Annotated in this window: 45 protein-coding genes and 1 riboswitch (2 of these 46 cut by a window edge); of the genes, 31 read left to right on the top strand and 14 right to left on the bottom strand. The window is 62.5% G+C overall.

The genetic code is table 11. The features are described 5' to 3' along the window. Window positions 1-184: the start of an O-acetylhomoserine aminocarboxypropyltransferase/cysteine synthase family protein gene (locus C5F70_RS22340; protein ID WP_104904068.1), read on the bottom strand. It extends 1,094 nt beyond the left edge of the window; the window shows 184 of its 1,278 coding nt (coding positions 1-184); it begins with the start codon at window positions 182-184; its stop codon lies beyond the left edge, outside the window. A 251-nt stretch (window positions 185-435) separates the two neighbouring features. On the opposite strand from C5F70_RS22340, the gene C5F70_RS22335 reads away from it, so the two are divergent. Next, window positions 436-1,272: a 23S rRNA (adenine(2030)-N(6))-methyltransferase RlmJ gene (locus C5F70_RS22335; RefSeq protein ID WP_104904067.1), complete on the top strand. Its 837-nt coding sequence runs from the start codon at window positions 436-438 to the stop codon at window positions 1,270-1,272. Between the two features lie 129 nt (window positions 1,273-1,401). On the opposite strand, the gene msrA is transcribed toward C5F70_RS22335, so the two are convergent. The 4 genes from msrA to aceE all read right to left on the bottom strand — a co-directional run bounded on the left by msrA (window position 1,402) and on the right by aceE (window position 9,439). After that, a complete protein-coding gene (msrA, locus tag C5F70_RS22330; RefSeq protein WP_017849811.1) occupies window positions 1,402-2,049 on the bottom strand; it encodes a peptide-methionine (S)-S-oxide reductase MsrA in 648 nt (215 codons plus the stop codon). Window positions 2,050-2,122: 73 nt separating this feature from the next. After that, window positions 2,123-4,816 carry a bifunctional diguanylate cyclase/phosphodiesterase gene (locus tag C5F70_RS22325; protein WP_046490774.1) on the bottom strand — a complete coding sequence of 898 codons (2,694 nt, stop codon included), beginning with the start codon at window positions 4,814-4,816 and terminating at the stop codon, window positions 2,123-2,125. 304 nt (window positions 4,817-5,120) lie between these two features. Continuing rightward, window positions 5,121-6,782 (bottom strand): dihydrolipoyllysine-residue acetyltransferase, encoded by a 1,662-nt coding sequence (aceF, locus tag C5F70_RS22320; RefSeq protein WP_104904066.1) that lies wholly within the window; start codon window positions 6,780-6,782, stop codon window positions 5,121-5,123. 11 nt (window positions 6,783-6,793) lie between these two features. After that, window positions 6,794-9,439 carry a pyruvate dehydrogenase (acetyl-transferring), homodimeric type gene (aceE, locus tag C5F70_RS22315; protein ID WP_046490768.1) on the bottom strand — a complete coding sequence of 882 codons (2,646 nt, stop codon included), beginning with the start codon at window positions 9,437-9,439 and terminating at the stop codon, window positions 6,794-6,796. 383 nt (window positions 9,440-9,822) lie between these two features. On the opposite strand from aceE, the gene glnE reads away from it, so the two are divergent. From glnE to C5F70_RS22240, 15 genes are all read left to right on the top strand, one after another. Continuing rightward, window positions 9,823-12,762, top strand: a complete 2,940-nt coding sequence (gene glnE, locus C5F70_RS22310) for a bifunctional [glutamate--ammonia ligase]-adenylyl-L-tyrosine phosphorylase/[glutamate--ammonia-ligase] adenylyltransferase (protein ID WP_104904065.1) — start codon at window positions 9,823-9,825, stop codon at window positions 12,760-12,762. Between the two features lie 204 nt (window positions 12,763-12,966). After that, the gene (gene waaF / locus C5F70_RS22305) at window positions 12,967-14,001 is read left to right on the top strand and encodes a lipopolysaccharide heptosyltransferase II (RefSeq protein ID WP_046490763.1); all 1,035 of its coding nucleotides are present in this window, start codon (window positions 12,967-12,969) and stop codon (window positions 13,999-14,001) included. 1 nt (window position 14,002) lies between these two features. Continuing rightward, complete coding sequence (gene waaC, locus C5F70_RS22300) at window positions 14,003-15,064, top strand: lipopolysaccharide heptosyltransferase I (protein ID WP_046384936.1); 1,062 nt, start codon at window positions 14,003-14,005, stop codon at window positions 15,062-15,064. Beyond that, the gene (locus C5F70_RS22295; RefSeq protein ID WP_104904064.1) at window positions 15,064-16,188 is read left to right on the top strand and encodes a glycosyltransferase family 4 protein; all 1,125 of its coding nucleotides are present in this window, start codon (window positions 15,064-15,066) and stop codon (window positions 16,186-16,188) included. The genes waaC and C5F70_RS22295 overlap by 1 nt, the downstream gene beginning before the upstream one ends. After that, the gene (gene rfaP / locus C5F70_RS22290; RefSeq protein ID WP_104904063.1) at window positions 16,185-16,991 is read left to right on the top strand and encodes a lipopolysaccharide core heptose(I) kinase RfaP; all 807 of its coding nucleotides are present in this window, start codon (window positions 16,185-16,187) and stop codon (window positions 16,989-16,991) included. Before C5F70_RS22295 ends, rfaP begins: the two co-directional genes overlap by 4 nt. Beyond that, window positions 16,991-17,725, top strand: coding sequence for a lipopolysaccharide kinase InaA family protein (locus C5F70_RS22285; protein WP_017849802.1), 735 nt, complete (start codon window positions 16,991-16,993; stop codon window positions 17,723-17,725). Before rfaP ends, C5F70_RS22285 begins: the two co-directional genes overlap by 1 nt. Further along, window positions 17,722-18,474 (top strand): lipopolysaccharide kinase InaA family protein, encoded by a 753-nt coding sequence (locus C5F70_RS22280; RefSeq protein WP_017849801.1) that lies wholly within the window; start codon window positions 17,722-17,724, stop codon window positions 18,472-18,474. Before C5F70_RS22285 ends, C5F70_RS22280 begins: the two co-directional genes overlap by 4 nt. Further along, window positions 18,474-19,925, top strand: coding sequence for a lipopolysaccharide kinase InaA family protein (locus C5F70_RS22275; RefSeq protein ID WP_017849800.1), 1,452 nt, complete (start codon window positions 18,474-18,476; stop codon window positions 19,923-19,925). The genes C5F70_RS22280 and C5F70_RS22275 overlap by 1 nt, the downstream gene beginning before the upstream one ends. Before the next feature lie 399 nt (window positions 19,926-20,324). Then, window positions 20,325-20,633, top strand: coding sequence for a hypothetical protein (locus C5F70_RS22270; RefSeq protein WP_104904062.1), 309 nt, complete (start codon window positions 20,325-20,327; stop codon window positions 20,631-20,633). Between the two features lie 341 nt (window positions 20,634-20,974). Further along, complete coding sequence (locus C5F70_RS22265) at window positions 20,975-21,328, top strand: YceK/YidQ family lipoprotein (protein WP_017849798.1); 354 nt, start codon at window positions 20,975-20,977, stop codon at window positions 21,326-21,328. A gap of 142 nt (window positions 21,329-21,470) precedes the next feature. Then, the gene (locus tag C5F70_RS22260) at window positions 21,471-23,228 is read left to right on the top strand and encodes a carbamoyltransferase (protein ID WP_017849797.1); all 1,758 of its coding nucleotides are present in this window, start codon (window positions 21,471-21,473) and stop codon (window positions 23,226-23,228) included. Next, window positions 23,229-24,125, top strand: a complete 897-nt coding sequence (locus tag C5F70_RS22255) for an antimicrobial resistance protein Mig-14 (protein WP_046490751.1) — start codon at window positions 23,229-23,231, stop codon at window positions 24,123-24,125. Beyond that, on the top strand, window positions 24,122-25,528 hold the full coding sequence (locus tag C5F70_RS22250) for a PIG-L deacetylase family protein (protein ID WP_104904061.1): 1,407 nt from the start codon (window positions 24,122-24,124) through the stop codon (window positions 25,526-25,528). The genes C5F70_RS22255 and C5F70_RS22250 overlap by 4 nt, the downstream gene beginning before the upstream one ends. A gap of 87 nt (window positions 25,529-25,615) precedes the next feature. After that, on the top strand, window positions 25,616-26,764 hold the full coding sequence (locus C5F70_RS22245) for a glycosyltransferase family 4 protein (protein ID WP_017849794.1): 1,149 nt from the start codon (window positions 25,616-25,618) through the stop codon (window positions 26,762-26,764). Beyond that, window positions 26,761-27,642, top strand: coding sequence for a glycosyltransferase (locus C5F70_RS22240; RefSeq protein WP_017849793.1), 882 nt, complete (start codon window positions 26,761-26,763; stop codon window positions 27,640-27,642). Before C5F70_RS22245 ends, C5F70_RS22240 begins: the two co-directional genes overlap by 4 nt. Before the next feature lie 54 nt (window positions 27,643-27,696). Here the strand turns inward: C5F70_RS22240 and C5F70_RS22235 are convergent, their stop codons facing one another. After that, window positions 27,697-29,559 (bottom strand): bifunctional O-antigen ligase/aminoglycoside phosphotransferase family protein, encoded by a 1,863-nt coding sequence (locus C5F70_RS22235; RefSeq protein ID WP_104904060.1) that lies wholly within the window; start codon window positions 29,557-29,559, stop codon window positions 27,697-27,699. A 159-nt stretch (window positions 29,560-29,718) separates the two neighbouring features. On the opposite strand from C5F70_RS22235, the gene msbA reads away from it, so the two are divergent. Beyond that, complete coding sequence (gene msbA, locus C5F70_RS22230; protein WP_026140387.1) at window positions 29,719-31,524, top strand: lipid A export permease/ATP-binding protein MsbA; 1,806 nt, start codon at window positions 29,719-29,721, stop codon at window positions 31,522-31,524. A gap of 127 nt (window positions 31,525-31,651) precedes the next feature. Beyond that, a complete protein-coding gene (hldE, locus tag C5F70_RS22225; protein ID WP_026140386.1) occupies window positions 31,652-33,076 on the top strand; it encodes a bifunctional D-glycero-beta-D-manno-heptose-7-phosphate kinase/D-glycero-beta-D-manno-heptose 1-phosphate adenylyltransferase HldE in 1,425 nt (474 codons plus the stop codon). A gap of 33 nt (window positions 33,077-33,109) precedes the next feature. Here hldE and C5F70_RS22220 read toward each other — a convergent pair whose 3' ends face one another. The 4 genes from C5F70_RS22220 to C5F70_RS22205 form a co-directional block, all read right to left on the bottom strand. Next, complete coding sequence (locus C5F70_RS22220) at window positions 33,110-34,075, bottom strand: hypothetical protein (protein ID WP_017849789.1); 966 nt, start codon at window positions 34,073-34,075, stop codon at window positions 33,110-33,112. 40 nt (window positions 34,076-34,115) lie between these two features. After that, window positions 34,116-34,928 carry an aldo/keto reductase gene (locus tag C5F70_RS22215; RefSeq protein ID WP_017849788.1) on the bottom strand — a complete coding sequence of 271 codons (813 nt, stop codon included), beginning with the start codon at window positions 34,926-34,928 and terminating at the stop codon, window positions 34,116-34,118. Continuing rightward, on the bottom strand, window positions 34,925-36,100 hold the full coding sequence (locus tag C5F70_RS22210; protein WP_104904059.1) for an FAD-binding oxidoreductase: 1,176 nt from the start codon (window positions 36,098-36,100) through the stop codon (window positions 34,925-34,927). Before C5F70_RS22210 ends, C5F70_RS22215 begins: the two co-directional genes overlap by 4 nt. Before the next feature lie 86 nt (window positions 36,101-36,186). Further along, window positions 36,187-36,522, bottom strand: coding sequence for a multidrug efflux SMR transporter (locus C5F70_RS22205; protein WP_026140385.1), 336 nt, complete (start codon window positions 36,520-36,522; stop codon window positions 36,187-36,189). A 103-nt stretch (window positions 36,523-36,625) separates the two neighbouring features. Between C5F70_RS22205 and C5F70_RS22200 the strand changes: the two genes are divergently transcribed. Continuing rightward, window positions 36,626-37,516 carry a LysR family transcriptional regulator gene (locus C5F70_RS22200; protein ID WP_017849785.1) on the top strand — a complete coding sequence of 297 codons (891 nt, stop codon included), beginning with the start codon at window positions 36,626-36,628 and terminating at the stop codon, window positions 37,514-37,516. A gap of 23 nt (window positions 37,517-37,539) precedes the next feature. After that, window positions 37,540-38,817, top strand: a complete 1,278-nt coding sequence (waaA, locus tag C5F70_RS22195; RefSeq protein WP_104904058.1) for a lipid IV(A) 3-deoxy-D-manno-octulosonic acid transferase — start codon at window positions 37,540-37,542, stop codon at window positions 38,815-38,817. Between the two features lie 62 nt (window positions 38,818-38,879). On the opposite strand, the gene C5F70_RS22190 is transcribed toward waaA, so the two are convergent. After that, window positions 38,880-40,319 (bottom strand): TolC family outer membrane protein, encoded by a 1,440-nt coding sequence (locus C5F70_RS22190; protein ID WP_104904057.1) that lies wholly within the window; start codon window positions 40,317-40,319, stop codon window positions 38,880-38,882. 195 nt (window positions 40,320-40,514) lie between these two features. Then, a riboswitch (TPP riboswitch) is annotated at window positions 40,515-40,620 on the top strand. A gap of 148 nt (window positions 40,621-40,768) precedes the next feature. On the opposite strand from C5F70_RS22190, the gene thiC reads away from it, so the two are divergent. Continuing rightward, window positions 40,769-42,658 carry a phosphomethylpyrimidine synthase ThiC gene (gene thiC / locus C5F70_RS22185; protein WP_017849782.1) on the top strand — a complete coding sequence of 630 codons (1,890 nt, stop codon included), beginning with the start codon at window positions 40,769-40,771 and terminating at the stop codon, window positions 42,656-42,658. Window positions 42,659-42,802: 144 nt separating this feature from the next. Continuing rightward, window positions 42,803-44,092 carry a putative hydroxymethylpyrimidine transporter CytX gene (gene cytX, locus C5F70_RS22180; RefSeq protein WP_104904056.1) on the top strand — a complete coding sequence of 430 codons (1,290 nt, stop codon included), beginning with the start codon at window positions 42,803-42,805 and terminating at the stop codon, window positions 44,090-44,092. Here the strand turns inward: cytX and C5F70_RS22175 are convergent. After that, window positions 44,061-44,807 (bottom strand): RsiV family protein, encoded by a 747-nt coding sequence (locus tag C5F70_RS22175; RefSeq protein WP_017849780.1) that lies wholly within the window; start codon window positions 44,805-44,807, stop codon window positions 44,061-44,063. The two genes, cytX and C5F70_RS22175, sit on opposite strands and share 32 nt — an antisense overlap. Window positions 44,808-44,999: 192 nt before the next feature. Here C5F70_RS22175 and C5F70_RS22170 point away from each other — a divergent pair, with 192 nt between their 5' ends. The 8 genes from C5F70_RS22170 to C5F70_RS22135 all read left to right on the top strand — a co-directional run bounded on the left by C5F70_RS22170 (window position 45,000) and on the right by C5F70_RS22135 (window position 53,838). Beyond that, the gene (locus tag C5F70_RS22170; RefSeq protein ID WP_017849779.1) at window positions 45,000-45,617 is read left to right on the top strand and encodes an NUDIX domain-containing protein; all 618 of its coding nucleotides are present in this window, start codon (window positions 45,000-45,002) and stop codon (window positions 45,615-45,617) included. Continuing rightward, the gene (locus tag C5F70_RS22165; RefSeq protein WP_003209507.1) at window positions 45,608-46,057 is read left to right on the top strand and encodes a DUF1249 domain-containing protein; all 450 of its coding nucleotides are present in this window, start codon (window positions 45,608-45,610) and stop codon (window positions 46,055-46,057) included. The genes C5F70_RS22170 and C5F70_RS22165 overlap by 10 nt, the downstream gene beginning before the upstream one ends. Before the next feature lie 98 nt (window positions 46,058-46,155). After that, on the top strand, window positions 46,156-46,971 hold the full coding sequence (cpdA, locus tag C5F70_RS22160) for a 3',5'-cyclic-AMP phosphodiesterase (protein WP_046490734.1): 816 nt from the start codon (window positions 46,156-46,158) through the stop codon (window positions 46,969-46,971). An 82-nt stretch (window positions 46,972-47,053) separates the two neighbouring features. Beyond that, the gene (locus C5F70_RS22155; RefSeq protein WP_017849777.1) at window positions 47,054-47,662 is read left to right on the top strand and encodes a YqiA/YcfP family alpha/beta fold hydrolase; all 609 of its coding nucleotides are present in this window, start codon (window positions 47,054-47,056) and stop codon (window positions 47,660-47,662) included. 54 nt (window positions 47,663-47,716) lie between these two features. After that, window positions 47,717-49,621, top strand: a complete 1,905-nt coding sequence (gene parE / locus C5F70_RS22150; RefSeq protein WP_046384916.1) for a DNA topoisomerase IV subunit B — start codon at window positions 47,717-47,719, stop codon at window positions 49,619-49,621. Continuing rightward, a complete protein-coding gene (locus tag C5F70_RS22145) occupies window positions 49,621-50,616 on the top strand; it encodes an esterase-like activity of phytase family protein (RefSeq protein ID WP_104904055.1) in 996 nt (331 codons plus the stop codon). The genes parE and C5F70_RS22145 overlap by 1 nt, the downstream gene beginning before the upstream one ends. 73 nt (window positions 50,617-50,689) lie before the next feature. Beyond that, the gene (parC, locus tag C5F70_RS22140) at window positions 50,690-52,954 is read left to right on the top strand and encodes a DNA topoisomerase IV subunit A (RefSeq protein WP_017849774.1); all 2,265 of its coding nucleotides are present in this window, start codon (window positions 50,690-50,692) and stop codon (window positions 52,952-52,954) included. Window positions 52,955-53,127: 173 nt separating this feature from the next. Then, the gene (locus C5F70_RS22135) at window positions 53,128-53,838 is read left to right on the top strand and encodes a membrane integrity-associated transporter subunit PqiC (protein ID WP_026140384.1); all 711 of its coding nucleotides are present in this window, start codon (window positions 53,128-53,130) and stop codon (window positions 53,836-53,838) included. A 192-nt stretch (window positions 53,839-54,030) separates the two neighbouring features. Here C5F70_RS22135 and C5F70_RS22130 read toward each other — a convergent pair whose 3' ends face one another. Then, the gene (locus tag C5F70_RS22130; protein WP_104904054.1) at window positions 54,031-55,560 is read right to left on the bottom strand and encodes an AhpA/YtjB family protein; all 1,530 of its coding nucleotides are present in this window, start codon (window positions 55,558-55,560) and stop codon (window positions 54,031-54,033) included. Window positions 55,561-55,694: 134 nt separating this feature from the next. On the opposite strand from C5F70_RS22130, the gene serB reads away from it, so the two are divergent. Beyond that, window positions 55,695-56,909: a phosphoserine phosphatase SerB gene (gene serB, locus C5F70_RS22125; protein WP_017849771.1), complete on the top strand. Its 1,215-nt coding sequence runs from the start codon at window positions 55,695-55,697 to the stop codon at window positions 56,907-56,909. A gap of 131 nt (window positions 56,910-57,040) precedes the next feature. Here serB and asd read toward each other — a convergent pair whose 3' ends face one another. Then, window positions 57,041-57,671 carry the 3' portion of an archaetidylserine decarboxylase gene (asd, locus tag C5F70_RS22120; protein ID WP_104904053.1) on the bottom strand. It continues 230 nt past the right edge of the window, so 631 of the gene's 861 nt are visible here — the last part of the coding sequence; the start codon falls outside the window, past its right edge — the gene reads right to left on this strand; it ends in the stop codon at window positions 57,041-57,043.

The following is a 57,671-nucleotide window of genomic DNA, read 5'->3' as shown; positions in this document are numbered from 1 at the left end:
CATCGTTGGTCGGGTTCATGATCCGCGTGTAGATATTGCCGGGTACGTCCAGGTTGAACAGGTCGGCGCCGTGCTGGGCGTTATCGAATTCGAAGGCGACGTTCTGGTAGATCGGCACCGCGACGGCCTTGGTGGTCGGGTCGGACTTGAAGCCGTGGTGCAGGGCGATGGTGGCGTCTTTCATGGTTATTGTTGACCTCCTTGGTTTTTAAGGGCGCCCCCGGGCAGGGTGGGAGCTGGCTTGGCTGCGATGGCATCATCGCGGAGTGCAGGTAATACCGCGTCGCTTGTGTCGCGGGCAAGCCCGCACATGCTGTAAGGATTAGATTGTTTTCACAAGGACGCCTGTCTTTGCGGCATAAGCACCGCCCGGCATGCGGCCCTGCACCTTTGCCCGTGTAGCAGGTAAACTTCGCCCCCTGCGCAGGAGCAACCATGAATTATCGTCACGCCTTTCACGCCGGCAACCACGCCGATGTCTTCAAACACCTGACCTTGACCCGCCTCATCGCCTTGATGTCGCGCAAGGAGCAGCCGTTCGCCTACCTCGATACCCATGCCGGGATCGGTCTGTACGACCTGCAGGGCGATCAGGCCAACCGCACCGGTGAATACCTGGAAGGCATCGCCCGTCTGTGGGGCAAGAGCGATCTGCCGCCATTGACCGCCGACTACATGCGCGTGCTGCACGAGATGAACCCGGATGGCCAGTTGCGCTACTACCCCGGTTCGCCGGAACTGGCACGCCGCCTGACCCGCCCCCAGGACCGCGTGCTGCTCAATGAAAAGCACCCGGAAGACGGCGTGCTGCTCAAGGACAACATGAAGGGCGATCGTCGGGTCAAGGTTCACCTGGGCGAAGGCTGGCATGTGCCACGCGCGTTGCTGCCGGTGCCGGAAAAGCGTGCGCTGATGCTGATCGACCCGCCGTTTGAACAGCTCGACGAAATGCAGCGCTGCGCGGCGTCGCTCAAAGAGGCGGTTGGCCGCATGCGCCAGACGGTCGCGGCGATCTGGTACCCGGTGAAGGACCAGCGCATGTTGCGCCGTTTCTACCAGGACCTGGCCGGCACCGGTGCGCCGAAGCTGCTGCGCGTCGAATTGCTGGTGCATCCGTTGGGCACGCCCAACACCCTGACCGGCTCGGGCCTGGCGATTGCCAACCCGCCGTGGGGCTTGGAAGAGGAGTTGCGTGAGCTGCTGCCGTGGCTGTCCAAGCAACTGGGCCAGACCCAGGGCGGGTGGCAGATGGATTGGCTGATTGCCGAGTAACCGAGTCTGGCGCAACACCAATGTGGGAGGGGGCTTGCCCCCGATAACGGTGTGTCAGTCCATACATCTGTACCTGATACATTGCTATCGGGGGCAAGTCGAACCGTCGCACCGCCCCTCCCACATTTTTTAGATCGGGCAGGTCACGCCTGTACCGCCGATCCCGCAATAGCCCTGCGGATTCTTCGCCAGGTACTGCTGGTGATACGCCTCGGCAAAGTACACCGTCGGGGCTTCGTCGATTTCCGTGGTGATGGGGCCCAGGCCAGCTTTGGTCAGCTCTTGCTGATACGCCTGCGCACTGGCCTGCGCCGCCGCCAATTGCTCCGGCGTGGTGGCGTAGATCACTGAACGGTACTGGCTGCCGATGTCGTTGCCCTGGCGCATGCCCTGGGTCGGGTTGTGCAGCTCCCAGAACATCTTCAGCAAGTCTTCGTATTTCACCTTGGCCTGGTCATACACCACCAGCACCACTTCGCTATGGCCGGTCAGGCCCGAGCAGACTTCTTCGTAGGTCGGGTTCGGCGTGTAGCCGCCGGCATAACCGACCACGGTGCTGACCACGCCATCGCGCTGCCAGAATTTGCGTTCTGCGCCCCAGAAGCAGCCCAGGCCGAAGATCGCGAAGCCGACGTCGTCGAGGAACGGGCCGAGCAGCGGGTTGCCGTTGACGAAGTGCGTCTCCGGCAGCGTCATCGGGGTTTCGCGGCCAGGCAAAGCTTGTTCTGCAGTAGGAAGCACGTTTTTGTTCACCAGAATTTCCGAGCGCAAGACCATGATCAGTCCTCTCGTCAGGTTGAGTTAACAGTAAAGAATCAGACAGCCAGTGTGCCCGAGTGTTACAGCGCTGTCAGGCGATTGGCCCGCGAGGGTAGCGTTTAAGCTTCTCGAGCAGCTCTGAACCGGGGATGGGCCGGTCGAACAGATAGCCTTGGCCGACGTCGCAACGGTGCCGACGCAGGAACGCCAACTGCTCGGCGGTCTCGATGCCTTCGGCCACGACCTTGAGCTTGAGGTTGTGGGCCATGGCGATCACGGCGGAGGTGATTTCCATGTCGTCCTGGTTGTCCGGGATTTCGTGGATAAAGCTGCGATCGATCTTGATGATGTCGATCGGGAATTTTTTCAAGTAGCTCAGCGACGAGTAACCGGTGCCGAAGTCGTCCATGGCCAGGGTCAGGCCCAGGCTTTTCAACTGGTCCAGTTGCAGACGGGTGTCCTCGGTGGCCTCCAGCAGCAGGCCTTCGGTCAACTCAAGTTCGAGCAGGTTGGCCGGCAGTTCTTCTTCCTTGAGGATCGAGGCAATCGAGGCCACCAGGTCCGGGTCGGAGAACTGTTTGGGCGACAGGTTGATCGCCACCTGCAGGTTGCCCAGGCCGGCGGCGCTCAGTTGCTTGCTCATGCGGCAGGCCTGGCGGGCGATCCATTTGCCGATGGGGATGATCAGGCCGGTTTCTTCGGCCACGCTGATGAACTGGTCGGGGCGGATCATGCCCTTTTCCGGGTGGTTCCAGCGCAGCAGCGCCTCCATGCCCAGCAAGCGGCCACTGCGCAGGCACAGCTTGGGCTGGTAGAACACGTCCAGCTCGTTCTGGGTCAGGGCGCGGCGCAGGTTGTTTTCCACGAACAGTTTGTAGCTGGCCTCGGCGTTCAACGCTTCGGTAAACACTTGTACCTGGTGTTTGCCGTTGGCTTTGGCCTTGTGCAGGGCCAAGCCGGCGTTGCGCATCAGGGTTTGCGGGTCGCGGCCATGCAGCGGCGCGCAGGCCAGGCCCACGGAGCCGGTGACGCTGATCAATTGGTTGTCGACGAACATCGGCTTGTCGAGGGTCGCCAGCAGTTGGCTGGCAACGAGCTGGCCGCTCTCCAGGTCGGTGTCGTCGAGCAATACCGCAAATTCGTTACTGGCAAAGCGCGCCAGGCTGCCGCCGGCGCTGAGGCTGTTGCGCAGGCGCCGGGCCAGGCTGATCAGCAGCTTGTCGCCGGTCTGGTGGCCGAGGCTGTCGTTGATCCGCTTGAAGTTGTCGATGTCCACCAGCAACAGGCAGATCGGGCTGTCGCTGTCGCGGGCAAAGCGTTCGTCGAGGTTGCGGATAAACGCCGGACGGTTGCCCAGGTTGGTCAGGTTGTCGGTGTAGGCCAGGCGCTCGATGCGCTGTTGGGCCAGCTTGGTCTGGGTGATGTCTTCGTAGATGCCGATATAGTGGGTCAGCTCGCGATTGTCGCCATAGACCTTGGAGATCGACAGCTGGCCCCAATAGGGTTCCAGGTTCTTGCGTCGGCTCTTGAACTCGCCCTGCCAGCTGTTGCTCTTGGCCAGGCTCGACGGCGCGTCGAACAGTAATTCGCTGAGGTTTTCCAGCGCGGGCAATTGCGCCAGGCGATGGCCGTGGACCTCTTCGGTACTGTACTGGGTGATCGCGGTGAAACTGGGGTTGACGTACTCCACCACGCCATCGCAATTGACCAGCAGGAAGGCGTTGGCGCTTTGTTCCACCGCGCGCTGAAACAGGTGCAGGGCGCTGGTGGCGGTACGACGGTTGTGATTGTTGATCACTTGCGCGAACTGATCCGCCAGCTCGCCGGCAAAGGCGATCTCGTCGGACTGCCAGGCGCGCGTGCAGCCGTTTTGTTCCAGGCACAACACGCCAACGACCTGGCCATCGACACGGATACTCGCGTCGAGCATCGCATGCACGTCGTTGGCCTGCAGCGATTCGGCCATTTCGCGGGTGCGTGGGTCGCGCATGACGTTGGTAGCATCGATCGCCCGGCTGGTCTGCAGGGCTTCGAGGTAGTCCGGAAAGCCACTGGCATCAATCGGTTCGGGCAAGTGGTGGCGCTGATCGGCGCGCTGGTACGCCGAAATCGGTACCAGGCGCTGGCCTTCGAGGTTCCAGATGCTGGCGCAATCGATCTGGTAGATATCGCAGGCGCTGCGGGTGATCAGCTCGGCGGCTTCCTGCAGCGAATTATTCGTGGTGTAGCGCTGGCGTGCGAGCAGCAGGATCAGCTCTTGCTGGGCGCGTACCCGTTCCAGGTGCAGCAACTGTTCCTGTTGCGCGCGCTGGTTGAGTTCCAGGGCGATCTGCAGGCGGCTGTTCTGGTTTTCCAGGTCTGCTGTCGGCGCCGTCGACGGGATCTCGCTGAACAGGCCGTCGACCACCATCAGGTAGCCCCGCAGCAGGTGGCGATTGTGTTGTTTGTAGGCTTCGCCCAGTTCCAGCAGGCTTAGAGGGCCGTCGTTGGTGTGCAGGGTGTAGCGCACCAGGTAATGAGGGCTTTCGGCCAGTTGCTGCTGGATGGCATCGTGCAGTTGATAGCGCGCCTGCGGCTCCATCAGGCTGGCGTAGGGCGAGCCGATCAAAGCGCACAGTTCAACCGCCGGCAGGCCGAATTGGCGCTCGCAATTGGGGTCGAGGTAGAGCAGGGCCCAGCTTGCCTCATTCAGCCGCTCGAAACGCAGCATACCGAGGCGCGAAGGCACCGGTAATTGCGTCACTACCTCGGCCGCCGTCCGGGCGACATCGGGTTGGCTTTTCATGGGGAAGCTCACTTGAAAAAATGCACTCGGCGCCGGGCTCACGCCCTCTTTACTGTTGCCTGCAGCAAGGTTGCATCATGCAGCCCAGGCTGACAAGAGAGGATGAAGGCTAAGTGCTATAAGGGTTATATCGGCTGCGCGGTCGATTTCTGCAATCGGGGTGATAGGAGGTGTACAACCCTGTTTTTACTGTCCAAGAAACGCGCAAAAAAAGCCCCGCCAAGTGGCGGGGTTGAGGTACGAGCGTGGCGCTCGGAAATCGATGCAATCGGGCCTCCCTCGTGCAAGGGAGGCCCGTCGCGGCTTACAGCAAGATGGTGCGGATGTCGTTCAGCAGTTGGCTCAGGCGCTGGGTGAAGCGTGCCGCCGCGGCGCCGTTGATCACGCGGTGATCGTAGGACAGCGACAGTGGCAGCATCAGCTTCGGCTGGAAGGCTTTACCGTCCCAGACCGGCTGGATGGTCGCCTTGGAAACGCCCAGGATCGCCACTTCCGGCGCATTGACGATTGGCGTGAAGCCAGTGCCGCCAATGTGGCCGAGGCTGGAGATGGTGAAGCATGCGCCCTGCATGTCGTCCGCGGTGAGCTTCTTGTCGCGGGCCTTGGCAGCCAGCGCAGCGGCTTCGGCAGCCAGTTGCAGCAGGCTCTTCTGGTCGACGTTCTTGATGACCGGTACCAGCAGGCCATCCGGGGTGTCGACGGCAAAGCCGATGTGAACGTACTTCTTGCGAATGATCGCCTTGCCGCTTGGCGCCAGCGAACTGTTGAAGTCCGGCAGCTCCTTGAGCAGGTGCGCGCAGGCCTTGAGCAACAGTGGCAGCACGGTCAGTTTCACGCCGGCCTTCTCGGCCACGGCTTTCTGCGCAACGCGGAAAGCTTCCAGGTCGGTGATGTCGGCCTGGTCGAACTGGGTCACGTGCGGGATGTTCAGCCAGCTGCGGTGCAGGCTCGACGCGCCGATTTGCATCAGGCGGGTCATCTGCACTTCTTCGGTTTCGCCGAAGCGGCTGAAGTCCACGACCGGGATCGGCGGAATGCCAGCACCACCGGTAGCATTGCCGGCAGCCGGCGCTTCCTTGGCTTTCTGCATCATGGATTTGACGTAAACCTGCACGTCTTCCTTGAGCACGCGACCATGCGGGCCGGTGGCCGTGACGGCGTTCAGCTCGACGCCGAACTCGCGGGCCAGTTGGCGCACGGCAGGGCCGGCGTGAACCTTGGCACCGCTTCGTGCCGGTGCCGCCGCCGGGGCCGGTGCGGCCTCGGCTTTTGCGGCAGGCGCTGGAGCTGGAGCCGCGGCGACCGGTGCGGCTTCAGCCTTGGCAGCCGGCGCAGCGGCCGGTGCCGGGGCAGCAGCCGACGCAGCGCCTTGGACTTTCAGCTTGAGGATGAAGTCGCCAGTGCCGACTTCGTCTTCCAGCTTGACCGCGATGCTTTCCACCACGCCGGCAGCCGGCGAAGGGATTTCCATGGAGGCCTTGTCGGACTCCAGGGTGATCAGCGACTGGTCGGCTTCGACGGTGTCGCCGACCTTGACCAGCAGTTCGATGATCTTGGCCTTGCCCGACGAGCCGATGTCCGGGACATGAATGTCCTGGATGGTGGCTGCGGCCGGTGCGGCAGCCGGGGCCGCAGGGGCCTCGGCAGCGGCAGCAGGCTTTTCAGCCGGCGCCGGTGCAGCCGCGGCAGCTGGAGCAGGGGCCGCAGCTGGAGCAGGGGCCGCAGCGGCGGCGCCCTCGATTTCCAGCTCCAGCAGTTCGTCGCCTTCTTTCAGGCGATCGCCCAGCTTCACTTTCAGGCTCTTGACCACGCCGGCCTTGGGAGCAGGGATTTCCATGCTCGCCTTGTCCGATTCCAGGGTCAGGATGCTCTGGTCGGCTTCGACGGTGTCGCCGACCTTCACAAACAGCTCGATTACTTCACCTTCACCGCTGCCGATGTCAGGTACGCGAATGAGTTCGCTCACAAAAAGTCTCCTCAGCAGTCCAGTGGGTTGCGTTTTTCCGGGTTGATCCCGAACTTGACGATGGCGTCAGCCACCACCTTGGGTTCGATCTCACCGCGGTCAGCCAAGGCTTCCAGGGCTGCCAACACCACGAAGTGACGGTCGACTTCGAAGAAGTGACGCAGCTTCTTGCGGCTGTCACTGCGGCCGAAACCGTCGGTGCCCAGGACTTTGAATTCCTTGGACGGGACCCACTGGCGAATTTGTTCCGCAAACAGCTTCATGTAGTCGGTGGATGCGATGACCGGACCTTTACGGCCAGTCAGGCATTCTTCGACGTAGCTCACTTCAGGCTTCTGACCTGGGTGCAGGCGGTTGTTGCGTTCTACGGCCAGGCCGTCGCGACGCAGTTCGTTGAAGCTGGTCACGCTCCACACGTCGGCGCCGACGTTGAATTCGTCACGCAGGATCTTCGCCGCTTCACGCACTTCGCGCAGGATGGTGCCGGAGCCCATCAGTTGCACGTGATGCGCTGCTTCCTTGGTGTCTTCTTCGAGCAGGTACATGCCCTTGATGATGCCTTCCTCGACACCGGCCGGCATGGCAGGTTGCTGGTAGGACTCGTTCATCACGGTGATGTAGTAGAAAACGTCCTGCTGCTCCTGGGTCATCTTCTTCATGCCGTCCTGGATGATCACCGCCAGCTCATAGCCGTAGGTTGGATCAAAGGTGCGGCAGTTCGGAATGGTGGCCGCCAGGATGTGGCTGTGACCATCTTCGTGTTGCAGGCCTTCGCCGTTCAGCGTGGTGCGGCCGGCGGTGCCGCCGATCAGGAAGCCACGGGTACGGCTGTCGCCTGCTGCCCAGGCCAGGTCGCCGATACGCTGGAAGCCGAACATCGAGTAGAAGATGTAGAACGGCAGCATCGGCTGGTTGTGGCAGGAGTACGACGTACCGGCCGCGATGAAGGAGCTCATGGCGCCCGCTTCGTTGATGCCTTCTTCGAGGATCTGGCCCTTCTTGTCTTCCTTGTAGAACATCACCTGGTCTTTATCGACTGGCTCGTAGAGCTGGCCGACGGAGGAGTAGATGCCCAACTGACGGAACATGCCTTCCATACCGAAGGTACGGGCTTCGTCCGGGATGATCGGCACGATGCGCGAACCGACTTCCTTATCCTTGACCAGCTGCGCGAGGATCCGCACGAAGGCCATGGTGGTGGAGATTTCACGGTCGCCCGAGCCGTCGAGGATGGCCTTGAGGGTATCCAGTGCCGGTGTTGGGATGTTGACGCTCTTGGCACGGCGCTGTGGCACGAAACCGCCCAGCGCGGCACGACGCTCGCTCAGGTAGCGGGCTTCGGCGCTGTTCGGCTCTGGCTTGAAGAACGGCAGGTTTTCCAGCTCTTCGTCCTTGACCGGGATGTCGAAGCGGTCGCGGAACAACTTCAGGCTGCCGACGTCGACTTTCTTGGTGTTGTGCGCAGTGTTCTTCGCTTCGCCGGCACCGGTGCCATAACCCTTGATGGTCTTGGCCAGGATGACGGTCGGTTGTTCTTTGTGGTTGACCGCTTCGTGGTACGCCGCGTAGACCTTGTACGGGTCGTGGCCGCCACGGTTGAGTTTCCAGATCTCGTCGTCGGACAGGTCGGCAACCATCGCCTTGAGTTCAGGCGTGTTGAAGAAGTGTTCACGCACGAACGCGCCGTCTTTGGCCTTGTAGTTCTGGTACTCGCCGTCGATGACTTCGTCCATGCGACGTTGCAGGATACCGTCGACGTCCTTGGCCAGCAGTGGGTCCCAGAAACGGCCCCAGATGACTTTGGTCACGTTCCACTGAGCACCGCGGAACACGCCTTCGAGTTCCTGGATGATCTTGCCGTTGCCGCGAACCGGGCCGTCGAGGCGCTGCAGGTTGCAGTTGATGACGAAGATCAGGTTGTCCAGCTTCTCGCGGCCGGCCAGGGAGATGGCACCCAGGGATTCCGGCTCGTCGCACTCGCCGTCGCCCAGGAAGCACCAGACTTTCTGCTTGCCTTCGGGGATGAAACCACGGGCTTCCAGGTACTTCATGAAGCGCGCCTGGTAGATCGCCTGGATCGGGCCCAGCCCCATGGAAACGGTCGGGAACTGCCAGAAATCAGGCATCAGCCAAGGGTGCGGGTAGGACGACAGGCCCTGACCGTCGACTTCCTGGCGGAAGTTGTTCATCTGTTCTTCGCTGATGCGACCTTCCATGAACGCACGGGCGTAGACGCCTGGCGAGGTGTGGCCCTGGAAGTAGATCAGATCGCCGCCGTGTTCGTCGGTCGGGGCCTGGAAGAAGTAGTTGAAGCCGATGTCATAGAGCGTTGCGCTGGAAGCGAAGCTGGAGATGTGACCGCCCAGGTCAGAATCTTTCAAGTTCGTACGCATTACCATCGCCATGGCGTTCCAACGTACCAGCGAGCGAATGCGGCGTTCCATGAACAGGTCGCCAGGCATGCGTGCTTCGTGGGTAACAGGGATGGTATTGCGATATGGCGTGGTGATGGCGTAGGGCAGTTGCGAGCCGCTGCGGGTCGCGAGTTCGCCCATACGGGTCATCAGATAGTGAGCACGGTCTTCGCCTTCTTTGTCGAGAACCGATTCCAGGGCGTCCAGCCATTCCTGGGTTTCGACGGGATCGAGGTCTTGCATGGCTTGCTCCAGGGCGGAAAGGCTACCAGAATCGGTTGCCTGAAGTTTGCGACTGGCCTTGTGGGCAGACGACATAAATTCTTGGATGGCCGGAGGTTGCTCCGGCGTCCTGTAGTTTTACTACAAATCGTCGGCCATTTCAGCCTTTCGAATGTATATACGAGTAGTAAAACTACACAAGACTGAGCGGATTGCTCGGTCCGTTAGGTGAGCATAATCGTTATTGTTGATCTTTTGCGAAGAAGAAAAGGTAGAAATTTAATGTTACCTGCCAAAATTTATGAATTTTCAGCTATTTCTAACTTTTGTTCGACAGTCATTCATCGCGCCTGCCTCCTGCGTTCACCGCACCAAGCTCTTTACGCGCCGTTCAAGGATAGACCATGAGCCTTCCAACGCTGGCCGAGCTGCCGGCCGTTCTCTTGCCGTTCGCCATTCGGGCCGAACAGTCATTCCGTGACGCAGTGGCCGCGCTGGACGACGATCATGGCCTTTCTGAATGGACGCCGCAACGCTGGGCCGATTTCGCGCGGGTGTGCGCGGCCAGTGATTTCGTGATTGAACAGAGTGTTCGTGACCCGTTGATGTTGCTCGAACTGGTCGCCTGGGGCGAGTTGGACCGTGGCTTTGCGCCGGGCGAGCTGTGCGGGCAGATCGCCGGTGCCGTGCAACAGGCTGAAACAGAAGATGAGTTGGGCCGCGTGCTGCGCCGCCAGCGTACCCGCCAGCAAGTCCGCATCATCTGGCGCGACCTGACCCGCCAGGCGGATCTGGTGCAAACCTGTCGCGACCTCTCCGACATGGCCGACGCCAGCATCGACCAGGCCTACCAGTGGCTGTACCAGCGCCATTGCGCGCAGTTCGGCACGCCGACCGGGCGCCGCAGCGGTGAGCCGCAGCAGATGGTGATCCTCGGCATGGGCAAGCTCGGCGCGGTGGAGCTGAACCTGTCATCCGACATCGACTTGATCTTCGCCTACCCCGAAGGCGGCGAGACGGTGGGGGTGAAGCGCGCCCTGGATAACCAGGAGTTCTTCATTCGCCTGGGGCAAAAACTGATCAAGGCCCTCGACCCGATGACCGTCGACGGTTTTGTCTTCCGTGTCGACATGCGCCTGCGGCCTTACGGTTCGGCGGGCGCGCTGGTGCTCAGCTTCAATGCGTTGGAACAGTATTACCAGGACCAGGGCCGCGACTGGGAGCGCTACGCCATGATCAAGGCGCGCGTGGTGGCCGGCGATCAGGTGGCCGGTGCGCAACTGCTCGACATGCTGCGACCGTTTGTCTACCGCCGCTATTTGGACTTCTCCGCCATCGAAGCGCTGCGCACCATGAAGCAGTTGATCCAGCAGGAAGTGCGGCGCAAGGGCATGGCCGACAACATCAAGCTCGGTTCGGGCGGCATCCGCGAAGTGGAATTTATCGCCCAGGCGTTCCAACTGATCCATGGCGGGCGCGACCTCAGCCTGCAGCAACGGCCGTTGCTCAAGGTGCTGGGCACCCTGGAAGGCCAGGGCTACCTGCCGCCGGCGGTGATCGCCGAGTTGCGCGATGGCTACGAATTCCTGCGTTACACCGAGCATGCGATCCAGGCGATTGCCGACCGCCAGACCCAGATGTTGCCGGACAGCCCCGAAGACCAGGCGCGCATTGCCTTTATGCTTGGCTTCGCCGATTGGGCCGCGTTCCATGAGCGCCTGATGCACTGGCGTGGGCGGGTGGACTGGCACTTCCGCCAGGTGATCGCTGATCCGGATGAAGAAGACGGCGAAGAAAGCGAATTGGTCGTCGGTGGGGAATGGTTGCCACTGTGGGAAGAGTCCCAGGACGAAGACGCGGCCTGCCGCCAACTGGCCGAAGGTGGCTTCACTGACGCGCCCAAAGCGCTCAAAGCCTTGGCCGGCCTGCGCGGCAGCCCGCAATTGCGCGCTATGCAGCGCCTCGGTCGCGAGCGTCTGGATGCGTTTATCCCGCGTCTGCTGGCGCAGGCCGTCGAGCACGCCAACCCGGACCTAGTGCTGGAGCGCGTCTTGCCGCTGGTGGAAGCCGTCGCCCGGCGGTCCGCCTACCTGGTGTTGCTCACGGAAAACCCCGACGCCCTGCGGCGCCTGTTGACCTTGTGCGCCGCCAGCCCGTGGATCGCCGAACAGATCACCCGCTTCCCACTGTTGCTCGACGAATTGCTCAACGAAGGCCGCTTGTTCAAGCCGCCGTTGGCGCCGGAACTCGCCGCCGAACTGCGCGAACGGCTCACGCGTATCCCCGAAGACGACCTTGAGCAGCAAATGGAAGCGCTGCGGCACTTCAAGCTGGCTCACCGCTTGCGGGTGGCCGCCTCGGAAATCGCCGGCAGCCTGCCGCTGATGAAAGTCAGCGACTACCTGACCTGGCTCGCCGAAGCCATCCTCGAACAAGTGCTGGCCCTGGCCTGGCGCCAGACCGTCGCCCGCCACGGCGCGCCGCAACGGTTGGACGGCAGCGTGTGCGATCCTGGGTTCATCATTGTCGGTTATGGGAAAGTCGGCGGCATCGAATTGGGGCATGGTTCGGACTTGGACCTGGTGTTTATCCATGACGGCGACCCGCAGGCCGAAACCGATGGCGCCAAGCCGATCGACGGCGCGCAGTTCTTCACGCGCCTGGGCCAGCGGATCATTCACTTGCTGACCACGCAGACCAACTCGGGGCAATTGTATGAAGTGGACATGCGCCTGCGGCCGTCGGGCGCATCCGGTTTGCTGGTGAGTTCCCTCGGCGCCTTTGCGCGCTATCAGGAAAACGAAGCCTGGACCTGGGAACATCAGGCGCTGATCCGCGCGCGGGTGTTGGTGGGCAGCCAGGACGTGGGCCGCGCCTTCGAACAGGTGCGGGCCAAGGTGTTGGGCCGTGAACGCGACTTGACGAAGCTGCGCCAGGAGGTCAGCGAGATGCGCGCCAAGATGCGCGATAACCTCGGGACCCGGGCCACGGCGGCCGGTACCGGCGCGAATGCCTTCGAACCGACGGTGGCGTTCGACCTCAAGCAGGACGCCGGAGGTATCGTCGATATTGAATTTATGGTGCAATACGCCGCTTTGGCATGGTCTGCGCAACATCCATCGTTGCTGCGCTACACCGACAATATCCGCATTCTGGAGGGTCTGGAGCAGGTCGGGCTGATGCCCGCCGCCGATGCCCATTTACTGCGCGAGGTATATAAGGCCTACCGTTCCGCGGCGCACCGCCAGGCTTTGCAGAACGAAGCCGGTACGGTGGCCGGGGATCAGTTCGCCGACGAACGGCGCCAGGTGATGCGAATCTGGCAGGCGCTGGGGTTAAGCTGACACTCGATTAAATGAGCGACGCCAATCTAATGTGGAAACCGGCTTCATGTGGGAGCAGGCTTGCTCGTGATGCAGGCGCTGCGGTCTGTCTAGCGGACCGCGGTGATGCTATCGCGAGCGAGCCCGCTGCCACACAAAGTGCGATCTACAGTAATCATCGAGGCGGGGAGGCGTAAGCCTCCCCGCATCGTTTGTGGAAACTACATGAATATTCTGATCGTTGGGCCCAGTTGGGTCGGTGACATGGTGATGGCGCAGACACTGTTCCAGTGCCTCAAACAACGTCATCCCGACTGCCAAATCGACGTGCTCGCCCCTGAGTGGAGCCGGCCGATCCTTGAGCGCATGCCGCAAGTGCGCCAGGCCTTGAGCTTCCCGCTCGGCCATGGCGCCCTCGAACTGGCGACCCGCCGTCGCATCGGCAAATCCCTGGCCGGGCAGTACGACCAGGCGATCTTGCTGCCCAACTCGATGAAATCGGCGCTGGTGCCGTTTTTCGCCGGCATTCCCAAGCGCACCGGCTGGCGTGGCGAGTTTCGCTACGGTCTGCTCAACGACGTGCGCAAGCTCGACAAGGCGCGCTACCCGCTGATGATCGAACGCTTCATGGCCCTGGCCTACGCGCCGGGTGCCGAGTTGCCGACGCCGTATCCGCGCCCGAGCCTGCAGATCGACCCGATCACCCGCGACGCGGCCCTGGCCAAGTTCGACCTGGCCCTCGACCGTCCGGTGCTCGCGCTGTGCCCCGGTGCCGAGTTTGGCGAGTCCAAGCGCTGGCCGTCGGAGCATTACGCCAAAGTCGCGGAGACGAAGATCCGCGAAGGCTGGCAGGTGTGGCTGTTCGGCTCGAAGAACGACCATGCGGTGGGTGAAGACATCCGCCAGCGCCTGATCCCCGGCCTGCGCGAAGAAGCGGTGAACCTCAGTGGCGACACCTCGCTGGCCGAGGCCATCGACTTGCTGTCCTGCGCGGATGCGGTGGTGTCCAACGACTCCGGGCTGATGCACGTCGCGGCGGCGCTGAACCGCCCGCTGGTCGCGGTGTACGGCTCGACCTCCCCAGGGTTTACCCCGCCGTTGGCCGACAAGGTCGAAGTGGTGCGCCTGGGCCTGGAATGCAGCCCGTGTTTTGACCGCACCTGCCGTTTCGGCCACTACAACTGCCTGCGCCAGTTGTTGCCGCAACCGGTCAACGAAGCCTTGCAGCGGTTGCAGGGCTCTGTGGTCGAGGTTCACTGAGTTGCGGGTACTGGTAATCAAGACCTCATCCCTGGGCGACGTGATCCATGCGTTGCCGGCACTGACCGATGCGGCGCGGGCGATCCCGGGCATTCGATTCGACTGGGTGGTGGAAGAAGGCTTTGCCGAGATCCCCACCTGGCACCCGGCGGTGGACAAGGTGATCCCGGTGGCGATTCGCCGCTGGCGCAAGAACCTCTGGCAAACCTTCAAAAGTGGCGAATGGCGGCGCTTCAAGCAGCGTATCCAGTCAACCAAATACGACCTGGTGATCGACGCCCAGGGCCTGCTCAAAAGCGCCTGGCTGACCCGCTACGTGCGCGCCCCGGTGGCCGGGTTTGACAAAAACTCGGCGCGTGAACCGATCGCGGCGCGCTTTTATTCGCGGCGCCTGGCCGTGGCCCGTGGGCAGCACGCGGTGGAGCGCCTGCGCCAGCTGTTCGCCGTGGCCCTCGGTTATGACTTGCCCAAGGCGCTGGGCGACTACGGCCTGAGCGTCGACAAGCTGCTCGGCCTGCCGCCGAAAAAGCCGTTTGTGTTGTTGCTGCACGGCACCACCTGGGACACCAAGCACTGGCCCGAAGCCTACTGGCGCGAGCTGGCCGAGCGCATGGGCCGCCTGGGCGTGGACGTGAAGTTGCCATGGGGCAATGCCGCCGAAAAGGCCCGCGCCGAACGCCTGGCCCAGGGCCTGGACAACGCCGAGGTGCTGCCCAAACTGAACCTGGCCGGGGTCGCCCGCGTGCTCGCCGGCGCCCGCGCCTGCGTTGCGGTGGACACCGGCCTCGGGCACCTGGCCGCAGCCCTGGACGTGCCGACCATTTCGCTGTTCGGCCCCACCAACCCCGGCCTGACCGGCGCCTACGGCAAGAGCCAGATTCACCTGGCCAGCGACTTCCCGTGTGCGCCCTGCCTGCTGAAACAGTGTACCTATCAACCCACGGCCGACGATCTGCGTCGGTTCGACATCAAGCGCGAATCGCCCCTGTGCTTCACGCGGCTGAACCCCGAGCGTGTGGCGAGCCGGCTGAGCACGTTGTTACTGGCCGAGGAGATGCACTGATGCAACTGGCGTTTGTTCTGTACAAGTATTTCCCGTTCGGTGGCTTGCAGCGCGACTTCATGCGTATCGCCCTGGAGTGCCAGCAGCGCGGTCATCAGATCCGTGTCTACACCCTGATCTGGGAAGGCGATGTACCGCCCGGTTTCGAAGTGCTGGTGGCGCCGGTCAAGGCGCTGTTCAACCATCGCCGCAACGAAAAACTCTACGCCTGGATTCAGGCCGACCTGGTCAAGCGCCCGGTGGACCGCGTGGTCGGGTTCAATAAAATGCCCGGGCTGGACCTGTACTTCGCCGCCGATGGCGTGTTTGAAGACAAGGCACAAACCCTGCGCAACCCGATGTACCGCTGGTTCGGCCGCTACAAACACTTTGCCGAGTACGAGCGCGCCGTCTTCGAACAGAGCGCCAAGACCCAGATCATGGTGCTCTCGGCCCATCAGCAGGAATTGTTCACGCGCTACTACGGCACCCAGGCGCAGCGCTTTCATTTGCTGCCGCCGGGCATCGCCCGTGACCGGCGCGCGCCGCCGAATGCCGCGCAGATCCGCGCACAGTTTCGCGATGAGTTCGGCCTGGCCGAGGACGATTTGCTGTTGGTGCAGATCGGTTCCGGCTTCAAGACCAAGGGCGTCGACCGCAGCCTCAAGGCCGTGGCCGCATTGCCGTCGGCGCTGAAGAAACGTACCCGGCTGTTTGTAATCGGCCAGGACGACCCCAAAGTATTCCAATTACAGAGCGCCGCACTGGGCCTGGGCGAGCAAGTGCATTTCTTCAAGGGGCGCAGCGATATTCCGCGCTTTCTGCTGGGGGCCGACCTGTTGATCCACCCGGCCTACAACGAAGCGGCCGGCATGGTGCTGATCGAGGCGGTTGTCGCCGGCCTGCCGGTGCTGGTGAGCAAGGTCTGCGGTTATGCCTTCTACATCGACAAGGCCGGTAATGGCCGGGTGTTGGACGAGCCGTTCGAACAGGCGCAACTCAATCAATACCTGGTCGATATGCTCGACGATCCACAAGCGCGCGCGACCATGAGTCGCAATGGTCTGGCCTTCGCCGAGACGGCCGACCTCTATAGCATGCCGCAGTACGCTGCGGACCTGATCCTGGCGGAGCCGAACCGATGAAGTTGATGCTTGCCGAACCGTTCAAGACCCTTTGGGCCGGACGCGATGCGTTCGCCGAAGTCGAGAAGCTGGACGGCCTGGTGTACCGCGAACTCGATGCCCGTCGTACCTTGCGTACAGAGGTCGAGGGCCGCGGTTATTTCGTGAAGATTCACCGTGGTATCGGCTGGGCCGAAATCCTCAAGAACCTGATCACCGCGAAGTTGCCGGTATTGGGCGCCGGCCAGGAATGGCGGGCGATCCAGCGCTTGCAGCAAGTCGGCGTGCCGACCATGACCGCCGTGGCTTATGGCGAAAAGGGCAGCAACCCGGCCGACCAGCATTCGTTTATCGTCACCGAAGAGCTGGCGCCCACCGTCAGCCTCGAAGACCTGAGCATGGACTGGCTCAAGCAACCGCCATCGCCAATCATCAAGCATGCGCTGATCGCCGAAGTGGCGCGCATGACCGGCATGATGCACCGCGCCGGGGTCAACCATCGCGACTGCTATATCTGCCATTTCCTGCTGCACACGGACAAGCCGCTGGTGGCCGACGATTTCAAGTTGTCGGTGATCGATCTGCACCGTGCGCAGGTCCGCTCGAAGATCCCGCTGCGCTGGCGCAACAAGGACCTGGCGGCGCTGTATTTTTCGGCGCTGGATATCGGCCTGACCCGGCGCGACAAGCTGCGTTTTCTCAAGGGCTACTTCCAACAGCCGTTGCGCCGGATTCTCGCCGAAGAGGCCACGCTGCTGCAGTGGCTGGAGCACAAGGCGGCCAAGCTCTACGCGCGCAAACAACGTTACGGGGATGCGCTCTGATGGCGGGTTGGAACCTGGAACCCGCTTACGCCGGCCTCGCGGATGATTTTGGAAGCCTTGAAGCGGTGTTCGCCCTGCAAGGCGAGCGGCTGACCCGCGACCCGCTGTCGGAAGTGATCCGGGTGGCGCGCGGCGGGGTCAATTATTACGTCAAGCGCTACGTCGGTGCCGGCAAGGGCCTGCGCCGCTACCTGGGCAAGCCGCGGGTGAAGTCCGAGTGGCAGAACCTCAAGCGTTTCGCCAAGTGGGGCATTCCCACCGCCGACGTGGTCGCCTGGGGCCTGGAACGCAATGGCCTGGCCTACGCCCGCGGCGCGCTGATCACCCGTGAGTTGCCCAAGACCGAAGACTTGTCGGTGCTGGCCGAGCGCAACGACGTGCGCCTCAAAGACCCCAAATGGGTCGATGCGGTCAGCCGCCAGCTCGCCGAATACACGCGTACCATGCACGATCATCACTTCACCCATAACGACTTGAAGTGGCGCAACCTGCTGATCGACGACCAGCACACCCTGTACCTGATCGATTGCCCCAACGGCGATTTCTGGCGCGGGTTCTGGCTCAAATACCGCATCACCAAAGACCTGGCCTGCCTGGACAAGGTGGCCAAGTATCACCTGTCGGCCACCCAGCGCCTGCGCTTCTACCTGCAATACCGCCAGCGCGCGCACCTGAGTGCGTCGGACAAACAGCGAATTCGCCATGTGGTGAAGTTTTTCGAGGGACGCGAATGAGTGATTTCCTGGCGGCCGAAGACCGCGCTCTGCTGGAGCGCAACGGTCTGGCCAGTTTCGATGCCCTGTGGGCCAAGCAACTGGACGCGGTGGACGAGCCGAACACCAGCCATGGCGGCTGGAGCAGCGTGTTCCGCCTGGAGCTCGACGGCCACGGTTACTACCTCAAGCGCCAGAGCAACTACCTCACGCGCAGCTTGCACCGACCGTTTGGCGAACCGAGTTTTTCCCGCGAGTTTCGTAACATCAGCCGTTATCGCGCGCTGGGTATCCCGGCCTTGCAGGCGGCGTTCTACGGAGAGCGCAAAGTCGCTGGCGAGCACCGCGCGATGCTGTTGACCCGTGCCCTGGACGGCTGGAATGACCTGGACTCGTTGCTCGAACAGTGGCCGCAACTGAGCGACCCCCAGCACCGTGCGATCCTGTTGGCCTGCGGCCAATTGGCGCGCCGTCTGCACGGCGTGGGACAGGTCCACGGGTGTTTTTACCCCAAGCATATTTTCCTGCAGGCCACCGGCGACGGTTATGCCGCGCAGTTGATCGACCTGGAGAAAACCCGCCCGTTGCTGTTTGGCTGGCGTGACCGGGTCAAGGACTTGGAGCCGCTGTTGCGCCGTGCGCCGCAGTGGTCGGATGCGCAAACGCGTCACCTGCTGGCGGCGTATCTGGAACAACCTGAAGACAGCCCGCTGGTCGCCACCTGGCAGCAGCGCCTGACCGCTCGCCGCAGCCACAAGGAGCACCGTTGATGCGTTTATCCGCGCTGAAGCAGGCCGGCCGCAGCCCAAGCCTGCCGCTGACCATCGAACTGGCGGACGCCGCAGGCCCTGGTCAATTGCAATTGCTCAGCCTGTTGCGCGTGTTGCCGGGCCAGCGCTATGTGGGCGCCGGTGTCTGGCGCGGTCGCGCGGTGTTGGCCAAGTTGTTGGTGGGCAGCAAGGCGGCGCGGCATTTTCAGCGTGAGCTCAACGGCGTGCGCCTGCTGGCCGAGCAAGGCCTGACCACGCCGCTGCTGCTGGCCGACGGTTTGCAGGAAGGCGAGGGCGGTTGGCTGCTGTTTGAGTTTATCGACGGTGCCGAAAGCCTGGCCGATGCCTGGCAAGCGGTCGAAGGCCTGCCGCCGTTGGCCGATGAGCAGACCGCTGTGCTCGCCGAAGCGCTGGACGCGATCGCCCGCATGCACGCCAAGGGCCTGTGGCAGGAAGACTTGCACCTGGACAACCTGCTGCGCCAGGGCGGCAAGCTGTACCTGATCGATGGTGCCGGGATCTGCGTGGAACAGGCGGGCCAGCCGCTGTCGCGCAACCGGGTGCTGGAAAACCTCGGGGTGTTTTTCGCCCAGTTGCCGAAAAACCTCGCGCCGTTTACCGAAGAGTTGCTGGTGTATTACCTGCTGAGCAACGGCGAGCATGCGTTACCGCTCGAAGCCCTGGAGAAGCAGGTGCGCAAGGTCAGCGCCTGGCGCCTGAAGGACTTCCTCGACAAGGTCGGCCGCGAATGCACGCTGTTCAGCGTGGTGCGCGGCGCGTTTGGCTTGCGGGCGATTCGTCGCGAGGAGGAGCGCGCGATGCTGCCGGTGCTGGAGCAGGCCGATGCCTTGCTCGACCAGGGGCATTTGTACAAGACCGGCGGTGCGGCCAGCGTGGCCAAGGTCGAAGTGGCTGGCCGGCCGCTGGTGATCAAACGCTACAACATCAAGGGTTTCGCCCATTGGCTCAAGCGTTTCTGGCGCCCGAGCCGCGCCTGGCATTCCTGGCGCGAAGGCAATCGCCTGGCGTTCCTCGGCATTGCCACACCCAAGCCGCTGGCCGTGCTGGAAAAGCGCTTTTTCTGGCTGCGCAGCCGCGCTTACCTGGTCACTGAATACCTGCCGGGGCCGGACATCATCGAGCGCTTCGCACCGTATGTGGAGCAGGGCGACGCGCCTGAAAACGAACTGCTGGCGCTGGACCACCTGTTCGCCGAGCTGATACGCGAGCGCATCAGCCATGGCGATTTCAAGGGCCATAACCTGTTCTGGCACGAAGGCCGTTGGGCCTTGATCGACCTGGATGCGATGCGCCAGCACCGCTCCGATGCCAGCTTCGCCGCGGCGTTTGCCAAGGATCGCGCACGCTTCATGCGTAATTGGCCGCAAGGCAGTGCGCTGTATCAGGTCATTGATCAGCGTTTGCCGAAGGAAGTCGGCGGCGCCGGCTGACGGTCGAGCGGGTTTTTCAGGGAGGACGCGGTCAAGTGTGGGGGCGGGCTTGCAGGGGCCTGTCCCCCAGCAGCCAGTTGGCCTGCACGAACTGCTCGAATCTGGCAATTATGTATCATTTTATACAATGCCCGGTTGCGAGGCTGTCTTGATACGGGTTGCGGGCTTTAAGTAAGTTAGAAGTTGAAACGGATTCGGCGGATAGCGCGAAGTGTGCTGGTTTATATCAGACTTGTCCTAGAGCAATTTATTGGGGCAAGGTATTTGTTTGATCGTATTGTAGTTCTTGTTTTAAACGGATACATGTGTGGCGCATGTTGCGGGTTGAGCATTCTTTTATCGTTCTATAAATTTGTTCTACAACCGGTGAGGTTGTTCAATTATTTATAGGAGGTTTTTATGTCGTCTATCAATGCTAACTCAAACGTGGCTGCTGATTATCAGAGGTACGAAAATAATAACTTTAATGAGAAGGGGCAAAACAATTCGCTGGATCAGGCAGCCGGGGAAGATGCTGAGTATTTGGATGCGCAAAATCAGCCGATTGATCATGAGATTCAATCCGACGGTAACGGTGGTTTCTATCAGCCAGGTACGGGCAGGGGGCAACCGGGTAATGGTGAACCAGGGTTAGGAAGCATCAACGTTGGAGCGGGGCATCAAATTGACTTTGATGGTGCGGAGCCTCCGCGGTCGCTGCACTATTAAGGCGCCCGTGGGCGTGTAAGGTCGAAAAGAATGCTGCTGCATGAGTATGCGCAGCATTCATGTTGTCTCGTTGTTATTGCGTTTTTTGGGTAATGGGTTTTATGCCGTTCATCATGTTGATAGTTGCAGGTTTTGTTTAAAGGAGGGGGTGGTTTGAACGTTAATCAAACGTATTGATTTGCCCGTCAGTGCTCTTTGCCCTAGTGTGTTCGCCGCGCGAAGCAACTAATCCTGTATTGTCTTATCGGAGCTTTCTCACATGACGTATCGGTGTGTCGGTGTAGGCTATCTTCGCTGGCGATGTTAGTGTGGTCGACCCTCTATGCTGAACGGTGTCGTTCATGATCCGTATGTACTCTGTGTTGCTTGCTGCTCTCCTGGCAATCTCCGGTTGCGGGACCATCAACACCGTCTTTCGCCCGGACGCTGTCGCCAGCCAGAACCTCAAGGAGTCGCGCAGCTACTGCGAAAACATCCCGCGCATCTACAGTGGGGTGATCTACGGGTTTTGTACGCTCAATGCTGAGCCCGCCCCTGAAAAAAGCCTGAATGACCGAGCCCTGTCGGACCACGAGAACAACGCTTTCCCGATCATCGCCATCGAGTTCATCGGCTCTGGCGTGCTGGACACCCTGGTCCTGCCCTACACGATCTACCGTCAGAACAAGGACGGCAGCATCGAGATCTTCCGCTGAACCTCCTCGACGCTCGCCGCTAACAGCTTCCTCCTGCTTTTGAGCTATAATCCCGCCCTTTAGCTGTTTCTCGCCCAGGCGAGAGGCACACTTTTTTCAGGCGTAACGCGCCTGCATGCAGACTAAAAGAGGCTAGACCCCTGTGGCATTGACGATTCTTGGCCTGTCCGGCGCCCTTAGCCATGATCCTTCCGCAGCCCTGTATATCGACGGCAAGCTGATCGCGGCCGCCGAAGAAGAACGCTTCGTGCGCGACAAGCATGCAAAGCACCGCATGCCCTACGAATCGGCGAAATTCTGCCTGGAACAAGCCGGCATCAAGCCCTCCGACGTTGATGTGGTCGCGATCCCGTTCGCCCCGATCAGCCTGTTCGGCGAAGCGCGCTGGCACTATGCCAAGCGTTACTGGTACGCCCCGGACCGCGCTCTCGATGCGATCCTGATGGGCAACCGGCGCTACAAGCGCTACCGCAACAAGATCGTCTGGTGCCTGGAACAGCTGGGCTTCGATCCGAAGAAAATCAAGATCGAGCCGGTTGAACACCACTTGGCCCACGCCTCCAGTGCCTACCACTGCTCCGGCTTCAAGGAGAAAACCGCGATCCTGGGGATCGACGGCAAGGGTGAGTACGCCACCACGTTCTTCGGCTACGGCGAAAACGGCAAGATCCACAAGATCAAGGAATTCTACGATCCGGACTCCCTCGGCGGCCTGTACGGCGCGGTCACCGAGTTCCTCGGTTTCGAGATGCTCGACGGCGAGTTCAAGGTCATGGGCATGGCGCCTTATGGCGATGCCAGCAAGTACGATTTCTCGCGCCTGGCCTCCTTTGAAAACGGCGAGCTGGTGATCAACACCGACTACGCCAACGTCATCGGCCTGCGTCGTTATAAAGAGAAGGGCAAGGGTTTCTACTTCTCGCCCAAACTGATCGAGTGGCTGGGGCCCAAGCGCGAAGGCGACATCGCCGACGAGCCGTACATCCACTACGCGGCCAGCATGCAGGCGCTGTTCGAGAAGCTGTCCCTGCAGATGATCGACTACTACCTGGGCGACATCCTCAAGGAAACCGGCAAGCTGGCCTTCGCCGGCGGCTGTGCGCTGAACGTCAAACTGAACCAGAAGATCATTGCCCGTGACGACGTGAAAGAGCTGTTCGTGCAACCGGCGTCCGGCGATGCTGGCACCGCCGTGGGCGCCGCCGCTTACGTGTCCAACGCCCGTGGTGTGCCGGTGGAGAAGATGGAACACGTCTACCTCGGCCCGTCCTACAGCAACGAAGACGTGATCGCCGCTTGCGCCAAGCACCCGAGCAAGCCGGACTGGCGCAAGATCGACAGCATGCCTAAGCGCATTGCCAAGATCATGGTCGACGGCAACCCGGTGGCCTGGTTCCAGGGGCGCATGGAGTTTGGCCCGCGTGCCTTGGGCGGTCGTTCGATCATTGGCTGCCCGAGCGCTACCGGCGTGGCGGACCGCATCAACCATCAGATCAAGTTCCGCGAGCGCTGGAGGCCTTTCTGCCCGTCGATGCTCGACACCGTGGCCCCGCTGATGATCAAGGTCGATCACCCGGCGCCGTTCATGACCTTCACCTTTGAAGTGTCGGAAGAGTGGAAAACCCGCGTGCCGGAAGTGGTCCATGAGGACGGCACGTCCCGCGCCCAGGTGCTCAAGCGCGAATACAACCCGCGCTACTACGACATGATGAAAGAACTCGAAGTGCTGACCGGCAACGGCGTGTCCCTGAACACTTCGCTCAACCGTCGTGGCGAAGCGATGATCTGCTCGCCGACCGATGCGCTGAACATGTTCTTCGGTTCCGACCTGCAGTACCTGATCATGGAAGACATCCTGGTGGTCAAGGACGGCGTGGACCCTTATGACGCTGTGGTTTAAATGCTGAATCGCTTCCAGGGTTGGCGTGAACGCGGCTGGGTACCTGTCGAGGCCGAGGTCTACGCCCAGGCCTGGCAGCGGTTTGGCGGCAGCGTGGCGACGCATCCGCTGATCGTCGAACGGTTGGCGGACCTGGCGCAGATTCCGGTGCGCTACCTGGGCTGGGAGCAGGATGGCGAACTCAAGGGTGCGATTGCCACCTGGGGGCGCGACCTGGCCTTGTCCAAGGACGTGCTCAAGCGGCGCGGCAAGAAAGGCGTGTTCGATCTGGGCAATGCCGAAATCATCCTGCCGATCGCCGCCGACGCGCAGTTGCCGGTGCGCCACCGTGGGCGCTACCTGTCGGCATTGAACGAGGGGCGCGTCAGCACCCTCAAGCCCCAGGCCGAGCAGTTGGCCATGGCGCGCACCCCGGAAGACCTGTCGAAGAAGTTTCGCTACAACCAGCGCCGCGAATTGCGGTTGCTCGAAGAAGCCGGCGGCGTGGTGCGGGCGGTGAGTGAGTTTTCCAGCAGCGAGCTGGCGGCGATCTACTGCGACCTGTTCCAGCGCCGCTGGGGCTTCCCGGCCACCGGCGCCGAGCATCTGGCGCAGGTGCTGGGCTTGCTCAAGGAGTTCCTGGTGGGCTCGGTACTGTTTCTCAACGATGCGCCGATTGCCGTGCAACTGGTGTATCGCGTCGAGGCGCCCGAGTGGGTCAGCATCGAATACGTCAACGGCGGTGTCGACCCTCAGACCCGTGAGTTCAGCCCCGGCAGCGTGTTGAGTTTCCTCAATACGCAAAGCGCCTGGGAACAGGCGCGGGCCGTGGATAAACCGCTGCGCTTTTCCTTCGGGCGCGCCGACCGTGAATACAAGGAGCGCTGGTGCAACCCGGTGCCGGTGTTCAGCCTATGAGCCGCAAGCAGCAACTGCTCAAGCGTCATCGGCGCACCAAGCGCATCGCGCTGCTGATTGGCTTGCTGGTGCTGATCGCGGCCGGTGTGCTCGTGGCCTGGTGGCTGCCGTTGATTCTGGCGGTGGTGCTGTGGGCGGCCCATGAAGCCTGGTTTGCCGATCATCTGTTCTATTCGCCCAACGAGGATTATGCCTACGCATTCCCTCACGGCAGTGAAGTGCCAGGCCTGCGCCTGGACGCGGGGCGGCTGTTGCTGGACGCGCCGCTGGCGGCGGACGACACCCTGATCGTCGGCATCGAGCTGCAGAGCTCGTGGCTCGGGCGTTTCATCGACCCGGCGGTGGAACTGCTGGGCCTGCAAACGCCGGACCGGCAAGTGTTCGAGCGTGGCGTCGGCGGGCGCCGTTACCTCAACCTGAGCGGCGCCGCCGACGCATTGGCCGCTGGCAAACTGCGGGTGCGCGGGCGTTTTTGCCGGATCAACGGCCAGCCGACGCTGTGGCGTTTCCGCCAGCCGGATTATCGCCAGCAACGTGTGATGGTGATTGCGCCCCATGCCGACGACGCCGAACTGGCGGCCTTCAGCCTGTACAGCCAGGCGGCCGAAAGTTGGATCGTCACGTTGACCGCCGGTGAAATCGAAGCCGAGCATTATCAACAGATGGGCCTGCCCAAGGCGCAAGCGGCGCAACTCAAAGGGCGCCTGCGGGCCTGGGACAGCATTGCCGTGCCGCGCTGGGCCGGCGTTCCCGAAGCACAGTGCGTGCAATTGGGCTACTTCTGCATGCAGTTGGCGGCCATGCAGGCCGCGCCGGACCAGGCTCAAGCCTCCCGCGAGGCGCAATTGAGCGATACGCGGCTGTTTCGTCGGTTCAATGCCTTTGCGCTGCCCGGCGACGTGGACGGCGCGCCGACCTGGCACAACCTGATCGCCGACCTGCGCGCGCTGCTGCTCAAGGCGCGACCGCAGGTGATCGTGCTGCCGACGCCGTTGCTCGACCCGCACGCCGACCATATCTGCGCTCACGCGGCGATACTGGAAGCCCTGGAGGGCCTGGCGTGGCAGCCCGACACATTGCTCGGCTACGCCAATCACTTGCATGATAACGACCGCTGGCCCATGGGCGACTCGGGCGCCGGCGTGGCCCTGCCGCCGCGTTTCGACACCGCGGACGAACTGGTCCCCTGCAGTTTCACGCTCGCCTTGAGCCTGCAGCAGGACAAGGCCATGGCCATGGGCATGATGCACGACCTGCAACCGCGCGCGCCGTTCAAGCGCCGTGTGCGTCGCTGGTTGCAACAGGTGCTGGCCGGGCGTAGCCCATCGCCATACGGAGAGAACGAATTCTTCCGCAAGGCTGTGCGTCGGCATGAATTGCTGTGGGTCCTGAAACAGGACTGAGACCTTATTTACGGCAGACCACATCCGTTTGCCGCACCATTTTTTGCCGGGCTGCGCGCCCGCAGCCAGATCGCTGCATGGAGAGTTATGAAGCCTCGTTTCAAGGTTTTGCAGTTACAGCCGGACTACAACGTCAAGACCAATGACTTCGCCGACCTGGGTGAGCAGATCGTCAAATCGTTGCCGGTTGAACGCTTCGAGGTGACATCGGGGTATCTCAGTGGCCGCCCGTTACCGGGCCAGCCGCTGAGCGTGGCCGAGCACTCCCACTATTTCGAACTGCCGGAGAAGTCCCTCAAGGGCATCCGCTTTGGCGCCATGTGGCAGATCTACAAGTATTGCCGCGAGCAGAAGTTCGATGTGGTCATCTGCAACCGCTTCAAGTCGGTGAACATGATGCTGTCCCTCAACCGCTGGTTGAAGATCCCGCTGTGCATCGGCATCTCCCATGGTTTCGGCGAGTACGCCCGTGGCTACCGCCGGCGTCAGACCCAGCGCTGGGTGAGCCCGGCGTGGCGCTTCGTCGGCGTGTCGGAGGCGGTGCAGGAGTACCTGGTGGCGCTCAATTGCGGGTTCACCCGTGAAAACACCACCTATGTCACCAACGCCATCGACATCCCGCAGGCAGAAGCCTTGCAGTTGCCGCGCGATGAAGCGCGCAAGGCCCTGGGCCTGCCGCTGGACGCGCGGATGATCGGCGCCCTGGGCCGCCTGGTGCCGATCAAGGGCCACACGCATCTGCTGCAGGCGTTTGCCACGCTCAAGGACAAATACCCGCAGGCACAGGTGGGGATCATCGGTTCCGGCCGCGCCGAAGCCGACCTGCGTGCCGACATCGAGCGCCTCGGCCTGACCGGTCGCGCGCACCTGTTGGGTTTCCGTGAAGACGGCATGAAGTACGTGCGCGGTTTCGATATCTGGACCATGCCGTCGCTGTTCGAAGGCCTGGGCCTGGCGCTACTGGAAGGCATGAGCGGGCATTTGCCGGTGATCGCCTCCAACGGCCCGGCGATGCTGCCGCTGGTGCAGGGCGCGGGCGGGCTGTCTCACGATCCGGGCAACGTCGAGCAACTGGCCGCGGCGCTGGATACCTACCTGGCACTGAGCGATGAGCAATTGCGTGCCAAGGGCGAGGAGGTGTTCCGTTACCTGGTAGCCAACCACACCCTGGACGAGTTCAAGCACAAGTACCTGACCCTGATTGAAACCGGTTTGCGTGAAGTAGGTAGAGCATGAATCAGCCACAACCCCTGGTCTCGGTGATCATCGCGTCCTACAACCATGGCCCGTACATCGAGCAGAGCATCCTCAGCGTGCTGGGGCAGACCTACGCGAACATCGAACTGTTGGTGGTCGACGATGGCTCCAAGGACGACAGTGTCGAGCGTATCCGGCGCTTGCAGGCCGAGCATGGCTTTGATTTCCAGGTCCAGCAGAACCAGGGGCTGACCAATACGCTCAACGGCGCGATCGCCCGGGCCAAAGGCACGCTGATCGCGCCGTTCGGTTCCGACGACATCATGTTGCCCGAGCGCATTGCGGCCCAGGTCGCCTATATGGAAGGCAAGCCCAAGGTCGGCATCTGCGCGGGCAACATCGAGTTGATCGATGGCGATGGCCAGCCCTATCCCGACAAGAAGCAGCACCGGGACCTGCCGTTTCGCAGCCTGGACTTCGATGACCTGTTCCTGGACCGCAAGCCGTTCCCGCCGGCACCGACCCTGTTGATCCGCCGCGAAGCGCTGGAGCAGGTGGGGGGCTTCGATCCGCTGATTCCGCTGGAAGACTTGCTGATCGAATTGAAGATCACCCACGCCGGCTACACCATCGACGTGTTGAACATGGTCATGGCGCGCTATCGCCAGCACGCCACCAACACGTACAAGAACCATCGCTACATGATTCAGAACATCCTCAAGACTTATGGATTGTTCAGCGAACACCCGTCGTATGACGCGGTGCGCTACAACTTCCTCAACTCGATGTTCCTCAAGACCGCCGACCGTGACCGGCCGCTGGCGCGGGAGATCCTCAAGCAGATCCCGTTGAAGTTCTGGGGGCGCAAGACCCTGCGCGGGCTGGTGCGGTTGTACCTGGCGCCCCTCAGAAGCTGAGGCGGCGGTGGCAGTGAAAAAGGCGACTATCAGCAGTGATAGTCGCCTTTTTTATCAGGCGGCCGGGCTAGCCAGGCCCTGGACCTGCTCGCGGATTTTTGCCGTGGCTTTTGGGCTGGCGATGCTGGCGTAACCCTTGGCCAGTTGCTCGAAGTGCGCTTCGAACAGCCAGTTGCGGTCCTGCGGGTAACGTTGCATATGGCGCAGGTTGCGTTGGCGCAAGGCATTGCGCAGGGCCGACGGGAAGATGCGCAGGTCGGCGATATCGATCAGCGCGAACTCGCCGTCATCCATCAGCAGCACGTTGCCCAGGTGCAGCGAGCGGAAGTACACACCACGCTCATGCAATTGGGCCATGAATCGACCGAAGCGCTCGATCAGCGATTCGCGCAGGCTGCTGTCCAGGCTTTGCAGGGCCTGGCGCAGGGTCAGGCCGGGCAGTGGCGAGTAGGTGACGGCACTGCTGGCGTCGCGCAGGCTGTACACGCCGAGGATCTGCGGGGTGGGAATGCCCAGGCTGCGCAATTGTTCGGCGTTGTTGGCAAACCGCTCGGAATAAGGGTTGAAGCTGCCCGAGGTGTACCAGCGGCGTGCGCGGAAGACCTTGAGGAAACTGCCGTCTTCCAGGCGCAGGACTTTCGGCCCCAGGCCGTCGGCTTCAATCACATGGGCGTTGTGGCACAGTTGATCGAAGGCCTCGGTCTTGAGGGTTTGCACCGGCATGCGCAGCAGGCTGTGGCGGCGCTGGGCGATGCTCAGGCCGGCGATGATCGCCAAAGGAATCCACAGCAGGAACCAGTGTTCCTTGGGCCGCGACAGGATGCCGCCGCCCTCGGTCAGGCCGGCGCCGATGCCGTAGGCCAGCAGGGAGGAGGCGAGGATGAACAGCGGTTGCGCCCGCTCTTTGAGGCTTTTGTACAGGCCCCAGCCGAGCATGAAGATCCACGGGATAAAGCCGATGATGCCGACGTAATACAGCACGCCCAGGGCAAAGCTATGGGGTTCGCGCAGTTGGTAGCCGTTGGCCAGGGTCAGGTACAGCTCGGAGTCGTAGCTGTGGCCGATCCACGGGTGTTCGGCGATGCGCTGCAGCGTCATGCTCCACAGTTCGAAGCGGAACGAACTGCCACGGTTGGTGATCAGTTCAGGGTAGAACAGCAAGAGCGCCGCGGCGCTCAGGACCAGGCCCGCGATCATCATGGCCGAGCGGCGGTTGCGGCTGACAAAACTCATCCACAGGAGGGCCAGGGTCAGGGCCACCAACGGTGTGCGGGAACCGGTGGCCAGGACCGCGGCGGTCATGATGGCCAGGGCCGGTATGCTGAACCACAACACCGGTAAGCGCTGGCTGGTCATGCAGACATACAACCAGTAGACGCTGAAAAAACCGAACACGTGGGAACTGAGCAGCGGGTTGTCGAGGGCGCCGCGGCCGCCGATCATGCGTATTTCAAGGCCCGGCTCAAACCCCTTGGCGAAGGCCACCAGGTTACACAGGGTCGCCACCAGTGCGATCACTGCCGCACTGAAGAACACGGGCTTGAACAGGTCGTTGCGGTAATGCAGCAACAGCCCGCAGCCGCCAAACAACATGAACGTGTGCAGCGGTCGCTTGAACAGGTCGGTGTCGGGATGAAACTCCGGGCTCCAGAACAGGCTGGTCAGGGCCCAGGCGGAGAAGACCAGGAATGCGATGGCCAGCGGCTCACGCAGCAATTCCATGAATTCCCTGGGGCGCAGGCACAATAGCAACAAGGTCGGCGCGCTGAACAGGGCGTAGTAGAACCTGTGCAGCACGTTGCGATTGGTGACGAAGAACAGCGAACTCAGCAGAAGCAACAAGCCAATGGGCAAAATCCATAGGACCAGGAAGTCGAAGACGCGATTTGAACCATAGGTAAGACGCTTGCACTGCATACGGTAAAAGCCATTTCAGAAATAGAAAGCCGACCATCTTAGAGTGGTGGCTATATAATGTCGCCGGTTGGATTTCGCCGGCCCGCGGGTCATGTGGGGTGCAAGTACAACAGAGAAGCTGTGCTAAAGTCAGCCTCCTTTTTTAAAACGCCGCGTGATATGACCGACTCCAGTCCGAGCGCAAGCCCTTCGAGCTTGAAAATATACTTCCGCCTGCTCAGTTACGTCAGGCCCTATGCGGGTTTGTTCGCGCTGAGTATTGTCGGATTTCTGATTTTCGCGTCGACCCAGCCGATGCTGGGGTACATCCTCAAGTACTTTGTCGATGGCCTTTCGAACCCGCAAGCCGTGTTGTTCCCCAGCGTGCCGTTCCTGCGCGACCTGCAGTTGCTGCAGGCCGTGCCGCTGCTGATCATCCTGATCGCCGCCTGGCAGGGCCTGGGTTCGTTCCTCGGTAACTACCTGCTGGCCAAGGTTTCCCTGGGCCTGGTCCACGACCTGCGGGTGCAACTGTTCAACAACCTGCTGACACTGCCCAACCGCTACTTCGACAATCACAACTCCGGGCACCTGATTTCCCGCATCACCTTCAACGTGACCATGGTCACGGGGGCGGCGACCGATGCGATCAAGGTGGTGATTCGCGAAGGCATGACCGTGATCTTCCTGTTCGCTTCGCTGCTGTTCATGAACTGGCGCCTGACGCTGGTGATGATCGCCATCCTGCCGTTGATTGCGGTGATGGTCAGCACGGCCAGCAAGAAATTCCGCAAACAGAGCAAGAAGATCCAGGTGGCCATGGGCGACGTGACCCACGTGGCGTCTGAAACCATCCAGGGGTACCGCGTCGTGCGCAGCTTCGGCGGCGAGGTCTACGAGGAAAAACGCTTCCTCAAGGCCAGCCAGAGCAACACCAACAAGCAACTGCGCATGACCCGCACCGGGGCGATCTACACCCCGGCGCTGCAACTGGTGATTTACACCGCCATGGCCGTGCTGATGTTCCTGGTGCTTTACCTGCGCGGCGACGCATCGGCCGGCGACATGGTGGCCTACATCACTTTGGCCGGTCTGCTGCCCAAGCCGATCCGTCAGTTGTCGGAAGTCAGCTCGACCATCCAGAAGGGTGTGGCGGGCGCCGAGAGCATTTTCGAACAGCTGGACGAAGAGGCTGAAGTCGACAACGGCACGATCGAGCGCGACAAGGTCAGCGGCCATCTGGAAGTGCGTCACCTCAACTTCACCTATCCCGGCACCGAACGCCCTGTACTCAAGGACATCAGCTTTACCGCCGAGCCTGGGCAGATGATCGCCCTGGTGGGGCGCTCGGGCAGCGGCAAGTCGACCCTGGCCAGCCTGATCCCGCGTTTCTACCACCATGCAAGCGGTGAAATCCTGCTCGATGGCGTCGAGATCGAAGACTACAAACTGCTCAACCTGCGCAAGCACATCGCCCAGGTGACCCAGCACGTGACCCTGTTCAGCGACACGGTGACCAACAACATCGCCTACGGCGACCTGGCCGGCGCACCACGGGCCGACGTCGAAGCCGCCGCGATGGATGCCAACGCCAAAGACTTCATCGACCAGTTGCCTAAAGGCTTCGACACCCAGGTCGGCGAAAACGGCGTGCTGCTGTCCGGCGGTCAACGCCAGCGCCTGGCAATTGCCCGCGCCCTGCTCAAGAATGCGCCGCTGCTGATTCTCGACGAGGCCACCTCGGCCCTCGACACCGAGTCCGAGCGTCACATTCAGGCGGCGCTGGACAAGGTCATGCAAGGCCGCACGACCCTGGTGATCGCGCACCGCCTGTCCACCATCGAGAAGGCCGACCTGATCCTGGTGATGGACGACGGGCGTATTGTCGAGCGCGGCACCCACGGTCAATTGCTTGCACAGAACGGCTACTACGCCCGCCTGCATGCCATGGGCCTGGATGCCCCGGTGTCGGCGGATATCACCTGATACCCTTGGTGGGGCGGGCAATCCGCCTCACCAACGTTCCTGCAACATCTTCTGTCACACCCCCACAAGCCTTCTGTAACCCTGTGCTAATATCGCGCCCCTGTTCATTTTGTATGTGGGTTGCTCCATGAAGTTGTCCATGCCGCGATTCGATCAAGCCCCTGTCTTGGTGGTCGGCGATGTCATGCTCGACCGTTACTGGCATGGCGGAACCTCACGGATTTCCCCTGAGGCGCCGGTACCGGTAGTCAAGGTCGAGCAAATCGAAGACCGTCCAGGCGGCGCTGCCAACGTTGCCCTCAATATTGCCGCCCTCGGCGCCCCGGCCTCCCTGGTGGGCGTGACCGGCGACGACGAAGCCGCCGACAGCCTGGCCAACAGCCTGCGCGGTGCCGGCGTGCGCGCGCTGTTCCAGCGCATCGCCCATCAGCCGACCATCGTCAAGCTCCGGGTCATGAGCCGTCACCAGCAATTGCTGCGCATCGATTTCGAAGAGCCCTTCGCCACCGACGCCCTGGCCCTCAGCGCGCAGGTCGATGAGTTGCTCGAAGGCATCAAGGTGCTGGTGTTGTCCGACTACGGCAAAGGCGCGCTGAAGAACCACCAGATGCTGATCCAGGCCGCCAAGGCCCGCAATATTCCGGTGCTGGCCGATCCCAAGGGCAAGGACTTCTCGATTTATCGCGGCGCCAGCCTGATCACGCCGAACCTCAGCGAGTTCGAAGCCATCGTCGGCGGTTGCGCCGATGAGCACGAACTGGTGAGCAAGGGCGCGACGCTGATGGCCGAACTGGACCTGGGCGCCTTGCTGGTGACCCGTGGCGAGCACGGCATGACCTTGCTGCGCCCGGGCTATGCGGCGATGCACCTGCCGGCGCGTGCGCGTGAAGTGTTCGACGTCACCGGCGCCGGCGACACCGTGATTTCCACCCTGGCCGCCTCCATCGCGGCCGGCGAGGAATTGCCCCACGCCGTGGCCCTGGCCAACCTGGCGGCGGGCATCGTGGTCGGCAAGCTCGGCACCGCCGCGATCAGCGCGCCCGAACTGCGCCGTGCGATCCAGCGTTCCGAAGGCTCCGAGCGTGGGGTGTTGAGTCTCGAGCAATTGCTGCTGGCGATTGACGACGCGCGCGCCCACAACGAAAGCATTGTGTTCACCAATGGCTGTTTCGACATCCTGCATGCCGGTCATGTGACGTACCTGGAACAGGCGCGCGCCCAAGGCGATCGCCTGATCGTCGCGGTCAATGACGATGCGTCGGTCAGCCGCCTGAAAGGTCCGGGCCGCCCGATCAACAGTGTCGACCGACGCATGGCGGTCCTGGCCGGCCTGGGTGCGGTGGACTGGGTGATCAGCTTCCCCGAAGCCACCCCGGAAAACCTGCTGGCCCAGGTCAAGCCCGATGTGCTGGTCAAGGGCGGCGACTATTCCGTCGACCAGGTGGTCGGCGCCGACATCGTCAGCGCCTACGGCGGCAAGGTCAAAGTGCTGGGGTTGGTTGAGAACAGCTCGACGACCGCGATCGTGGAAAAAATCCGCAATCACGAATAAGGCCCGCGGCCGTAGGCGCGGGCCTGCTCGCGCCTACGGTCTGGCCTTCTTTGGCACGATCTTGCGCAACATCTGCCGCGCCTTGCCGGTCAGGCGCTTGAGCTTCGACTCTTTCTCCGGGACGGCCAGGCCTTGCTGCCTGAGCCAATCCTTCCAACGAATCCGCTCGTCGCGCACCACCCAGCCGTCCTGTTGGGCGAAGCTCTCCGCCAGGTACAAACCCCGCGTGCTCGCCGGGTACAGCTGATCTTTCTTGACGGTATACAGTTCGGCGAGCGGCTGCCCGTCCTTCAAGGGCATCAGGTACAGGTCCGGGCGCTGGCGGTCCAGGCGCGCGACCAGTTGATCGCCTTCGAGTCGCTCATCCACATGGAACAGGCTCAAGGATTTGGCTTCCTTGGGCACCTCCAGGCGCAAGTCATAAATCAATTGCAGCGAGGCCGTAGGCAAGTGGACGTAGGCCCGTGGGCGCTCGATCAGTTGCGTGGTCGCGCAGCGCACCGGGCGGGCCGCGCCGGACAAGGGGCTCAAGCGAAACGGCAAGGCTTCGCGGTAGTGCAGCGCGGCAGAGTAGGGCGCCGGCAGCCAGGTGTCGTTGAAGCGCCCGCTGAGCCAGCCTTCGGGCGTCTCCAGCAGGCACTCTTCGGCGATTTCCTGGATGGCGGTGTGCAGCGGCAGGTTCAGCTCATGGGCGGGGACATAGCCGGAAATCAGCTTGAGCACCACGTCGCCACGGTCCTGGCGGCGTTGGCGCACCAGCACCCAGTAATCCTTGTTTTGCCAATGCAGGGTCAAACGCACCGACACGCCGAGGTTGGCCAGCTCGAGGGCGAAACGCTCCGGGTCTGTCACTTCTACCGGCTTGCGCCGTTGCAGGGTCTGGGCAAAGTTGAGCGGCATGCCGACGCTCTGGTAGCTCAGGCCTTCGGGGGTGGCTTCGACATGCAGTGGCAGAGTCTTGAAGTTGCTGGGGTTTTTTCTTATGAGCGTTCGCGACATGTCGGCTCCTTCTTACGTCGGGGCGGCCGCGTCGGCGGCATCAGAGTTGACGAATGACCTGGGCAGCGGTCGCCACGTTGTGAGCCAGGTGCAGCGGATTAATGGTCCCGACAATAGCACTGGCGACACCCGTTTGCGCAAACAACAACATGAAACTGGCACGTATGGGGTCCATTCCCGGTTCCAGGCAGACGTGGCCGCTGGCGAGGGCTTTTTTCACCAGGATGCCTTTGCCATGGGCGGCTGCATAATCAATGACGGCTTTCTCGGCCTGTTCGTTCAGATTGTAGGTGACCATTGCGCAATCGCCCTGTTCCAGAGCCTTCACGCCGCCTTCGACGGTTTTGCCGGAGAAGCCGAAACCGCGGATTTTGCCCTCTCGTTTCAAGTCCGCGAGGGTCTGGTACACCTCGCAGTCGTTGAGAATGTGCAGGTCGTTGCCGTCGGAATGCACCAGCACCAGGTCGATAAAGTCGGTTTCCAGTCGTTTCAGGCTGCGTTCGATCGACATCCGGGTATGGGCCGCGCTGAAATCGTGACGGGACACGCCGTTGTCGAATTCTTCGCCGACCTTGCTGACAATCACCCACTCGTTGCGCTGACCCCGCAACAGCGGCCCCAGGCGTTCTTCGCTGCGGCCATAGGCCGGCGCGGTATCGATCAGGTTGATGCCCAATTGACGGGCCTGGCGCAGCAGCAGGCGCGCTTCGTCGTCATCGGGAATCTGGAAGCCGCTGGGGTATTTCACCCCTTGGTCGCGACCGAGCTTGACGGTGCCCAGGCCCAGCGGCGACACCAGCAGGCCGGTACTGCCCAGCGGGCGGTGCAGGTCGTGCAGGGTGGGCAGGCTCATGGCAACAGTTGCTCCCAGGCCGGTTGGCCGATGGCGGGTTTGGGCAGCTCGGGCAGCGGGCTGGCGGGGCCGGGTTGGATGCCATCGCGTTCGAGGGCGTGGAGCACCCGGTCGGCGAAGTCCGGCGCCAGGGCCAGCTTGGTCGGCCAGCCCACGAGCAGGCGGCCCTGTTCGGCGAGGAAGGCGTTGTCGGGGCGAGTCAGGCCCGATTGCAGCGGCTCGGCACGTTCGACGCGCAGGGTGGCCCATTCGGTGTGGCTCATGTCGATCCACGGCAGCAGAAGCGCCAACTCGTGCTGCGCGGTGGCGATCTGTTCCTGTGGCGTGCGTGCTACGCCGTCGGCCTCGGCGATGTCGCCGCCCATGTACCACACCCAGTTGCCATCGGCGGCCGGGTGCGTGGTCACGGTGAGGCGCGGTTTGGTGCCGCCGCCCAGGCAGTGGGCGTACAGCGGTTTCAGGCCTGGGCCTTTGGCGATGATCATGTGCAGCGCACGCTTTTGCATGGCCGGCTCGCTCAGGCCCAGAGCGGCGAGCAGATCGGCAGTGCCGCCGCCGGCGCTCAAGACGATGCGCTGGGCGCGGATCTCGCGGCCGTCGACTTTCAGACCGACCAGTGCGTCGTTTTCCCGCAGCGGTTCGATGTGTTGTCCGGCGAGCAAACCATCGCCGGCCAACTGCGCCAGGCGTCCGATCAGGCTCGGCACGTCGACCACCAATTCCGACAGGCGATAGACCTTGCCCTTGAAGCGGCGGTCCTGCAGGGCTGGCGGCAGGGCGTCGCCCTTGACCTGATCGACGCGGCCGCGCACGGCCTTGCTGGCGAAGAAGCTGGTGAGGTTGCCGGCGAGCGTGCCGGGGGACCACAGGTAATGGGCTTCGGAGAGCAGGCGCACGCCAGTCAGGTCCAGTTCGCCGTGACCGGCCAGGGCCTCACGCCAGCGCCGCGGCATATCGGCAATCGCTTCGGAGGCGCCGGTGAGCGCACCGTGCAGCGCGTATTTCGCACCGCCGTGAATGATGCCTTGGGACTTCACGCTTTGCCCGCCTCCCAGGGTGGCGTTTTCCACCACCACCGTGGAAAACCCCTGGCGGCGCAGGCGCGCATTCAGCCAGAGGCCGGCAACTCCGGCGCCGACAATCAGAACGTCGGTGGAAATAACGGATGGCATGGGCAACCTCAGTGTTCAAATCAAGGTGCCAAGTATACAGACTCAACGAATGGATCTTTGCGCGGGATCAATATTGACGCGTGAGGTCAGTGCCCCGCCGTTTTCGAGAACAGTTGAATCACCACCACGCCCAACACAATCAAGCCCATCCCCAGCATTGCCGGCAGATCGAGCTTCTGCCCATAGATGAACAGCGCCGCGACGCTGACCATCACGATGCCCATCCCTGCCCACACGGCATACGCCACGCCGACCGGCACTGTACGCACCACCAGGGTCAGCATCCAGAACGCCACGCCGTAGCCGACGATCACCAGCAGCAGTGGGATCGGTGTGCTCCAGCCCTTGATGGCTTTCATGGAAACGGTGGCGATGACTTCCGAGCAGATGGCGATGGCCAGGTAGTAGTAGGCAGGGGTCATGGTGCGGTCCTCGGTGTGTAGCGCGCTGGATAAGGTCGGCATTCTAGAGGCTCGTCAGATGGGGTAAAGTCATTACCTATCCGAATTGAAGATGGGTTGTGCCATGAATGTGCAGTGGAACCTGGAACAGATGCGCCTGTTCGTCAGTGTCGCCGAGCAGCGTTCTTTTTCGGCGGTGGCGCGTCAGCAGCGCAAGGCTCAGTCGGCGGTCAGCAACGGGATTGCCTTGCTGGAAGCGGACCTGGGCGTCAGCCTGTTCGAACGAAGCAGCGGCCGCCAGCCGCGCTTGACCGAAGCCGGCACGGTGCTGCTCGAAGAGGCTCGGGAAGTGCTGCGCCAGTGCGAACGCCTCAATGGCCGCGCACTGTCGTTGGTGCGCGGCGAAGAAGCCTGCCTGCGCCTGGCCCAGGATGAAGCGATGCTGTACCAGCCGGTCCTCGACAGTCTCGACGCCCTGGCCGGCCAGTTTCCCAACCTTGAGGTGCAGCTTTCCAGCGCTGCCCAGGGCGATGTCGCACGCAAACTGGTGGAGCGCAGGGCCGACCTGGGCATGTTGTTCTATCACGATCAAATCCCCGAAGCGCTGGAGCGGCGGGTCGTCGGCAGTGTGGAAATGGTCACGGTGTGCGGGCGTCGCCATCCGCTGGCGGCGCAGCAAACTGTGGACTGCCAGGGGTTGGCGCAGTATCGCCAGTTGCTGATGTCGACCCAGACCAGCGTCTACCCCGGCAGCGAGGCCGCCAGCCCGCAGGTGTGGCGCGCCGACAGCTTCTACGTGCTGGCCGAATGGCTTATCCGTGGCCTGGGTTGGGCCTGGTTGCCCCGGCATGTGGTGCAATACCCCGCGTACCAGAACCAAATGGTCGAACTCGACAGCGAATGGACCCCGCCGGCGCTTGTGGTCGAGCTGGTGTGGCGCCGCGATGAACCCCTGGGCCCTGCCGCGCGCTTTCTCGCCGAGCGTTTTGCCGAGTGCTTGCAGGCGATCGATTGAAAAAGTCGATAAACTCCGCCGCCATGAATAGAACTCTCTACAGCTGTCTGTTTTACCTGGCGCTGCCGTTGGTGGCTTTACGTCTATGGCTGCGCGCGCGCAAGGCGCCGGCCTACGCCAAGCGCGTGGGCGAGCGCTTTTCCTACGGCTTGCCGCGGATGCAACCCGGCGGGATCTGGGTGCATGCGGTGTCGGTGGGCGAAAGCATCGCCGCCGCGCCGATGATCCGTGGCTTGCTGGAGCGTTATCCGCAGTTGCCGATGACGGTCACCTGCATGACGCCCACCGGCTCCGAGCGTATCCAGGCATTGTTCGCCGATGAACCGCGCGTCCAGCATTGCTACTTGCCCTATGACTTGCCCTGCGCGGCCAAGCGTTTTCTCGACCGTGTCCAGCCCAAACTGGCCGTGATCATGGAGACCGAGCTGTGGCCCAACCACATCCACGCCTGCGCCCAGCGCGGGATTCCGGTGGCGCTGGCCAATGCACGCTTGTCGGCGCGTTCGGCCAAGGGCTACGCACGTTTTGCCAGACTGACGGCGCCGATGCTGGCAGAAATGAGTCTGATCGCCGTGCAGACCGAGACTGAGGCCGAGCGTTTCCGCAGCCTGGGTGCGCGTGCGGACACGGTGCAAGTGACCGGCTCGATCAAGTTCGACCTGACCATCGACCCGCAACTGCTGGCGCGCGCGGCCGCGTTGCGCGAACAGTGGGGCGCCGGCGAGCGTCCGGTGTGGATCGCCGCCAGTACCCACGAAGGCGAAGATGAGGTGGTGCTGGCGGCCCATCGTCAACTGCTCGCCAGCTATCCCAGTGCGCTGCTGATTCTGGTGCCGCGCCATCAGGAACGCTTCGGCCCGATGTTTGAGCTGTGCCAGCGACAAGGGTTCGCCACGGTGCGTCGCTCCAGCGGCGAGCCGGTCACCGCGCACACCGCCGTGTTGCTCGGCGACACCATGGGCGAGTTGCTGTTTTTGTATGCCTTGGCCGACAGCGCGTTGGTGGGTGGCAGCCTGGTCGCGACCGGCGGGCACAACCCGCTGGAACCGGCGGCGTTGGGCAAGCCGGTGATCATGGGGCCGCACCGGTTCAACTTCCTCGAAATCAGCGCAATGCTGCGTGACGCCGGGGCGTTGCGTGAGGTGGATGATGCCGAAGGTTTGGCCGAGGCCGTGCGGCAGCTGTTCGAGCTACCGCAGGATGCCCAGCGGATGGCGCAGGCGGGGCTTAAGGTGATGCAGGCCAACCAGGGTGCTTTGAAGCGATTGTTGGATGGCCTTGATCGCCTGATAACTCACTGACGCAATGCCGATCCAAATGTGGGAGGGAGCAAGCCCCTTCCCACATTGGTTCTGTGGTGCGATCAATAACCCGGGCGGGCCTTGAGCTGCTCGGCGGCGGCCTTGGCCAGGTCCGGCGGCAGGAAGTCGCGGTCCGGGTTGTAGTCGGCCTTGAGATAGCGCGTCAGGTCTTGCAGGTCCCCAGGGTTCAACGTGCCGGCTGCCTGCTTCAAGCGCAGGTTGTCGAGGATGTAGTCGTAGCGGCTGTTGTTGTAGTTGCGCACCGACGCATAGAGCTGGCGCTGGGCGTCGAGCACGTCGACGATATTGCGCGTACCCACCTGATAACCGATTTCCGTGGCTTCCACCGCGCTCTGGTTGGAGATGATCGACTGGCGGCGTGCCTGCACCTGCTCCACGTCGGTGTTGACCGCGCGATGCAGGTTGCGTGTGTTTTCCACCACCTGGCGGCGCAGGCTTTCGCGTTGCTGCTCGGTCTGGCCCAGGCGCGAGTACGATTCGCGCACTTGCGAGCTGGTCAGGCCACCGCTGTACAGCGGGATATTCAGGCGCAGGCCAATGGTGCGTTGCGAGACATCGCCGCCATAAGGCGTGCCGAAGGCATTCGGGTTACTGAAGCCGAGCGCGTCGTTATCGCCCTTTTCATACTGCGCCACGGCGTCCAGGGTCGGCGCATGCCCGGCCTTGCGCTGCTTGAGGGTTTCCTCGGCGGCGGTGACGGCGTAGTTGCTGGCGAGCAGGTTCAGGTTCTGGCGGCCGGCGGTTTCGACCCAGGCCTTGGCGTCGTTCGGCAGCGGCGGCAGCACCGGCAGTGTATGCACAATGCCCTGGATCGAATTGTATTGACGGTTGGTCAGCGCGATCAGTGCTTCGAACGCGTCGTCCACCTGGCGTTGCGCGACGATCCGGTTGGCCCGCGCGGTGTCGTAGCTGGCCTGGGATTGCAGCACGTCGGTCTTGTCCGACAGGCCCACGTCGAAGCGCTCGTTGGACTGGTCCAGTTGACGCTTGAAGGCGCTTTCTTCGGCCTTGGTGGAGGCCAGGTTGTCCTGGGCGCGCAGCACGGCGAAGTAGTTCTCGGCGCTTTGCAGGATCAGGTTCTGCTCGGTGGCTGAAAGTTGCAGCGCAGCCTGTTCGTTGACGGCTTCGGCGGCTTGCAGCTGGAACCAGCGGTCGGCGCGGAACAGCGGCTGGCTCAAGGTCGCACGCCAGGAATGCGCGTCGCGGTTGGCGGTGGCGGCCGGGGTGTCGATCTGGGTGCGCGAATTGTTGATATCGGCACCGGCCGACAGGTTGGGCAGCAAGCCGGCGCGGGCCTGGGGCACCACTTCTTTCTGCGCACCGTACTGGGCGCGGGCGGCGGCCAGGTCGGCGTTGTTGTCCACCGCTTCCTGGTAGACGCTGACCAGGTCGGTTCGGGCGGACAAGGGCGCTTCAGCTGCCCAGACCATTCCGTTGGTCGCACAAGACACGGCGAGAGCCAGTGAGAGTTTGCGCAGCATGAATTGATCCCTAGGTTTAATATTACGATGATAATTTAACGCCCAAGGCTACGGTTGGCCATTCCTGGCGTCAAGCGTCGGGGCAGTCACCGAGTGTAGTGGTGGTTACACGGCGCAACAATCCTGCAATTGCGCCATTCATCACGCTGAATGCTCCGTTATTGGCAATTTGCCCTCACCCTGTCTAGACTGGCCGGGTTCTTGTCGGGGTGCCTTGTTGGAAGGCTGAGATCGGTAAATACCGGATCCCGTTGAACCTGATCAGGTTAACGCCTGCGTAGGGAACAAGATTTCTCGTCACCCGGCGAGTCCTCTTGTGCTTTGTCCGGGATGTTGTTCGACCTTCGAACAACCCTCGAGTACCCAGCACAGCACTGCTTCCAGTGCGTCCATCCGCCACAGGTTCGCTCCGACAAAAATCCACCGCCTGGATAGTTGGAGAGCCCGTGATGAGTACAACACCAAAAAATACCGTGCATTTGAGTGAATCGGCCAAGGTCGACTCCGGCTCCGTGCAACCGTTTACCCGCTCGCAGAAAATCTACGTGCAAGGCACTCGTCCGGACATCCGCGTGCCGATGCGTGAAATCAGCCTCGACGTCACCCCCACCGATTTCGGCGGTGAGATCAACGCCCCCGTGGTGGTCTACGACACCTCCGGCCCCTACACCGACCCCAACGTCATCATCGATGTGCGCAAGGGCCTGGGCGATGTGCGCTCGCCGTGGATCGAGTCGCGTGGCGACACCGAACGCCTGTCGGGCCTGAGCTCGCACTTCGGCCAGCAACGCCTGACCGATGCCGAACTGACTGCGCTGCGCTTCGCCCATGTGAAGAACCCGCGTCGCGCCAAGGCCGGTGCCAACGTCACGCAGATGCACTATGCGCGCAAAGGCATCATCACCGCCGAGATGGAATACGTCGCCATCCGCGAAAACATGAAGCTCGAAGAAGCCCGCGCCAGCGGCCTGCTCGACCAGCAACACGCCGGCTACAGCTTCGGCGCCAGCGTGCCGAAGATCATCACCCCGGAATTCGTGCGCGAAGAAATCGCCCGCGGCCGCGCGATCATCCCGGCCAACATCAACCACACCGAACTGGAACCGATGATCATCGGCCGTAACTTCCTGGTGAAGATCAACGGCAACATCGGCAACAGCGCCCTGGGTTCGTCCATCGAAGAAGAAGTGGCGAAACTGACCTGGGGCATTCGCTGGGGCTCGGACACGGTGATGGACCTGTCCACCGGCAAGCACATCCACGAAACCCGCGAGTGGATCATCCGCAACTCGCCGGTGCCGATCGGCACGGTGCCGATCTACCAGGCCCTGGAGAAAGTCGGCGGCGCCGCTGAAGACCTGACCTGGGAGCTGTTTCGCGACACCCTGATCGAACAGGCCGAGCAGGGCGTCGACTACTTCACCATCCACGCCGGCGTGCTGCTGCGCTACGTGCCGCTGACCGCCAAGCGCGTTACCGGCATCGTCTCCCGCGGCGGCTCGATCATGGCCAAGTGGTGCCTGGCGCACCACAAAGAGAACTTCACCTACACGCATTTCGACGAAATCTGCGAAATCATGAAGGCCTATGACGTCAGCTTCTCCTTAGGCGACGGTCTGCGCCCGGGTTCGATCGCCGACGCCAACGATGCCGCGCAATTCGGCGAGCTGGAAACCCTCGGCGAGCTGACCAAGATCGCCTGGAAGCACGACGTGCAAACCATGATCGAAGGCCCCGGCCACGTGCCGATGCAGCTGATCAAGGAGAACATGGACAAGCAGCTCGAATGCTGCGACGAGGCGCCGTTCTACACCCTCGGCCCGCTGACCACCGACATCGCGCCGGGCTACGACCACATCACCTCCGGCATCGGTGCGGCGATGATCGGTTGGTTCGGTTGCGCCATGCTCTGCTACGTCACGCCCAAGGAACACCTGGGCCTGCCGAACAAGGATGACGTGAAGACCGGGATCATCACTTACAAGATCGCCGCCCATGCAGCCGATCTCGCGAAAGGTCATCCGGGCGCGCAGATCCGCGATAACGCACTGAGCAAGGCACGCTTCGAGTTCCGTTGGGAAGACCAGTTCAACCTCGGCCTCGACCCGGACACCGCGCGTTCGTATCACGACGAAACCCTGCCGAAGGACTCGGCCAAGGTCGCGCATTTCTGCTCGATGTGCGGGCCGAAGTTCTGCTCGATGAAAATCACCCAGGAAGTGCGTGAGTACGCGGCCAACCAGCGCATCGATGCGGTGGATGTGGAGGTGGCCAAGGGCTTGGCCGAGCAGGCGGAGCGGTTCAAGCAGGAAGGCAGCCAGCTCTACAAGAAGGTCTGACCCGAGGTTGTAGGCGCTTTCAAGGGCCTTATCGGGGGCAAGCCCCCTCCCACATTTTGAATTGTGAACACATTCAAGTGTGGGAGGGGGCTTGCCCCCGATAACAATCTTTCAAACAACAAATGCCCCTCAGAGATTCCATCCTTGAGCATTCAATCCAGCACCTATTCCCCCGACATCGCAGTGCCGACCGACAAGCGCGTATTCGGCGCCCGCGATCTGTTTTCCCTGTGGTTCTCCCTCGGCATCGGCCTGATGGTCCTGCAAACCGGCGCGCTGCTCGCGCCCGGCCTGGGCCTGGCCGGTGGGTTGCTGGCGATTTTCCTCGGCACCCTGGTCGGCGTGCTGCTGCTCGCCGCTGTCGGCGTGATCGGCAGCGACACTGGGCTGTCCGCCATGGCCGCGCTCAAGCTCAGCCTCGGCGCCAAAGGCGCGAGCCTGCCGGCATTGTTGAACCTGCTGCAACTGATCGGTTGGGGCGCGTTTGAAATCATCGTCATGCGCGATGCCGCCAGCCTGTTGGGCGCACGGGCCTTCAGCGACGCCAGCCTGTTGGCCAGCCCGATGCTGTGGACCCTGTTTTTCGGTGGCCTGGCGACCTTGCTGGCGGTCAGTGGCCCGCTGACGTTCGTGCGCCAGATCCTGCGTAAATGGGGCATCTGGCTGCTGCTCGCGGCCTGCCTGTGGCTGACCTGGAACCTGTTCGCCAAAGCCGATCTCGCCACGCTATGGGCCCAGGCCGGTGACGGTTCGATGCCCTTCGCGGTGGGGTTTGACATCGCCATTGCCATGCCGCTGTCGTGGCTGCCGCTGATCGCCGATTATTCGCGCTTCGGCAAACGTGCGAAAAGCGTGTTCGGCGGCACGGCGCTGGGCTTTTTTATCGGCAATTTCTGGCTGATGAGCCTGGGCGTGGCCTACACCCTGGCGTTTGCGCCGAGCGGTGAAGTCAACGCGCTGTTGCTGGCGCTGGCCGGCGCGGGGCTGGGGATTCCGTTGTTGCTGATCCTGTTGGATGAGTCGGAAAACGCCTTTGCCGATATTCACTCGGCGGCCGTCTCCAGCGGGATTCTGTTGCGCCTGAAGGTCGAGCACCTGGCCTTGGCCATCGGTGTGCTCTGCACGTTGATCGCCTGCTTTGCTCCGTTGGCGCAGTACCAGAACTTTCTGCTGTTGATCGGTTCGGTATTCGCGCCGCTGTTTGGCGTGGTGCTGGTCGATCATTTCATCCTGCGCCGCCGCGGCCAGGGCGCGCTTGCCACGCTACGCTGGACGGCGCTGCTGGCCTGGCTGGGCGGCATCGGCACCTACCACTTGCTGGCCAACCTGTATCCGGATATCGGCGCGACCCTGCCGGCACTGGCGCTGGCAGGGCTGTTGCAGTTCATCCTCGGGCGCGCCTTCAGCGGCGCGCGGGCACCAGCTCAGGCTTGATGATGCCTTCCAGGCGCGAGTAAGGAATCTGCAACTCGATGTGGCCCAGGGCATACGGCGCGATCGTGGTGGTGGGGTACTTGAGGGTCACGCTGCCGGAGGTCAGCGCCACGTTCGGGGTTTTCTGGAACGGGTAGCGCTTGACGAACTCCGGCTCCAGGCTCAGGCGGGTGCTGATCAGCCAGCTGTTGTGCGCCACCTGGGCGGCCTTCCAGAACGCTTCTTCCTTGCCGGGCAGCAGCATGTCGCTCAGCGACAGGGCTTTTTGCTGCGGGCGCGAATAGTTGATGAAGGCGCGGCCCGGTTCGCCGTGGGTGGCGCCCTGGTCCAGGTAGCTGGACAGCTCGATGATCACCAAGCCGTCATGCTGCTCGCGTACCTTGGCCTGCAAGTACATGCTGTTGCGTGGCGCGGCGGTGCTCAGGAACTGCTCGCGGTACGTCGCCAGGCTCGACGGCAACGGGTCGCTCGACCGGGTGCGGGTCATTTCCAGCAGGCGTTGTTCGATCAGTGCGTCGAGCTTGGGCTCCTTGGCAAAATGCACGGTGTCGATATTCACCAGCGGGCAATCGGCGTTGGCGCAGTCCGGCTTGCTTTGCTCGCTGGCGTCGCGGGTGGCTTCCAGCGGGGTGCTGTAGTTCGGTTGGAACAGGCTCTGGCAGGCGCCGAGCGTCAAGGCGATACACGCCACGGAGGCGATTTTTAAAAGTGACATGTAGGGTCTTCGTCCGTCGATAAGAGCGAAATTCGTGGAGCTTCGACTACCGGCACGGCAGTCAGTTCGCCACTAAGCTCATTAGAGTGAGTTTGACGCCCGCCGTCTATCCCGGCAACCGTAAAGGGGCTGCGCCAACGGGCAGGAGCGCGTTAGGATGGCGCCAATTGCACGGGCATAACGAGGAAGGATATGACGGACATCGCGAAATCGACGCCGAGCACGATCGAGATTGTTCAGCGCGACAATGCCTATCAGGGGTTCTACAAGCTCGATCGCGTGCAACTGCGCCACGAAAAATTCGACGGCGGCATGAGCCGAGTGATCAACCGCGAGGTCTTCGTGCGGCATGACGCCGTGTGCGTGCTGCCCTACGACCCGCAGCGCGATGAAGTGGTGCTGATCGAGCAGTTTCGCGTCGGCGCCATGGGCCGCGCCGCCAACCCGTGGCTGGTGGAAATGGTCGCCGGCCTGATCGACAAGGACGAACAACCGGAGGAGGTTGCACACCGCGAAGCCGAGGAGGAAGCTGGACTGACATTCTCCGCACTGTGGCCGATCACCCAATATTTCCCTTCGCCCGGCGGCAGTACCGAATTCGTCCACTTGTACCTGGGCCGTTGCGACAGTTCGGGCGCCGGTGGCGTCCATGGACTGGAAGAAGAGGCAGAAGATATCCGCGTCAGCACCTGGGCTTTCGAAGATGCCTTGCAAGCGGTGCGTGATGGTCGGATATCCAATGCGCCCAGCATTATTGCCTTGCAATGGCTAGCGCTCAATCGCGCGGAAGTGAGGGGGTTATGGCAGTAAAGGCACGGGAACGATACCGGGTTGACCTGATCGGGCTGCAAGCCGCCTGCGAGGCCAACTATGCGCGGCTGATGCGCCTGCTGCCGGACATGCGCCACACGCCCGAGGCACGGCGCATCGCCGTGACCCATGGCGACCAGATGCTCGGCGTGCTGACCCTGGAAGTCATCGTCAATTGCCCGTACACCACCACCCTGCGCGTGCGCCAGGAGCACAGCCTGCCATGGCTGCCGGTGCCGCAACTGGAAGTGCAGGTGTACCACGATGCGCGAATGGCCGAAGTCATCAGCGCCGAACATGCGCGACGCTTTCGCAGCATCTATCCTTACCCCAATGTGTTCATGCACCAGCCCGATGAGAAAGCACAGCTCAATGTGTTCCTCGGTGAATGGTTGAGTCACTGCCTGGCCCTGGGCCACGAGTTCGAAGTCGTGCGGTAGATGTGAACTGCATCTGCTTCCCTGGGTTTCCTCTTTGTGTCCTGCCCCAGCATAATCGCGCCATACGTCCATTCCTGTGATTGCCTTGGGAGAGCACCTTGCCCCGCGTACCCACCGTGACCCCCGATGCACCGGCAGTGCTGGTGCAACTGTCCGACAGCCATCTGTTTGCCGAGGCCGACGCCACGCTGGTGGGCATGAACACCCGTGAGAGCTTGCAACGGGTGATCGGCCTGGTGCGCGAGCAGCAGCCCCGGATCGACTTGCTGCTGGCCACGGGGGACTTGTCCCAGGACGGTACGCTGGCGTCCTATCAGCACTTCAGGGAGATGACCGCGCCCTTTGGCGTGCCGGCGCGCTGGATTCCCGGCAACCACGATGAGCCGCAGATCATGGCCCACGCCGCCCTGCACAGCGACCTGCTGGAACCGGTGGTCGACGTCGGCAATTGGCGCATTACCCTGCTCGACTCCGCCGTGCCCGGTTCGGTGCCGGGTTATCTGCAGGACAGCCAGCTGCAACTGCTGGCCCAAGCCTTGAGCGAAGCGCCGCACCGCCATCATCTGGTGTGTTTCCACCATCATCCGGTGCCCATCGGCTGTGCGTGGATGGAACCCATCGGCCTGCGCAACCCCGAGGCACTGTTTGCCGTGCTGGACCGTTTCCCTCAGGTCCGGGCCTTGCTCTGGGGGCATGTACACCAGGAGATCGACCGCGAGCGCAACGGCGTGCGCCTGCTGGCGTCGCCGTCCACCTGCATCCAGTTCACGCCGGGCAGCGAGGACTTCAACGTCAGCACCGAGGCGCCGGGCTATCGCTGGCTGCGTCTGCATGCCGACGGGCGGTTGGAGACCGGGGTGGAACGGGTCAAAGGCTTTGCCTTTACCGTGGATTACGCCAGCAACGGCTACTGAAGGTGGGAGGGGAAGACAGGGGACTCACCACTCCGATCCCTGTAAACTGCGCCTTTTTTGGCGCAAGCACGGAGAGCCCGGCATGTCCGCTTCGATCCTGTATATCCACGGTTTCAACAGCGCGCCTGCGTCGAACAAGGCCAGCCAGTTGATCCGCGTGATGGACACCCTCGGCCTGGCCGACCAACTGCGCGTGCCGGCCCTGCATCACCACCCTCGCCAGGCGATTCCTCAATTGGAGGCGGCCATCGCAGAACTGGGGCGGCCGCTGCTGGTCGGCAGCTCGCTCGGCGGCTACTATGCAACCTGTCTTGCCGAGCGCCATGGCCTCAAGGCGCTGCTGGTCAACCCGGCGGTCAGCCCCCATCGGATGTTCGACGGTTACCTGGGCACCCAGAAGAATCTCTATACCGATGAAACCTGGGAACTGACCCACGATCACGTCACGGCGCTGGCCGAGCTGGAAGTCCCGGCGCCCCAGGATGCCGCGCGTTATCAGGTGTGGTTGCAGACCGGGGACGAAACCCTGGATTATCGCCTCGCCCAGCAGTATTACCGGGCCTGTGCCTTGCGCATCCAGGCCGGTGGCGACCACGGTTACCAGGGGTTTGCCCGGCAGTTGCCGGCGTTGTTGAGCTTTGCCGGCATTGGCGCGGATCAGTATCAATCCTTCGATTTCTCGGCACTGTAATTGCCTTGGAAACCGCAGGTCACTTTTTAATCGAACGACTCACGACGAGACCCCATGGCCACTCCCAGCGCTAGCTCTTATAACGCCGACGCCATCGAAGTCCTCTCGGGCCTCGACCCGGTGCGCAAACGCCCCGGCATGTACACCGACACCAGTCGGCCGAACCACCTTGCCCAGGAAGTCATCGACAACAGCGTCGACGAAGCCTTGGCCGGGCACGCCAAGTCGGTGCATGTCATTCTCCACGCTGACCACTCCCTGGAAGTGTCCGACGACGGTCGCGGCATGCCGGTGGACATTCACCCGGAAGAGGGGGTGTCGGGCGTCGAGTTGATCCTCACCAAGCTGCACGCCGGCGGCAAGTTCTCCAACAAGAACTACCAGTTCTCCGGCGGCTTGCACGGTGTCGGTATTTCCGTGGTCAACGCCCTGTCGACGTTGGTGCGGGTGCGGGTCAAGCGCGACGGCAACGAATACGAGATGACCTTCGCCGATGGCTACAAAGCCACCGACCTGCAGGTGATCGGCACCGTTGGCAAGCGCAACACCGGCACCAGCGTGTACTTCGCCCCGGACCCGAAATACTTCGATTCGCCGAAATTCTCCGTCAGCCGCCTCAAGCATGTGCTCAAGGCCAAGGCCGTGTTGTGCCCGGGCCTGCTGGTCACCTTTGAAGACAAAGGCAGCGGCGAAAAGGTCGAGTGGCACTACGAAGACGGCCTGCGCTCCTACCTGGAAGACGCCGTCAGCGATTTCGAACGCCTGCCCAACGAGCCGTTCTGCGGTAGCCTGGCCGGGAACAAAGAAGCCGTCGACTGGGCGCTGCTGTGGCTGCCCGAAGGCGGCGACAGCGTGCAGGAAAGCTACGTCAACCTGATCCCCACCGCCCAGGGCGGCACCCACGTCAACGGCTTGCGCCAGGGCCTGCTCGACGCCATGCGCGAGTTCTGCGAATACCGCAGCCTGCTGCCGCGCGGCGTGAAGCTGGCGCCGGAAGACGTGTGGGAGCGCATCGCGTTCGTGCTGTCGATGAAAATGCAGGAGCCGCAATTCTCCGGACAGACCAAAGAGCGTTTGTCGTCCCGCGAGGCGGCGGCGTTTGTCTCCGGTGTGGTCAAGGATGCGTTCAGCCTGTGGCTCAACGAGCACCCGGAATTGGGCCTGGCCCTGGCGGAACTGGCGATCAACAACGCCGGCCGTCGCCTCAAGGCCAGCAAGAAGGTCGAGCGTAAACGCATCACGGCGGGCCCGGCACTGCCGGGCAAGCTGGCCGATTGCGCCGGGCAGGACCCGATGCGCTCCGAGCTGTTCCTGGTGGAAGGTGACTCCGCCGGCGGTTCCGCCAAGCAAGCGCGGGACAAGGAATTCCAGGCGATCCTGCCGTTGCGCGGCAAGATCCTCAACACCTGGGAAGTCGACGGCAGCGAAGTCCTGGCCAGCCAGGAAGTGCACAATATTGCCGTGGCCATCGGCGTCGACCCCGGCGCGGCGGACATGAGCCAGTTGCGCTACGGCAAGATCTGCATCCTCGCCGACGCCGACTCCGACGGTCTGCACATCGCCACCTTGCTGTGCGCGCTGTTCGTGCAGCACTTCCGCCCGTTGGTGGACGCCGGTCACGTCTACGTCGCGATGCCGCCGCTGTACCGTATCGACCTGGGCAAGGAGATTTTCTACGCCCTCGACGAAGGCGAGCGCGATGGCATCCTCGACCGCCTGATCGCCGAGAAGAAACGCGGCAAGCCGCAGGTCACGCGATTCAAAGGCCTGGGTGAGATGAACCCGCCGCAACTGCGCGAAACCACTATGGACCCGAACACGCGGCGCCTGGTGCAGTTGACCCTGGACGATTTCGCCGCCACGTCGGAAATGATGGACATGCTGCTGGCGAAGAAACGCGCGCCGGACCGCAAGTCCTGGCTGGAGTCCAAGGGCAACCTCGCCGAGGTCCTGGGCTGATGCGTACAGGTTTCGCCCTGGCGATCCTGATGTTGAGCGGGTTGGCGGCCACCCAGGCGGTCGCCGCGCCCGTGGCTGAGCTCAAGCTGGTGTCCGAACATCCGGTGGACGGCATGCGCGGCGGTAACCTGTCGAGCCTGGCTTTGTGTGGCAACGCGTTGTGGGCGGTTTCCGACCGCGACGACGACCAGATCTACCGCCTGGATATCAGCGCGCCGACCTGGCAGGCCGAAACGGTGAAGCTCGACGTGCCGCCCGTGCCTGACTCCGGCCTGCCCTGGGGGCTGCGTTCGCGCACCAAGGCGGCGTCGCTGATTCGCGGCGGAGACCTGGATTTTGAAGGCATCAGTTGCGATGCCGCGGGTAACCGCTACGTGGTCAGCGAAGCCCATGCGGCGGTGCTGAAAGTGCCGGCGAGCGGTGCGCCCGAGTGGTTGAAGATCGCCCCCGGCATGGTGCGTGAAGCCCGCGCCAGCGGCATGTTGCTGCATTTCAATGCGTTGTTCGAAGGCCTCGCGGTGAACCCCGAGGGCAATCAGATCTGGCTGGCGGCGGAGCGTGAGCGGCGCGGGCTGATTTCCATCAAGCGCCAGCAAAGCGTGTGGGATTGCGCGGGGGCGTGCGTGCTGTTGAGCGAGGCCGGCCAGGAAGTGCAGCCGGCGCAGTTCCCCAACGCCAAGGCGGTGTCCAAGGACTTTTCCGACCTGGCGCTGTTCAACGGTAAGTTGTTTACCCTGGAGCGCAATGCGTTCCAGATTTGTCGGCGCGATGCGGTCACGGCCAAGGTCGAGCTGTGCTGGTCGTTCGCCGACGAGACCCTGACGCCCGAACGGCGCTACGCCCAGCCTTATGGCCTGGCCGAAGCCCTGGTGCTGGATGCAGACGGTGCCTGGTTGGGCATCGATAGTAATTTCGGCGCCCGCGCCGATGGCGAAAAACGCCCGGTGGTCTATCGTTTCGCCGCCCCCGCCGGTGGCTGGAGCGCCCAGCCATGAGCCACCCCTGTTTTGAATTGACCCGGCGCCGCGGCATTTCCGCTGCGCCTTACCAAACAATGATGAGGCCCGCATGAGTGACATCCTCGCAGACAGCTTAGACGGCGTAGAACGCCGGTCGCTGGCTGACTTCACCGAAAATGCCTACCTCAACTACTCCATGTACGTGATCATGGACCGTGCCTTGCCGCATATCGGCGACGGCCTGAAGCCCGTACAACGGCGCATCATCTACGCCATGAGTGAGTTGGGCCTGGACGCTGATTCCAAGCACAAGAAGTCGGCGCGTACCGTCGGTGACGTGCTCGGTAAGTTCCACCCCCACGGCGACTCGGCCTGCTATGAAGCCATGGTGCTGATGGCCCAGCCGTTCAGCTACCGCTACACGCTGGTGGATGGCCAGGGGAACTGGGGGGCGCCGGATGATCCCAAGTCTTTCGCGGCCATGCGTTACACCGAGGCGCGCCTGTCGCGTTATTCGGAAGTGCTGCTCAGCGAACTGGGCCAGGGCACCGCGAACTGGGGCCCGAACTTCGACGGCACCCTCGACGAGCCCCTGGTGTTGCCGGCACGTTTGCCGAACATCCTGCTCAATGGCACCACCGGTATTGCCGTCGGCATGGCTACCGACGTACCGCCGCACAACCTGCGGGAAGTCGCCACGGCCTGCGTGCGCTTGCTCGATGAACCCAAAGCCACGGTCGAGCAGCTCTGCGAGCACATCCAGGGCCCGGATTACCCGACCGAAGCGGAAATCATCACGCCGCGTGCCGACCTGCTGAAAATGTACGAAACCGGCAAGGGCTCGGTGCGTATGCGCGCCGTGTACCACGTCGAAGACGGCGACATCATCGTCACCGCGTTGCCGCATCAGGTGTCCGGCGCCAAGGTGCTGGAACAGATCGCCGCGCTGATGCAGGCCAAACCGTCGAAATTGCCGCAGGTCGCTGACCTGCGCGACGAGTCCGACCACGAAAACCCGTGCCGCATCGTGATTATTCCGACCAACAGCCGGGTCGACCATGAAGTGCTGATGCAGCATCTGTTCGCCAGCACGGACTTGGAGTCCAGCTACCGGGTCAACATCAACATCATCGGCCTGGACGGCAAGCCGCAGCTGAAGAACCTGCGCAATCTGCTGGTGGAGTGGCTGGAGTTCCGCGTCCAGACCGTGCGTCGTCGCCTGCAGTTCCGCCTGGACAAGGTCGAGCGCCGCCTGCACCTGTTGGACGGCTTGCTGATTGCCTACCTCAACCTGGATGAAGTGATCCACATCATCCGTACCGCCGAGCACCCGAAAGCCGAGCTGATCGCGCGTTTCGAGCTGAGCGAGATCCAGGCCGACTACATCCTCGACACCCGCTTGCGTCAGTTGGCGCGACTGGAAGAAATGAAGCTGCGCGACGAACAGGACGCGTTGCTCAAGGAGCAAGCCAAGCTGCAAGCCCTGCTGGGCAGCGAAACCAAGCTCAAGAAGCTGGTGCGCAGCGAGCTGATCAAAGACGCCGAGACCTATGGCGACGACCGCCGTTCGCCGATCGTTGAGCGCGCCGAAGCGAAAGCGCTGACAGAAACCGAGCTGCTGCCAAACGAGAAAATTACTGTCGTTCTGTCGGAAAAGGGTTGGGTCCGTTCCGCCAAGGGGCATGATATCGATGCGACCGGCTTGTCGTACAAGGCCGGCGACGGCTTCAAGACCGCCGCCGCCGGGCGGTCCAACCAGTTTGCGGTGTTTATCGACTCCACCGGGCGCAGTTACTCGGTGCCGGCCCACACCTTGCCGTCTGCGCGCGGGCAGGGCGAGCCGTTGACCGGGCGCCTGACGCCGCCACCGGGGGCGAGTTTCGAATGCGTGCTGCTGCCGGACGACGACTCGCTGTATGTGATCGCCTCCGACGCGGGTTACGGCTTTGTGGTCAAGGGTGAAGACCTGCAGGCCAAGAACAAAGCCGGTAAAGCACTGTTGAGCCTGCCGAATAACGCCAAGGTGATCCTGCCGCGGCCGGTGGACGATCGCGAGGGTAATTGGCTGGCGTCGGTGACCACAGAAGGGCGTTTGCTGGTGTTCAAGATCAGCGACTTGCCGCAGTTGGGCAAAGGCAAAGGCAACAAGATCATTGGTATTCCCGGCGAGCGGGTGGCCAGTCGCGAAGAGTACGTGACAGACATCGCAGTGATCCCGGAAGGTTCTACCCTGGTGCTCCAGGCCGGCAAGCGCACGTTGTCGCTGCGCCCTGACGACCTTGAGCACTACAAGGGCGAGCGTGGCCGACGCGGTAATAAACTGCCTCGTGGCTTCCAGCGCGTGGATGCTTTACTGGTGGAAACGCCGGTTTAGCGCGGATTAGAGCTCTTGATCTACGATTTAACGCGTAGATCGACGCTTTCGCGCTGGAGTCATGGCGCATATTCACGGATGATATGGCCTTTCCAGCGCCGGCGTGGCCGAGCGTGTTTAGGTTATTTTTAGTATTACATTGTGGTTTGCCTTGTGGCAGCCGCCTGGATGGGATGATGACTGCTCCACGCCTTCCTTTTATTTTTATGCTCGCTGGCCTTCTGGGGTTGGCGGGTTGCAGCACGCACCAGCCGGTGTCGCTGTACCAGCTGGACAGCGGAAGTCCCGCTCAGCCAGCTCAATCCGCCGGCATGGCCGTCTTGCTCGGCCCGGTCGTCGTCGCTGACTACCTGCAACGCGAAACATTGCTGCAACGTCAGAACGACGGCAGCCTGCAAGGTTCCACCGATGGTCGTTGGGCGGGCAGTTTGTCGTCCGACATCAATCAGCTGATGTTGCGCCAGGTGGCGGGTCAGTTGGACAGTCAGCGTGTGGTCCTGGCGCCCGCGCCCGCCGGTTTTTCCCCGGATGTGCAGGTGTTGCTGACCATTACCCGACTCGACTCCGGCACCTCGCAACCGGCGATCCTCGATGCGCAATGGCGCTTGATCGACCGCCGCGGCCAGGTGCGTGATAGCCGCATCGTGCATCTGCAGGAAGAGCATGCCGGCACCACGGCGTCCCAGGTCCAGGCCCAGGGCGTGCTGTTGCAGCATCTGGCGCAGCAGTTGTCGGTGGCCCTCAAGCCATTGGCCAACCAGCCACCAGTCGCCGAGGCGCCGCGCAAGCAAGCGCCGGTACAGGCCAAGCCGGCGGCTCCGGGGAAACCGAAAATGCCGATGGCTACGCCGATCCGCACGGATATGGAAGTGTTCAGGTTCTGATCTGAATGGCTCCAACCCAAAAGGCCCGCTTATTCAGCGGGCCTTTTTGTTTGTGCGCGTTTTACTTGAGGCTTGTGGCGTCCAAATGTGGGAGGGGGCTTGCCCCCGATAGCGATGTGTCAGTTGCCGCCGTTTTGACTGACACGCCGTCATCGGGGGCAAGCCCCCTCCCACATTGGTTCAATGGTGTCCCTAGGGCTTGACGCGGGACTCGTGCATTCGCGCCAATTGCCGCTCCAGCATCGATGGATACGGCTCCATCAAGCGCTCTACGCAACTGGCGCCCTCGGGGCTGGCAATCGGACGGATGCGCGCGCGTTGGCGGATCAGCGTGTCTTCGCTGATCTTGCGCTCCACCAGCAGCAGGTTGCGGCTGTGTTGGGACAGGGCCAAGGCGTCCTGGGCGATTTCGGTCAGCAGCAGGTCGATCTGGCTCATGCCGAACAGGTCGTCGCCAACGGTCAGGCCCAGTTGCAGTTGCAGCGTGATGCCGCTGTCGGCCACTTCGATCTGCAACTCATGACCCAGGGCGCGCAGCAGTTCGCCGCAGCAGATGGCGTTGGTCAGGTAGTCTTCGCCGCTGTCTTCGCTGTGGAACAGCATCAGTGTGCTGCCATCGTTCAGGGTGTGCAGCTCGCTCTGGTAGAGCGAGGCGGCCTGGTCGAGGCAGTCGCGGTAGCGTTCCAGCAATTCCGTCAGGCGGGCGCGGGGCAGGCGGCGCAGTTGGTCCTGGGCGCCCAGTTGCACGGCCAGGACCGCACTGTGTTGGGGTTCGGCGTTCTTTGTCGGCACGGGCTTCGGCGCGATAGCCGGGCTGCTGGCCGAGGTGTCGCGCAGGTCGGCGAACGGGTCTTCGTCGTCCAGCTCGTCTTCTTCGGCCTTGATTACATGGCGTGGCGCAGGCTTCAGGCCCGCGACCGGCGCGCTTTCGTCAAAGCCCGGGTCACGCAGGTTGCGCACTTCAAAGGCAGGTTCGTCGTAATCGCTGTCGTCGAACTCGGGCTCGGGTTCAACCTCGTGTACCGCCGGTTCCGGGGCGAAGCTGGCGTGAAGCTGGCGCGCAAGGTCGCCGATCTCGTCCTGACGATCGGTGGCCGGGGTGTGCTCGTCGATATCCCGCAGCCAGATGCGCAGTTGCATCAACGGCGTGGAGATATGCCGCCCCAGACGCAGGCTCAAGGCCAGGGCCAGCGCCAGCAGGATCGCGCTGAGGATGCCCATGCTTTGCAGGCTGATGGTCATCGGCTGCTGGAATTGCTGCATGTCCAGGCTGATGCGCAATTGGCCGGCTTTCACATCCTGAAACGTGATATTGCTCTGGTACAGGCCTTCGGCTTCACCCAGCAGGCCGTTTTTCGGGCGTTGCCCGGCTTCGGCCATGATCCGGTTGTCCACGCTGTAGATGGCGGCATGGGCCACCAGCGGGTTCTTGGTCAGGTTGTTGAGCAGCACGTTGAGGCTGAGGATGTCGTTGGACACCAGCAGCTCGGTCGCCGAGGTGGCGGTCTGGGTGGTCAAGCTCTCGCCCAGGGCATCGGCTTGTTCGTGCATGGCCTGTTTGAACTGCAAACCCATCACGCAGGCGTAGATCACCAGGGCCAGGGCGACCAGGATCACGTTATGGCTGGCGATGCGTAATGCGATCGGTACACGGCGGTGGCGCAGTGCCCGGAAGATCAGCAGGAAGAAGTTGTCGGTTTTTACTGGCGTGGGCCGGTTCACTTGAGCTCGGCTCTTTAGTCCGTGAAGTTGACGCGCAGTATAGCGACAGGCCCAAGACCGGCAAAGCGCTGGCTGTGCCCGATGGTCACTGAAAGTGGGTAGAATGCGGTTTTTTTCCAGCCTGGGGGTGCGCTTTGCGCGAAATTGTCCTGATTAACATCACGGGGGAAGACCGGCCAGGTCTGACCGCCGCCATTACCGGGGTTCTGGCCCAGGGTGGTGTGAACATTCTCGACATCGGCCAGGCGGTGATCCACGACACCCTGTCCTTCGGGATTCTGGTGGAAATCCCCAGCACCGAGCAGGCGTCGTCTGTCCTCAAGGACATCCTGTTTACCGCGTACAAGCTGGATCAGCAGGTGCGTTTCACCCCGGTGTCCGAAGAGGATTACCGGCATTGGGTGTCCGGCCAGGGCAAAAAGCGCCATATCGTGACCTTGCTGACCCGCAAGGTGACGGCCGAGCAGTTGCAGCGCGTCAGCTCGATCACCGCGCAATATGGCTTGAATATCGACCATATCGACCGTCTGTCGGGCCGCATGCCATTGGACACGCCAGATGACCAGGGCAAGGGTTGCATCGAGTTTTCCGTGCGCGGCGAACCGGCCGATCCCCAAGCCTTGCGTGCCGACTTCCTGAGCGTGGCGCAGGAGCTGAATGTCGATATCGCCTTCCAGGAAGATTCGCTGTTCCGCCGCAACCGCCGCCTGGCGGTGTTCGACATGGACTCCACGCTGATCGAAGCCGAAGTCATCGACGAACTGGCCAAGGCTGCCGGTGTGGGTGAGCAAGTCTCCGCGATCACCGAGCGCGCCATGGCCGGCGAGCTGGATTTCCGCGCCAGCTTCAAGGAGCGCCTGGCGTTGCTCAAGGGCCTGGATGTCAGCGTGCTGGATTCGATCGGCGCCTCCCTGCGCCTGACCGAAGGCGCCGAAACCCTGTTCGCCGAACTCAAGCGCCTGGGCTACAAGACTGCGATCCTGTCCGGCGGCTTCAGCTACTTCGCCAAGCAATTGCAGGCCAAGCTGGGCATCGACTATGTGTTCGCCAACGAGCTGGAAGTGGTGGATGGCAAGGTGACCGGCGTGGCCGTGGAGCCGATCGTCGACGCGCAGCGCAAGGCCGACTTGCTGCGGGAATTGGCTCACAAGGAAGGTTTGCGTCTGGAACAGACCATTGCGGTCGGCGACGGTGCGAATGACTTGCCGATGCTGGCGATTGCCGGGTTGGGCGTGGCGTTCCGCGCCAAGCCGCTGGTCAAGCAATCGGCCAAGCAGGCGATTTCGACCCTTGGGTTGGACGGAGTGCTGTATCTGTTGGGCTTTCGCGACCGCGACGGGCAGCTCTAACTGAAGCAATGCGCTTAAAAATGTGGGAGGGGGCTTGCCCCCGATGGCGGTGGCTCAGCTACAAATAAGTGACTGACCCACCGCTATCGGGGGCAAGCCCCCTCCCACATTGGATCTTTGCAGGTTTCGGATCAGGCTTTCGGTAACGCGATGCCCTGGCCCATCTGCACCGGCGAACCCGCCGCCAGTGTTTCTGCCCACTTCACCTGATCCGGCCCGAACAGCACGATTGCGGTCGAACCCAGCTTGAAGCGACCCAGCTCTGCGCCTTTCTCCAGGTGAATCGGCGCACGCGCGGCTTCGTCGTAGCGGAAGGTTTTCAGCTCGCGCTTGGGCGGCGTGACCAGGCCGGCCCACACGGTTTCGATCGACGCCACAATCATCGCGCCCACCAACACCACGGCCATCGGGCCGCGTTCGGTGTCGAACAGGCAGACAACCCGCTCGTTACGCGCAAACAGCTCCGGCACGTTTTCGGCGGTGGTCTGGTTGACCGAGAAAATCCGCCCTGGCACGTAGACCATCTCGCGCAAGGTGCCCGCCAGTGGCATATGCACCCGGTGGTAGTCTTTCGGCGACAGGTAAATGGTGGCGAAATCGCCGCCCATGAACGGCGTAGCCATGGCCGCATCGCCGCCCAGCAATTCCAGCACGCTGAAACTGTGGCCCTTGGCCTGGAACACGCGACCATGCTCGATCGGGCCGAGCTGGCTGACTGCGCCATCGGCCGGGCTCAGCACGGCGCCCGGGGTTTGATCGAGT

Source organism: Pseudomonas sp. LH1G9, from assembly GCF_002949975.1.
Lineage (GTDB): Bacteria > Pseudomonadota > Gammaproteobacteria > Pseudomonadales > Pseudomonadaceae > Aquipseudomonas > Aquipseudomonas veronii.
This window is presented reverse-complemented; position numbering and strand designations above follow the sequence as displayed.

Excerpts from the sequence above, each read along its gene's own strand:
- C5F70_RS22335 (WP_104904067.1), top strand. The coding sequence starts at position 436 with ATGAATTATCGTCACGCCTTTCACGCCGGCAACCACGCCGATGTCTTC.
- msrA (WP_017849811.1), bottom strand. The coding sequence starts at position 2,049 with ATGGTCTTGCGCTCGGAAATTCTGGTGAACAAAAACGTGCTTCCTACT.
- C5F70_RS22325 (WP_046490774.1), bottom strand. The coding sequence starts at position 4,816 with ATGAAAAGCCAACCCGATGTCGCCCGGACGGCGGCCGAGGTAGTGACG.
- aceE (WP_046490768.1), bottom strand. The coding sequence starts at position 9,439 with ATGCAAGACCTCGATCCCGTCGAAACCCAGGAATGGCTGGACGCCCTG.
- glnE (WP_104904065.1), top strand. The coding sequence starts at position 9,823 with ATGAGCCTTCCAACGCTGGCCGAGCTGCCGGCCGTTCTCTTGCCGTTC.
- waaF (WP_046490763.1), top strand. The coding sequence starts at position 12,967 with ATGAATATTCTGATCGTTGGGCCCAGTTGGGTCGGTGACATGGTGATG.
- C5F70_RS22295 (WP_104904064.1), top strand. The coding sequence starts at position 15,064 with ATGCAACTGGCGTTTGTTCTGTACAAGTATTTCCCGTTCGGTGGCTTG.
- rfaP (WP_104904063.1), top strand. The coding sequence starts at position 16,185 with ATGAAGTTGATGCTTGCCGAACCGTTCAAGACCCTTTGGGCCGGACGC.
- C5F70_RS22285 (WP_017849802.1), top strand. The coding sequence starts at position 16,991 with ATGGCGGGTTGGAACCTGGAACCCGCTTACGCCGGCCTCGCGGATGAT.
- C5F70_RS22280 (WP_017849801.1), top strand. The coding sequence starts at position 17,722 with ATGAGTGATTTCCTGGCGGCCGAAGACCGCGCTCTGCTGGAGCGCAAC.
- C5F70_RS22275 (WP_017849800.1), top strand. The coding sequence starts at position 18,474 with ATGCGTTTATCCGCGCTGAAGCAGGCCGGCCGCAGCCCAAGCCTGCCG.
- C5F70_RS22270 (WP_104904062.1), top strand. The coding sequence starts at position 20,325 with ATGTCGTCTATCAATGCTAACTCAAACGTGGCTGCTGATTATCAGAGG.
- C5F70_RS22265 (WP_017849798.1), top strand. The coding sequence starts at position 20,975 with ATGATCCGTATGTACTCTGTGTTGCTTGCTGCTCTCCTGGCAATCTCC.
- C5F70_RS22255 (WP_046490751.1), top strand. The coding sequence starts at position 23,229 with ATGCTGAATCGCTTCCAGGGTTGGCGTGAACGCGGCTGGGTACCTGTC.
- C5F70_RS22250 (WP_104904061.1), top strand. The coding sequence starts at position 24,122 with ATGAGCCGCAAGCAGCAACTGCTCAAGCGTCATCGGCGCACCAAGCGC.
- C5F70_RS22245 (WP_017849794.1), top strand. The coding sequence starts at position 25,616 with ATGAAGCCTCGTTTCAAGGTTTTGCAGTTACAGCCGGACTACAACGTC.
- C5F70_RS22240 (WP_017849793.1), top strand. The coding sequence starts at position 26,761 with ATGAATCAGCCACAACCCCTGGTCTCGGTGATCATCGCGTCCTACAAC.
- C5F70_RS22235 (WP_104904060.1), bottom strand. The coding sequence starts at position 29,559 with ATGCAGTGCAAGCGTCTTACCTATGGTTCAAATCGCGTCTTCGACTTC.
- msbA (WP_026140387.1), top strand. The coding sequence starts at position 29,719 with ATGACCGACTCCAGTCCGAGCGCAAGCCCTTCGAGCTTGAAAATATAC.
- hldE (WP_026140386.1), top strand. The coding sequence starts at position 31,652 with ATGAAGTTGTCCATGCCGCGATTCGATCAAGCCCCTGTCTTGGTGGTC.
- C5F70_RS22220 (WP_017849789.1), bottom strand. The coding sequence starts at position 34,075 with ATGTCGCGAACGCTCATAAGAAAAAACCCCAGCAACTTCAAGACTCTG.
- C5F70_RS22215 (WP_017849788.1), bottom strand. The coding sequence starts at position 34,928 with ATGAGCCTGCCCACCCTGCACGACCTGCACCGCCCGCTGGGCAGTACC.
- C5F70_RS22210 (WP_104904059.1), bottom strand. The coding sequence starts at position 36,100 with ATGCCATCCGTTATTTCCACCGACGTTCTGATTGTCGGCGCCGGAGTT.
- C5F70_RS22205 (WP_026140385.1), bottom strand. The coding sequence starts at position 36,522 with ATGACCCCTGCCTACTACTACCTGGCCATCGCCATCTGCTCGGAAGTC.
- C5F70_RS22200 (WP_017849785.1), top strand. The coding sequence starts at position 36,626 with ATGAATGTGCAGTGGAACCTGGAACAGATGCGCCTGTTCGTCAGTGTC.
- waaA (WP_104904058.1), top strand. The coding sequence starts at position 37,540 with ATGAATAGAACTCTCTACAGCTGTCTGTTTTACCTGGCGCTGCCGTTG.
- C5F70_RS22190 (WP_104904057.1), bottom strand. The coding sequence starts at position 40,319 with ATGCTGCGCAAACTCTCACTGGCTCTCGCCGTGTCTTGTGCGACCAAC.
- thiC (WP_017849782.1), top strand. The coding sequence starts at position 40,769 with ATGAGTACAACACCAAAAAATACCGTGCATTTGAGTGAATCGGCCAAG.
- C5F70_RS22175 (WP_017849780.1), bottom strand. The coding sequence starts at position 44,807 with ATGTCACTTTTAAAAATCGCCTCCGTGGCGTGTATCGCCTTGACGCTC.
- C5F70_RS22170 (WP_017849779.1), top strand. The coding sequence starts at position 45,000 with ATGACGGACATCGCGAAATCGACGCCGAGCACGATCGAGATTGTTCAG.
- C5F70_RS22165 (WP_003209507.1), top strand. The coding sequence starts at position 45,608 with ATGGCAGTAAAGGCACGGGAACGATACCGGGTTGACCTGATCGGGCTG.
- C5F70_RS22155 (WP_017849777.1), top strand. The coding sequence starts at position 47,054 with ATGTCCGCTTCGATCCTGTATATCCACGGTTTCAACAGCGCGCCTGCG.
- parE (WP_046384916.1), top strand. The coding sequence starts at position 47,717 with ATGGCCACTCCCAGCGCTAGCTCTTATAACGCCGACGCCATCGAAGTC.
- C5F70_RS22145 (WP_104904055.1), top strand. The coding sequence starts at position 49,621 with ATGCGTACAGGTTTCGCCCTGGCGATCCTGATGTTGAGCGGGTTGGCG.
- parC (WP_017849774.1), top strand. The coding sequence starts at position 50,690 with ATGAGTGACATCCTCGCAGACAGCTTAGACGGCGTAGAACGCCGGTCG.
- C5F70_RS22135 (WP_026140384.1), top strand. The coding sequence starts at position 53,128 with ATGATGACTGCTCCACGCCTTCCTTTTATTTTTATGCTCGCTGGCCTT.